Annotated in this window: 49 protein-coding genes, 3 tRNA genes and 1 riboswitch; of the genes, 27 read left to right on the top strand and 25 right to left on the bottom strand. The window is 68.8% G+C overall.

The genetic code is table 11. From position 1 onward, the window contains the following. Positions 1-51: 51 nt before the first annotated feature. Positions 52-309 (bottom strand): hypothetical protein, encoded by a 258-nt coding sequence (locus tag KZC56_RS05520; protein ID WP_136035609.1) that lies wholly within the window; start codon positions 307-309, stop codon positions 52-54. Between the two features lie 127 nt (positions 310-436). Then, positions 437-501: riboswitch (guanidine-III (ykkC-III) riboswitch) on the bottom strand. A 195-nt stretch (positions 502-696) separates the two neighbouring features. On the opposite strand from KZC56_RS05520, the gene KZC56_RS05515 reads away from it, so the two are divergent. The 7 genes from KZC56_RS05515 to KZC56_RS05485 all read left to right on the top strand — a co-directional run bounded on the left by KZC56_RS05515 (position 697) and on the right by KZC56_RS05485 (position 8,301). Beyond that, on the top strand, positions 697-1,839 hold the full coding sequence (locus KZC56_RS05515) for a calcium:cation antiporter (protein ID WP_247638048.1): 1,143 nt from the start codon (positions 697-699) through the stop codon (positions 1,837-1,839). A gap of 136 nt (positions 1,840-1,975) precedes the next feature. Then, entirely contained in the window at positions 1,976-2,431 is a 456-nt protein-coding gene (locus KZC56_RS05510; RefSeq protein WP_136035611.1) for a peptidase inhibitor family I36 protein, read from the top strand. 49 nt (positions 2,432-2,480) lie between these two features. Beyond that, the gene (locus tag KZC56_RS05505) at positions 2,481-3,104 is read left to right on the top strand and encodes an RNA polymerase sigma factor (protein WP_168443064.1); all 624 of its coding nucleotides are present in this window, start codon (positions 2,481-2,483) and stop codon (positions 3,102-3,104) included. Continuing rightward, positions 3,101-4,090, top strand: coding sequence for a hypothetical protein (locus tag KZC56_RS05500; RefSeq protein ID WP_136035613.1), 990 nt, complete (start codon positions 3,101-3,103; stop codon positions 4,088-4,090). Before KZC56_RS05505 ends, KZC56_RS05500 begins: the two co-directional genes overlap by 4 nt. A gap of 227 nt (positions 4,091-4,317) precedes the next feature. Continuing rightward, a complete protein-coding gene (locus KZC56_RS05495) occupies positions 4,318-5,220 on the top strand; it encodes a hypothetical protein (protein WP_168387128.1) in 903 nt (300 codons plus the stop codon). Positions 5,221-5,227: 7 nt separating this feature from the next. After that, positions 5,228-6,397, top strand: a complete 1,170-nt coding sequence (locus KZC56_RS05490; RefSeq protein WP_168443065.1) for a peptidoglycan-binding domain-containing protein — start codon at positions 5,228-5,230, stop codon at positions 6,395-6,397. Beyond that, entirely contained in the window at positions 6,397-8,301 is a 1,905-nt protein-coding gene (locus KZC56_RS05485; RefSeq protein ID WP_247638047.1) for an ABC transporter ATP-binding protein/permease, read from the top strand. Before KZC56_RS05490 ends, KZC56_RS05485 begins: the two co-directional genes overlap by 1 nt. 286 nt (positions 8,302-8,587) lie before the next feature. Here the strand turns inward: KZC56_RS05485 and KZC56_RS05480 are convergent, their stop codons facing one another. The 6 genes from KZC56_RS05480 to KZC56_RS05455 form a co-directional block, all read right to left on the bottom strand. Then, positions 8,588-9,658, bottom strand: coding sequence for a hypothetical protein (locus tag KZC56_RS05480; RefSeq protein ID WP_136035618.1), 1,071 nt, complete (start codon positions 9,656-9,658; stop codon positions 8,588-8,590). After that, the gene (locus tag KZC56_RS05475; protein ID WP_136033269.1) at positions 9,655-10,275 is read right to left on the bottom strand and encodes an ATP-binding cassette domain-containing protein; all 621 of its coding nucleotides are present in this window, start codon (positions 10,273-10,275) and stop codon (positions 9,655-9,657) included. Before KZC56_RS05475 ends, KZC56_RS05480 begins: the two co-directional genes overlap by 4 nt. Then, positions 10,266-11,282, bottom strand: a complete 1,017-nt coding sequence (locus KZC56_RS05470) for a hypothetical protein (RefSeq protein WP_136033267.1) — start codon at positions 11,280-11,282, stop codon at positions 10,266-10,268. Before KZC56_RS05470 ends, KZC56_RS05475 begins: the two co-directional genes overlap by 10 nt. Before the next feature lie 20 nt (positions 11,283-11,302). Continuing rightward, positions 11,303-11,923, bottom strand: coding sequence for a hypothetical protein (locus KZC56_RS05465; protein ID WP_136033265.1), 621 nt, complete (start codon positions 11,921-11,923; stop codon positions 11,303-11,305). Between the two features lie 214 nt (positions 11,924-12,137). Further along, positions 12,138-12,491, bottom strand: a complete 354-nt coding sequence (locus KZC56_RS05460) for a lactococcin 972 family bacteriocin (protein ID WP_136033263.1) — start codon at positions 12,489-12,491, stop codon at positions 12,138-12,140. A gap of 302 nt (positions 12,492-12,793) precedes the next feature. Beyond that, positions 12,794-12,876, bottom strand: a tRNA-Leu gene (locus KZC56_RS05455). Positions 12,877-13,020: 144 nt separating this feature from the next. Here KZC56_RS05455 and KZC56_RS05450 point away from each other — a divergent pair. Genes KZC56_RS05450 through pknB form a run of 7 tightly spaced genes read left to right on the top strand, consistent with a single transcriptional unit; the run spans position 13,021 to position 21,876 of the window. Then, positions 13,021-13,743, top strand: coding sequence for an FHA domain-containing protein (locus tag KZC56_RS05450; protein ID WP_136035625.1), 723 nt, complete (start codon positions 13,021-13,023; stop codon positions 13,741-13,743). Next, complete coding sequence (locus tag KZC56_RS05445; RefSeq protein ID WP_136033230.1) at positions 13,743-14,258, top strand: FHA domain-containing protein FhaB/FipA; 516 nt, start codon at positions 13,743-13,745, stop codon at positions 14,256-14,258. Before KZC56_RS05450 ends, KZC56_RS05445 begins: the two co-directional genes overlap by 1 nt. A gap of 7 nt (positions 14,259-14,265) precedes the next feature. Beyond that, positions 14,266-15,570, top strand: coding sequence for a PP2C family protein-serine/threonine phosphatase (locus KZC56_RS05440; protein WP_136033227.1), 1,305 nt, complete (start codon positions 14,266-14,268; stop codon positions 15,568-15,570). Continuing rightward, positions 15,567-16,952, top strand: coding sequence for an FtsW/RodA/SpoVE family cell cycle protein (locus KZC56_RS05435; protein WP_136033224.1), 1,386 nt, complete (start codon positions 15,567-15,569; stop codon positions 16,950-16,952). The genes KZC56_RS05440 and KZC56_RS05435 overlap by 4 nt, the downstream gene beginning before the upstream one ends. Before the next feature lies 1 nt (position 16,953). Then, positions 16,954-18,408, top strand: coding sequence for a peptidoglycan D,D-transpeptidase FtsI family protein (locus KZC56_RS05430; RefSeq protein ID WP_136033222.1), 1,455 nt, complete (start codon positions 16,954-16,956; stop codon positions 18,406-18,408). Next, a complete protein-coding gene (locus KZC56_RS05425) occupies positions 18,405-20,144 on the top strand; it encodes a serine/threonine-protein kinase (RefSeq protein ID WP_247638045.1) in 1,740 nt (579 codons plus the stop codon). The genes KZC56_RS05430 and KZC56_RS05425 overlap by 4 nt, the downstream gene beginning before the upstream one ends. A 40-nt stretch (positions 20,145-20,184) precedes the next feature. Then, positions 20,185-21,876, top strand: coding sequence for a Stk1 family PASTA domain-containing Ser/Thr kinase (pknB, locus tag KZC56_RS05420; RefSeq protein WP_136035627.1), 1,692 nt, complete (start codon positions 20,185-20,187; stop codon positions 21,874-21,876). Between the two features lie 25 nt (positions 21,877-21,901). Here pknB and KZC56_RS05415 read toward each other — a convergent pair whose 3' ends face one another. Genes KZC56_RS05415 through KZC56_RS05405 form a run of 3 tightly spaced genes read right to left on the bottom strand, consistent with a single transcriptional unit; the run spans position 21,902 to position 23,507 of the window. Then, positions 21,902-22,534 carry an anthranilate synthase component II gene (locus tag KZC56_RS05415; RefSeq protein ID WP_247638044.1) on the bottom strand — a complete coding sequence of 211 codons (633 nt, stop codon included), beginning with the start codon at positions 22,532-22,534 and terminating at the stop codon, positions 21,902-21,904. Further along, a complete protein-coding gene (locus KZC56_RS05410; protein ID WP_168387293.1) occupies positions 22,531-22,686 on the bottom strand; it encodes a hypothetical protein in 156 nt (51 codons plus the stop codon). Before KZC56_RS05410 ends, KZC56_RS05415 begins: the two co-directional genes overlap by 4 nt. 26 nt (positions 22,687-22,712) lie before the next feature. After that, positions 22,713-23,507 (bottom strand): class E sortase, encoded by a 795-nt coding sequence (locus tag KZC56_RS05405; RefSeq protein WP_136035631.1) that lies wholly within the window; start codon positions 23,505-23,507, stop codon positions 22,713-22,715. 101 nt (positions 23,508-23,608) lie between these two features. On the opposite strand from KZC56_RS05405, the gene KZC56_RS05400 reads away from it, so the two are divergent. The 3 genes from KZC56_RS05400 to KZC56_RS05390 all read left to right on the top strand — a co-directional run bounded on the left by KZC56_RS05400 (position 23,609) and on the right by KZC56_RS05390 (position 24,153). After that, positions 23,609-23,848 (top strand): cell division protein CrgA, encoded by a 240-nt coding sequence (locus KZC56_RS05400; RefSeq protein ID WP_247638043.1) that lies wholly within the window; start codon positions 23,609-23,611, stop codon positions 23,846-23,848. A gap of 130 nt (positions 23,849-23,978) precedes the next feature. Continuing rightward, positions 23,979-24,055, top strand: a tRNA-Ile gene (locus KZC56_RS05395). A 22-nt stretch (positions 24,056-24,077) separates the two neighbouring features. Beyond that, a tRNA-Ala gene (locus KZC56_RS05390) sits at positions 24,078-24,153 on the top strand. 178 nt (positions 24,154-24,331) lie between these two features. On the opposite strand, the gene KZC56_RS05385 is transcribed toward KZC56_RS05390, so the two are convergent. From KZC56_RS05385 to KZC56_RS05375, 3 genes are all read right to left on the bottom strand, one after another. Then, positions 24,332-32,368, bottom strand: a complete 8,037-nt coding sequence (locus KZC56_RS05385) for a CLIPPER-2 domain-containing protein (protein WP_247638042.1) — start codon at positions 32,366-32,368, stop codon at positions 24,332-24,334. A 151-nt stretch (positions 32,369-32,519) separates the two neighbouring features. Further along, on the bottom strand, positions 32,520-33,644 hold the full coding sequence (locus tag KZC56_RS05380) for a M24 family metallopeptidase (protein ID WP_247638041.1): 1,125 nt from the start codon (positions 33,642-33,644) through the stop codon (positions 32,520-32,522). Positions 33,645-33,694: 50 nt separating this feature from the next. Continuing rightward, the gene (locus tag KZC56_RS05375; RefSeq protein ID WP_136033714.1) at positions 33,695-34,144 is read right to left on the bottom strand and encodes an iron chaperone; all 450 of its coding nucleotides are present in this window, start codon (positions 34,142-34,144) and stop codon (positions 33,695-33,697) included. 137 nt (positions 34,145-34,281) lie between these two features. On the opposite strand from KZC56_RS05375, the gene KZC56_RS05370 reads away from it, so the two are divergent. Then, the gene (locus tag KZC56_RS05370) at positions 34,282-34,704 is read left to right on the top strand and encodes an NUDIX hydrolase (protein WP_136033717.1); all 423 of its coding nucleotides are present in this window, start codon (positions 34,282-34,284) and stop codon (positions 34,702-34,704) included. Positions 34,705-34,714: 10 nt separating this feature from the next. Here KZC56_RS05370 and KZC56_RS05365 read toward each other — a convergent pair whose 3' ends face one another. Continuing rightward, positions 34,715-35,197, bottom strand: coding sequence for an aminoacyl-tRNA deacylase (locus tag KZC56_RS05365; RefSeq protein ID WP_206252146.1), 483 nt, complete (start codon positions 35,195-35,197; stop codon positions 34,715-34,717). Beyond that, entirely contained in the window at positions 35,194-35,691 is a 498-nt protein-coding gene (locus KZC56_RS05360; RefSeq protein WP_136033719.1) for a DNA helicase, read from the bottom strand. The genes KZC56_RS05365 and KZC56_RS05360 overlap by 4 nt, the downstream gene beginning before the upstream one ends. 146 nt (positions 35,692-35,837) lie before the next feature. Between KZC56_RS05360 and KZC56_RS05355 the strand changes: the two genes are divergently transcribed. Both KZC56_RS05355 and KZC56_RS05350 read left to right on the top strand, forming a co-directional pair. Further along, positions 35,838-36,395: a peptidylprolyl isomerase gene (locus tag KZC56_RS05355; protein ID WP_136033721.1), complete on the top strand. Its 558-nt coding sequence runs from the start codon at positions 35,838-35,840 to the stop codon at positions 36,393-36,395. Between the two features lie 21 nt (positions 36,396-36,416). Further along, the gene (locus KZC56_RS05350; RefSeq protein WP_247638040.1) at positions 36,417-37,307 is read left to right on the top strand and encodes a rhomboid family intramembrane serine protease; all 891 of its coding nucleotides are present in this window, start codon (positions 36,417-36,419) and stop codon (positions 37,305-37,307) included. A gap of 158 nt (positions 37,308-37,465) precedes the next feature. On the opposite strand, the gene KZC56_RS05345 is transcribed toward KZC56_RS05350, so the two are convergent. From KZC56_RS05345 to KZC56_RS05335, 3 genes are read right to left on the bottom strand one after another with little or no spacing between them, the layout of a single operon-like run. Beyond that, the gene (locus KZC56_RS05345; RefSeq protein ID WP_247638039.1) at positions 37,466-38,395 is read right to left on the bottom strand and encodes a DUF4097 family beta strand repeat-containing protein; all 930 of its coding nucleotides are present in this window, start codon (positions 38,393-38,395) and stop codon (positions 37,466-37,468) included. Next, the gene (locus KZC56_RS05340) at positions 38,392-39,081 is read right to left on the bottom strand and encodes a LuxR C-terminal-related transcriptional regulator (RefSeq protein WP_136033727.1); all 690 of its coding nucleotides are present in this window, start codon (positions 39,079-39,081) and stop codon (positions 38,392-38,394) included. The genes KZC56_RS05345 and KZC56_RS05340 overlap by 4 nt, the downstream gene beginning before the upstream one ends. Further along, entirely contained in the window at positions 39,069-40,334 is a 1,266-nt protein-coding gene (locus KZC56_RS05335; RefSeq protein WP_247638038.1) for a sensor histidine kinase, read from the bottom strand. Before KZC56_RS05335 ends, KZC56_RS05340 begins: the two co-directional genes overlap by 13 nt. Before the next feature lie 117 nt (positions 40,335-40,451). Here KZC56_RS05335 and KZC56_RS05330 point away from each other — a divergent pair, with 117 nt between their 5' ends. Beyond that, a complete protein-coding gene (locus KZC56_RS05330) occupies positions 40,452-41,162 on the top strand; it encodes a VIT1/CCC1 transporter family protein (protein WP_206252150.1) in 711 nt (236 codons plus the stop codon). A 65-nt stretch (positions 41,163-41,227) separates the two neighbouring features. Here KZC56_RS05330 and KZC56_RS05325 read toward each other — a convergent pair whose 3' ends face one another. From KZC56_RS05325 to dnaA, 7 genes are all read right to left on the bottom strand, one after another. After that, positions 41,228-41,632 (bottom strand): DUF3566 domain-containing protein, encoded by a 405-nt coding sequence (locus KZC56_RS05325; RefSeq protein ID WP_136033734.1) that lies wholly within the window; start codon positions 41,630-41,632, stop codon positions 41,228-41,230. Continuing rightward, positions 41,629-44,187, bottom strand: coding sequence for a DNA gyrase subunit A (gene gyrA, locus KZC56_RS05320; protein WP_136033736.1), 2,559 nt, complete (start codon positions 44,185-44,187; stop codon positions 41,629-41,631). The genes KZC56_RS05325 and gyrA overlap by 4 nt, the downstream gene beginning before the upstream one ends. 51 nt (positions 44,188-44,238) lie before the next feature. Further along, positions 44,239-46,320, bottom strand: a complete 2,082-nt coding sequence (gene gyrB, locus KZC56_RS05315; RefSeq protein ID WP_247638037.1) for a DNA topoisomerase (ATP-hydrolyzing) subunit B — start codon at positions 46,318-46,320, stop codon at positions 44,239-44,241. Positions 46,321-46,438: 118 nt separating this feature from the next. Continuing rightward, positions 46,439-46,942, bottom strand: coding sequence for a DciA family protein (locus KZC56_RS05310; RefSeq protein ID WP_136033739.1), 504 nt, complete (start codon positions 46,940-46,942; stop codon positions 46,439-46,441). Next, positions 46,935-48,128 (bottom strand): DNA replication/repair protein RecF, encoded by a 1,194-nt coding sequence (recF, locus tag KZC56_RS05305; protein WP_136033741.1) that lies wholly within the window; start codon positions 48,126-48,128, stop codon positions 46,935-46,937. Before recF ends, KZC56_RS05310 begins: the two co-directional genes overlap by 8 nt. Before the next feature lie 59 nt (positions 48,129-48,187). Then, entirely contained in the window at positions 48,188-49,330 is a 1,143-nt protein-coding gene (dnaN, locus tag KZC56_RS05300) for a DNA polymerase III subunit beta (RefSeq protein ID WP_136033743.1), read from the bottom strand. Between the two features lie 478 nt (positions 49,331-49,808). Beyond that, positions 49,809-51,197 (bottom strand): chromosomal replication initiator protein DnaA, encoded by a 1,389-nt coding sequence (dnaA, locus tag KZC56_RS05295; RefSeq protein ID WP_136033745.1) that lies wholly within the window; start codon positions 51,195-51,197, stop codon positions 49,809-49,811. 315 nt (positions 51,198-51,512) lie between these two features. Between dnaA and rpmH the strand changes: the two genes are divergently transcribed. Genes rpmH through rsmG form a run of 6 tightly spaced genes read left to right on the top strand, consistent with a single transcriptional unit; the run spans position 51,513 to position 54,581 of the window. After that, positions 51,513-51,650: a 50S ribosomal protein L34 gene (rpmH, locus tag KZC56_RS05290; protein WP_022879826.1), complete on the top strand. Its 138-nt coding sequence runs from the start codon at positions 51,513-51,515 to the stop codon at positions 51,648-51,650. Between the two features lie 51 nt (positions 51,651-51,701). Continuing rightward, positions 51,702-52,007 carry a ribonuclease P protein component gene (gene rnpA / locus KZC56_RS05285; RefSeq protein WP_240744641.1) on the top strand — a complete coding sequence of 102 codons (306 nt, stop codon included), beginning with the start codon at positions 51,702-51,704 and terminating at the stop codon, positions 52,005-52,007. Then, positions 52,004-52,354 (top strand): membrane protein insertion efficiency factor YidD, encoded by a 351-nt coding sequence (gene yidD / locus KZC56_RS05280; RefSeq protein ID WP_136033749.1) that lies wholly within the window; start codon positions 52,004-52,006, stop codon positions 52,352-52,354. Before rnpA ends, yidD begins: the two co-directional genes overlap by 4 nt. Before the next feature lie 3 nt (positions 52,355-52,357). Continuing rightward, on the top strand, positions 52,358-53,428 hold the full coding sequence (gene yidC / locus KZC56_RS05275; RefSeq protein WP_136033750.1) for a membrane protein insertase YidC: 1,071 nt from the start codon (positions 52,358-52,360) through the stop codon (positions 53,426-53,428). Next, positions 53,425-53,916 carry a Jag family protein gene (locus tag KZC56_RS05270; protein WP_136033753.1) on the top strand — a complete coding sequence of 164 codons (492 nt, stop codon included), beginning with the start codon at positions 53,425-53,427 and terminating at the stop codon, positions 53,914-53,916. Before yidC ends, KZC56_RS05270 begins: the two co-directional genes overlap by 4 nt. Next, a complete protein-coding gene (gene rsmG / locus KZC56_RS05265) occupies positions 53,916-54,581 on the top strand; it encodes a 16S rRNA (guanine(527)-N(7))-methyltransferase RsmG (protein ID WP_247638036.1) in 666 nt (221 codons plus the stop codon). Before KZC56_RS05270 ends, rsmG begins: the two co-directional genes overlap by 1 nt. The last annotated feature ends 1,817 nt before the right edge of the window (positions 54,582-56,398 follow it).

Here is a 56,398-nt window from a genome sequence, read left to right as displayed (position 1 = left end):
CGGGTGGTCAGGTGAGCGGGAGCGGGGGAAGGAGAAGGGGGCGGGCGGGCGTCAGCGGTCGGCCCGGAGCTCGGCGGCCCGGCGGCGCAGGCCGCTCATGCGCCGCTCCAGGGCGCGCAGGCGTAGCCACGCGTCCACGTCGCGCGTCTCGAGCGCCGCGAGATCGCCCTCCGTCAGGGCATGCAGCCGGTCGACCGTCAGATCGTCGTAGCGCACCCCGTGGCGGTATCCGCGTGCGAACGCCCGCGAGATCCCAAGGATGACGAGGAGGATGATCACGCCGATGATGGATCCGAAGAGCGCGTCCACGGAGTCTCCCTTCGCTGTGTGCCGGAGGCACGTCGGCGGGAGAGCGCGGCGCCAAGAGGGTCGCGGTGTGCGGCGAAGCGGAGGCGGGGACGGTTCCACCGGCAAGAAGCGACACGAGACGACCTTCATGGTCAGTCTTGTCGCTTTGCGGGTACTGCGCCCTCGTCCGCAGGTCCGGAACTCGGACCTGCGGCCACCGTAGCAGAGGTCGTGGAGGCCCGGCCAACCCGGGTCGCGCGTGCACAGGTGCTGTTGCGGTTCCGCCGCTACCCTGGGAGTGTCCCCGGTCACCGGGGCGGCGGACGAGGGAGCAGTACCCGCACACGACGACTGACTCATGAGGGAGTCGTCATGTCCAGGGAGAGGCCGACCGGCGAGGAGCCGACCATGAGCCGACCGTCGATCAGGCAGCTGGTCACCCCCGTCGATGTGGTCCGCGTGGGGCTGGGCTGGGGTGCGTTCGGTGCGCTGCTGATCGCCCACCCGTTGCTCGCGCCGCCCGTGCCCGGTCCGCTGCTGGTGGTCGCGCTCGTCGGCATCGTCGCGGTGATCCTGGTGTGCGCGTTCGGCGTGGTGAAGCAGGCGGAGGCCCTCGCGCACCGGCTGGGCGACCCCTATGGCTCGCTCGTGCTCACCCTGTCGATCGTGCTGATCGAGGTGATCCTGATCTCCGCGGTCATGCTCGGTCCCGGCGAGCACGCCACGATCGCCCGCGACTCGGTGATGGCCGTGTCGATGATCATCCTGAACCTCGTGATCGGGCTCGCGCTGCTGCTGGGCGGGCTACGTCACCGCGGGATGGCGCACAACCGCACCGGCACGTCGTCGTACCTGGCGATGCTGGTGGTGCTCGTGGCGCTCGGGATCGCCCTGCCCGGGCTCATCGGCGACGACGGCGCGTACACGGTGGGGCAGGAGATCCCGATCATCGTGCTGACGCTCGCGCTGTACGCGTTCTTCCTGTTCCGGCAGATGGGCGCGCAGGCGGAGGACTTCACGGAGGTCGACAAGCGACGGCGGACCGCGGCTCGTACGGAGGAGCCGCGCCCCGGCATCCGGGAGGTGCTCGCCGCGCATCGCACCGAGGTCGTGACGCGGCTGCTCCTGCTCGTGGTCACGGTGGTGCCGATCGTGCTGCTGTCGCACGACATGGCCGCGCTGCTCGACGACGGTCTCGGCAGGGTCGGGGCGCCCGTGGCCCTCGCGGGGCTCCTGATCGCGGGCATCGTGTTCCTGCCCGAGTCGATCACGGCCGTGCGGGCGGCACTGAACGGTGAGGCGCAGCGCGTCACGAACCTCTGCCACGGCGCGCTCGTGTCGACCGTGGGGCTCACGATCCCCGCGGTGCTGGTGATCGGCATGCTCACGGGGCAGACGGTGGTGCTGGCCGAGTCCCCCGCGAACCTGCTGATGCTCGGCGTCACGCTGCTGCTGTCGGTCACGACCTTCTCCGCGAAGCGCGTGACGGCGATGCACGGCGCCGCACACCTCGCGACCTTCGCCGTGTACGTCCTCATCCTGTTCAGCTGACGGGGGGGGTCGCGGCCGGAAAGAAGTGTGTAAGGAACTCCCCGGAGCGGCAAGGCGCGGTCGGCGGTCGACGGGGACGGCGGCGACACCCGAGATTGGAGGGACACACCCCTTCCTCCACACCCGGACGGTCCGCATGAAGACGAAGCTCCTTGTCACCCTCGCCGCGACGGCGCTGCTCGTGGGGGGATCGCTCGCCCCCGCCCACGCCGACGAGAGTCTCCACCCGGATGTCGTCTACGCGCTCGAGCACGTCCCCGGGGGCGTCGCCGTGGACGCGTACACCGCGGAGTGGCCCGATCTCGGCATGCAACTCACCGTCCCGTCGCCATACCAGCGGGCCGTGGGCAGCTGTGCGACCGGACAGTACTGCGCCTACTCGGAGCCGAACCGCGGCGGAACGCGGTTGAGCTTCAGCGTCTGCTCGATCGTCAGCACCGCCGGCCTCAGCACCGTGCGCTCGATCGCCAACGCCCGCTCCTCCGGGACCGTCCAGGCCCGCAATGCCGCGAGCACGGTGCTGGCGTCGGCGGGCGCGGGGGTCACGGCGAACGTCGTCGGGGCGGTCACGAACCTCCGTTGCCTGTTCTGATCATGCCGCTACCCTGTTCACACCGGATCGCGGCGTGAGGGAGGGGCGCATGTTCCGCTTCACGTTCACGCACCCGCTCGCGCTCGCTGTCGCGGCGCCCGGTTCCGGCGACGCCGCCGGCTTCCTGCGCGTGGCGCCCGGCCGCGTTCGGCCGACGTCGCGCGCGGCCGAGCACGACGGCGCCGGCACGAAGGCGGTGGTGTACCGACAGCTGTTCGACCAGTACTGGCCCCGCATCCACCGCCACCTGGAGTGCTTCATCGACGACGCCGAGGAGGTCGAGGAGCTCACGGCCGAGGTGTTCCTGATCGCCTGGCGCAAACTCGACCCCGCGAGCCCCATGGGATTGCGGTGGTTCCTGCGCACCGCCGACAACAAGCTGCGCGATCGCAGCCGGCGTGCGCGGTCCCGCGACAGGGCCATCGACGCGCTCACGCGCGGGCTCAGCAACCCGGCCGAGCCGCTCGACCCGATGGAGGCACTGGCGCTGCGGCGCGCCCTCCGGTCGCTGAGCGCCAGGGAGCGGCAGGTCGTGGTGCTCACGTACTGGGACGAGCTCAGCGCCGGTGAGGTGGCCGAGGCGCTGCACACCAGCCCCGGAGCCGTGTGGACCACCCTGACGCGGGCACGCACCAAGCTGCGCGCCCAGCTCGAGACGGGACGGGCGCGATGAACATCTCCGACACCGAGCTCGACCGCCTGTTCCGTGCGGCGAACCCGGCGCCGCGGACGACCGACGACAGCGGCCTCACCGCGGCCGAGATCGCGATCCGCGAGGGCATCATCCGCGGCGACTACCGCCCGCAGAGGCGCCGCCGCCGCCCGGCCCTGGTGTGGGCCGGAGTGGTCACGGCGACAGCGGCCGTCGCGGCTGCCACGGTCGTCGCGGTGTCGGTGCTGGTGCCCACGCAACCCGCGGTGGCGCTCACCCCGCCCGCCCTGCACTACACGGCAGCCGGTACCGCGGCGGAGGTGTTCGCCGACGCGGAGCGCACCCTGATGGTCGACGCCGCGGTCGCGCAGGCCCCGGTCGTGCACTCGGTGTCGTGGAACTGGAGCGTCGACCTGGCGGACGAGCACGTCGAGGTCGTGCCCCAGGAGATCACCCTGGAGTGGGGTCCCGGTCAGCCGACCGTCTCGACCATCGTCGCGGGGGAGCCGTACTGGCCCGACGGCGAGCGTCCGGATGGCATCGCCGCGAGCCCGTACGCGCCCGGCGAGCTCATCGACACCGTGGCCCTGTCACCGGAGGAGTTCGCTCTGCCGACCGCGGTCGCCGGACTCTCCGGAAGCTCGCGCGCCGAGCTCGACGCGGCCCTCGGTGCATTCGGGGCCACGTCGGCGTCGTCGTCCGGGGAGCTGCTGGCCGCGATCACCGGCTTGCTGCAGTACTGGACGCTGACGGACGCCCAGCACGCGGCGCTGCTGGAGCTGCTCGACGAGGCAGGGGGCGTGACCGTGCGGGGCGAGACGACCGACCGCCTGGGGCGCGACGTGATCGGCGTGCAGGTGTCCTCGGTGGTGCCCGAGCGGGTGGAGACCGCGTTCATCTCCGTCGAGTCGGGCCGGATCGTCGGTGTGGAGAGCGAGCTCGTGGCGCCGCTGGAGGGTCTGCCGGCCGGCGTGGTGTCGTACACGATGTGGGATGCCGCGCGCTGAGAGGCGGCCGTCGCGACCCTCCGGAGAAGCCGTGTAAGGAACACGGCACTCGTGCAAAAGGGCTTCCCGTGCACGCCCCGATCCGCGCGCACACTGAAAGCTCGCGGTAAGGACATCGGCGTCAGGGCGACGGCAACATCGAGAACAACTCGGGCCTCGTGTACGGCGTCACGTGGGATCCCGCGTCGGCGAAGTTCATCGACCCCTCACCCCTGGAGCGTTCACCCGTGTCGAAACACCTTCGTCTCGGCGGCGCGATGCTGGTGGCGGCTGCGACTCTCGCAGCCGCCACCGGCTGCGTCTCCGACACCCCCGCCGCCGAACAGACGCCGACGGGCAGCGTGGAGAAGAACATCTCCGCGTGGACGCTGCCGCTGGACCCCTACGTCCTGACCGACAAGATGCTCAAGAAGGCCGCCTACGCGGGTGCGCTCGTGATCGCCGAATGCCTGGAGGAGAAGGGCACGCCGCTGCCGGTGCCGTACGTCGACTTCGACAGCGCCTACGAGGGCCGCGAGACCACGCGTTCCGCGCTGACCGAGGAGGTCGCGAGCACGTACGGATACCACCTCCCGCAGGAGGCGCTGCCCCTCGAGGTGCTGCCGTGGGAGGCGTATCGCACCGCCGACCTCGATGCGGCGACCGCCGCGGTGAGCGACGAGTGCTCGGCCGAGCTACAGGGGCGGATCCCCGGGTACTCCTCCGACATGATGAACTTCTCCTCCATGTTCGTCGGGTCGGCGTTCGAGGGCGCCCTGGCCGACCCGGCCGTGAGGGAAGCGGCCGATCGGTGGAACGAGTGCATGGTGCCCCTCGGTGTGGAGGATCTTCCCGCCCTTCCGATCGACATGCCGTCCGACTCGGTGCGGCAACGGTTCACCACGAGCCCCCTCAGCGGAGACGACCCGAGCACGGGCGACATCACGCGTGAGGAGGTGCGGCTCGCGCTGGAGGATGTGGATTGCCGGGAGTCGTCGGGCTTCCAGCAGGCGTTCTACGACGCGCTGTGGGAGCGGGAGGCCGCGTCGTACGAGCAGAACGCGGAGGCCTTCGAGTCGCTGCGGGCGAAGGTCGCCACGGTGTCGGCGGAGATCGACGCGACGATCGCCGAGCTCGCGACGGCGGAGTGACGGCCGGATGGTGAAGGAGGCCGCCGTCCCCCGCCGGTCACGTCGCGTCGTCCTGATCACGGCGTCCGTGCTGGTTGCCGGTGCCCTGTTCGCCGGCGGATGGGCGGCGGCGCTCGTCTTCCGGTCTCCCGCGCAGATCGACGCGGCCGCTCAGCCCCCCGATCCCTCCCTCATCACCGCGACGGTGGTCCGCGGTCAGCTCGCCGATGTGATCAACGCCCAGGGCACCGTCGCCAACGTCGATGAGATCTCCACCGCGGTGCCGACGCCGGACGGCGGCGGGAGCGTGACGCTGTCTCCCGTCACACCGGGGCAGCAGGCCTCGGCGGGGACGCTGCTGCTGGAGGTGAACAACCAACCCCTGTTCGCGATGCCCGGGTCGTTCCCCTTCTTCCGCGACATGAAGACGGGCGACACGGGGCGCGACGTCCTCCAGCTGCAGAACGGCCTGATCGCGGCGGGCTATGCGCTCACGGCGGACGGTGCGTTCGGACGCGCGACCGCGGAGGCGGTGGCCGGACTGTTCCGGGCGAACGGCTACGCGGTGCCCCTGGTCGACCCGGCGGCGGATGCCACGGACGGCGATGCCGCTCCGGTGGTCCCGGCGACGCCGGCTCCTCCGTCCACGAAGGTGGTGTCGGCGCCCGCTGCCGCGTTTCTGGTGGTGCCGCAGCTTCCAGCCGCGGTGCTGGCGATCCCGGCGACCGGCGCGCTGCCCGAGAAGGCGGCCGTGGTGACGTCGTCCGGAGAGACCGTGGTCAAGGCGACGGTCGTCCCGGCGGTCGCCGCTCAACTCGAGGAGGGGATGTCGGCCACGATGCTCGCGGGCTCGACCACGGTCGCGCTCACGCTGCTGCGCATCGTCGAGGTCGAGAACGAGGACGGCGAGAGCTCGTTCGACGTGCTGTTCGCGTACACCGACGCGAGCCAGCGCCCGCAGCAGGCCGGAGCAGAGGGGCTCGTCAGCATCACGCGGGAGATCGTGGCGGAGGAGTCGCTGCTCGTGCCGTCCCGCGCCGTCCTGTCGCGCGGGGAGAGCCGCTACGTGCTCGTCGCGAGGGAGGGCGGGTTCGTCGAGGTCGCGGTCTCTGAGCGGGGGGCTCTGGACGGCACGAGTGCGGTGACGGCGGTCGACGACGGCGAGCTCGACGCGGGCGACGAAGTGCGGGTGCAGTAGTGCCGACGCTGTCGCTCGACCGCGTCTCGCGGGTGTTCCCGACGACGCCGCCGGTCGTGGCGCTCGACGGGGTGGACGTCGTCTTCGCGCAGGGCGAGTACGTGGCCGTGGAGGGCGAGTCCGGCGGGGGGAAGTCGACGCTGCTGGGAATCGTCGGACTCCTGGACCGTCCGTCGTCCGGCCGCTACCTGATCGACGGGGACGATGTGGCGGGGCTCTCCGATCGTGCTGCTGCCGCGGCCCGATCGGACCTGCTCGGCTACATCTTCCAGAGCTTCCATCTGCTCGACCGGCGCACCGTGGTCGAGAACGTCGAGCTGCCGCTGCACTATCGGGCCGTGGACCGCGACGAGCGGCGTGGGCTCGCGCTGCGCGCGCTGCAGGATGTCGGGCTCGGGGAGTTCGCGCAGAGCCGTCCCGGCGTGCTGTCGGGCGGGCAGCGGCAGCGGGTGGCGATCGCGCGGGCGATGGCGGCGCGGACACCGATCCTCCTGGCGGACGAGCCGACGGGAAACCTGGACTCGGAGAACAGTGCCGCGGTGCTCGAGCTGTTCGACGAGGTGCGGCGGTCGGGCACGACCCTGATCGTGGTGACGCATTCCGCTGTGGTCGCCGAGCGGGCGGACCGGCGGGTGCGGGTGGCGGACGGGCGGGTGGTGTCCGATGGGTCGCGGCGTGCACCCGTGGGGGAGGACGGCGCACGCCGCCACCCGCCCGTCAGCGGACCGCATCCCCCGGGCCGCGCCTCGACCGTGCGATTCGGCGACCTCGTTCGCGACGCCTGGCGCAACGTGACGAGTCGCCCTGGTCGCACCCTGGCCCTGGTCGCCGCCCTCGCGGTCCCCCTGGCACTCGCACTGACGACACTGGGGCTGGCGTCGTCCGCGAGCGTGCAGGTGTCGAGCGATTTCGACACCGTCGCCGCACGGGAGGTCGCGGTGCAGGCGCCGGGCGACGGGGTGTCGCCCACGCTGACGACGTCGCTCGACGCTGCGGCGACCGAGCTCACGGAGTTGAACGGGGTCACCTCGGCCGCTGTCGTGGAAGACTCCGGCACCCACGCGGTGCGGGTGGGTGCGCCGCGGCCTGAGGTCGAGACGGGGGTGTTCGCGGCGGCCGGTGATCCGGTCGCCGCGCTGCGGCTCGAGGTCGACTGGGCGGAGGGGGCGGACGCCCTCGGTCCCGGCGAGGTGCTGGTGGGCACGCACCTCGCGGCGAACCTGGGCCTCGGCCCGGTCGAGCGGGCGCCCACCGTGAGCATCGACGGGGAGACGTTCGTGGTGGCCGGGGTCGTGTCGTCGTCGCCACGGCGCACGGATCTGCTGGGCAAGGCGATGATCCTCGCGGCGGCCGACGCGGCAACCCCCGTCGGCTCGGTGTCGGGCTACCTCGTGACGCGTGCGGGTGCTGCCGGCCAGGTCGCGGCGGAGGCCCCGGTGGCGTTGGATGCGTTCCGGCCGGAGCGCTTCGACGTGTCGCAGCCGCCGGCGCCGAGTGCGACCCGCGAGAAGGTGGAGGCCAGCGTCGGCATGAGTCTGGCGGTGCTCACGGCCGTGGCACTGGTCGGCGGCGTGCTGTCGATCGTGCTGGCGACGGTGAGCTCGGTCGCGGAGCGGCGCGCGGAGATCGGACTGCGGCGAGCGCTGGGGGCCAGACGGCTGCACGTGAGTGCGATGCTGGTGGCGGAGTCGATGCTGCTCGGCGTGCTCGGCGGGCTGGTGGGGGTGGTCCTGGGGATGTCGGCGATCCTGGCCGTCACGCTGGCGCGGCAGTGGACGCCGGTGTTCGACGTGCGACTCGCGCTCCTCGCCTTGGGCGGCGGTGTCGCGATCGCCTGTCTGGGCGCGATCGCCGGGGCCGTGCGAGCCGGGGCGGTCCTTCCGAACGCGGCCCTGCGCTCGTGAGCGTGTGCCCGAGTCCGCGACGCTCTCAGTGTTGCGTTCGCGGGTGCGTCGCCCGCTGCATCACCCGCGCGCGCATCGAAGGCGGCGATCACCGCGATCATGTCCTGTCCGCCCAGCCCCGCCCGATTGGCCTCGTCGAACAGGTCGCGGCTCGCGTGGATGAGGGGGTGCGCGGTCCCGGCGGCGATGAAGCCCACGGTGCGTGTGTCCATCCCCGCCTCCTCTCAGGTCAGCCGGTCGGCGCAGTGGACCATTTGTTGCGTTCCGCATGAAGAGTTCGCGCTGGCTAACGGCCCTTCACATAGTGGCCGAGCCGCCCTTCACGAACCAGGAAGAAGCCGAACGCCGTTCCCGTAAGCGTGCCCACGGAGAAGGAAAGCGCGATCTCCGCGGATCGGAGCGCCAGGCTGGGCAGCTCAGTGGGCGCGGTGATCGTCGCCGTAAGGAATCCCGCCATCCATGCCGCCGCGACAGCGGGCAGCGACCAGGCCACGCTCTCGATGAGGTGCTGAAGGTAGAGAGTTCCACGGCTCGCGCCAGCGTGCAGATTGGATGCGATCTCTACGCGACGGAACCAGACGGCCATGGCCGACAAGACGAAGCCGACCAGCGCTGCAAGGTAAGGCGCGTACCGGGTGATCCGAGACTCGTACTCGGTGGACCCAGCGAACGTGAGACCGTACTTCGTGTTCAGCTGAGAGACGATGGGTTGCTCGCTGGCCGCGGCGCCAGCTGCCGCAGGCGTGACGGAGGTGAGAAGCAGCTGTCGGAGGTCAGACCGTTGCGGCCAGGACAGCACCCAGCACTCGTCGAATGCCCCATCGCTTGCGCTGGTCGGCGACAGCACCGCCCAGCCGAAGCCCGCGCGGCGACCGTCCGGCGGGTACGGGTAGGTGCCGCGGACAGGCGTGGGAGCGCCCGCCGTCAGAGGCAGAGCAGTCGACCCGAGATTCGAGGCGACATCCGTGCTGACATAGACTCCAGAGCCGCCGTCCTCCGCTCCAAGTACCCGTGCGAACGCAGGGGTCGTCGTATACAGGTCGAGCGGCTCGCCAGGTAGGGTTCCGGCTGTCACCTTGCCTTCCGGGCGCATCGCGCCGGCGGCGAGAACGTTCGGGGTGTCGGCGAGCGCATCGCAGGATGCTCCGTTGATACGTCCGGGGAGCGCCAGAGTCATCACGGCCGCGCCGGAGCCGCGATACTCGATCGCGTCGTCCACCGTCCGCGAGATGGTGAGGACGTCGGAGAGAACGGCGACGGTCAGGGCCAGAGTTGAGATAAAGAACAGCGCCCCGAGGCGGGACGTGCCTGAGGTGAGGTTGCGGATGATCTCCCGAAGCAGCGCGTGTGCTCTCATTCGGCGAAGGCCCTCGGCGAGTACTGGGCGAGGTCAAGGTTGATGTCGCAGGCATCCCGCGTCTCCTCATCGTGTGTTGCGACGATGACGATGGTGCGGGAGGACGCGACGTTCGAGAGGACAGCGTTTACGACATGGGCGGTTGCGCGATCCAGCTGCGCGGTCGGTTCATCGACGAGGAGAAGGTCCGGTGATGAAGCCGCCGCCCGCGCCAGCATCAGTCGTTGCGCCTCGCCACCCGAGAGGTGGCGAAACTGTCTGTCGCGGACATCGTGCAAGTTGAATCGCCCGAGGAGCTCGAGGGCGCTCTCATCCGCCTCATCGGCGCGCATGCCGGAAGCGATGAACGGGAACGCGACGTGGTCGATCGCGGTTCGTTTCGCCACGCCGTAGGGGTTCTGGAAGACCCAACTGGTCGAGTCCACGCCGTCCATGCTCACGTGGCCGGCCGCTGGCGCGGTCCACCCCGCGAGGATCGCCATCAGCGTGCTCTTCCCCGACCCGGATGCACCGGTCAGCGCGTAGATGTGCCCCGGCGTGAACGTGTACGACAGCCCCCGGAACAGCCACGCATCACGCGAGTACGCGTGTCCCAGGTCCGACACCTCTACCCGCATGTCGGCCGTTTGCCGGGTTGCGCATCGACCGAGGCGGGCGATTCGTCTGCCGAGAAGACGACGAAGGAGTTGCCGAATTCCGACCCGACCACCGTGACGACCAACGGATCGTTGTCGACGAACACGCAGGAGGAGCCCGTGGAATCCGTCATGACAGCAGTTGCGGGGATGGCCGCGACCTGAACAGGTGTCTGCAGAACCACCGTGCCTTTGAGGGTCAGCGACGTTGCCTCCGGGGATGCGCTTGCCGCTTCCCGGAAAGCATCGGTGTTGCGGACGGCGTCGCTGGTCACCTCGGGCGGCAGTTCGCCCGCATCGCCCAGCGCTACCGGCTCCGGGAGGAGATCCAGATACCGTGCGCCGGGAAGCCGGCCTTCGGGGAGCGACACCGCAGAGATGACGACCCCGGAGTCGACCGTGGCGAGTGAGCCGCCCGGCGCCACGGAGCCACTCAACTGCGCGTCACATTTCTCCACCGTCACGGCGGGAGAGGGGAGCCAGACGACGAGGTCTCGTGTCAGAGCCCCGTCGAGCTCGACGCCGACGGTCTTCGCGAGCGTGGTCAGCGTTCTCATCTCGTCGCGCGAGAGTGCGGAGTCGACGTTGGCAGGTTGCCCCAGACGAACGAGTTCCTCTTCGAGCGCCCGCACGTCCTGTCCTTTGTCTCCGGGAACGAGATCCCGCCACAGGGGTACAGAGGTCGAGAGGCTGAGCAGGTTGACGCCATCGACCGCCACAGACGACGTTGCCGAGCTCAAGGTCGTCCCCCGGGTACACGCCCACGACGTCACGGTTCCGGGGCGGTTCACCGCGATACTCATCGGCGGCAAGATCTCCGCCGTGAGTTCGACGCTTCGCGGATCATCGAACTCCTGCATCGTCACGGCGATGGTGGAGAGTTCGTCCTCACCCTTCAATGTGCCCGGGGTGTTCGCGGTCAGAAGCGAATAGGCCAGGCCGATGCCGAGCGCCGCGCCCACGACGAGCGTGCACCCGACGATCGTCAAGCTCGAGGAGACGGAACCTCTCATTTGTTGAAGGAGAAGTCCGCGTTGCACGCTTCGAAGATCGCGAAGCCGTGTTCATCGGTGAAGGGGAACGCCAGGTTCGGGGCGTCCTCGAGGTACTGCTCCTCCGTGTAGGACGCGGGAACAGCCTTGTTGCGGATCAGGCACTCGGTGAGCAGCTGGGTCGCGGGAACGTTCTCCGGGTTGGACGTCTGGGAACGATAGAGGTACCCGACCCAGGCCTCGCCGCTTTCCTCTTCACACCCGCCCATTCTCTGATTGGCGATCTCGCCATCCATCCCACCAGCGTTCACCTCGTAGCTCCCGTTGGCCTTGTACTCCGTCAGGGAGATGCCGTTGTCGTCGAGGCACGTCTCAAGCGTTTTCAGTACCTGCGACCATTCCTGGTCCGTGATCTGCTCATCCTCGAGGATCGCCTTTACGTCGTCTGTCTTGCTCTTCTTCCACGCCTCTTGGTACTCGGCGGCGAAGTTTCCTTGAAAAGCCGGCACCCCTGCGGTGCTTTCCGCCTCGGTTGAACTCGATGAGTCGGGTGCCTCTCCCGCACTGCACCCTGTCATGAGCGCCATCAGCACGCTCGCCGTCATCACGAGCCGAAGCGAGCGGGACTTCATTCTCATCACATACCTCTTTACTGGGCGCCGGTCGTGGTTTCGGCTATGCGGTGGCCGCCGAACGGCCCCCGCAATACATCGCAGTCGCGAGGAGTCTCACACGACTACCTGACTGTTCGGATCGGACCGACGTGGATGTCGTCGGTCCGATCCTTGTGAGTTCAGCGAACACGACACGGTCGTGGCGGTGGGCTGAGAGACCGTGGCGGGCTGCGTCAGCTCAGTACGTGAACCAGTAGGCCTCGTTGCCGAACGCGGTTCCGGGCTGCCATGCGCGGGCCCAGATTCCGCCGTTCTGGTCTGAAGACCGAACGATGGAACCCGTGCTGTTCTTCACGCTCGACCGATGCTTCTTGGAGGCGTGGTAGTAGCTGCTGTCGTTGCCACGGTTCGACCCGTTCAGGTTCTCGTGCACGCCGTACCAGTGCTTGCCTCCGCCAGCAGCCGCTCCTTCCACCTTGGAGCTTGCGGCCCAGCCGTAGCCCAGGTCGTGGGCGCTCGCGGACACGGTTCCTCCGGCCACGATGCCGACTGCCAGCAGACCCGCCAGCAAGGATGCAGTGCGCTTCTTCATCGAAATAACCAATCTGTCATCACACACGGATGGCGATTTACCCCCCGGTCAGAGAACGGTCCCGCATGGCCACGCCGAAGTCTCGCGTAGCTCAGCTTCTCGCCTCGTGTGACGACTCTCCCAGGATTGGTGTCTTCCGCGGTCGGCACCGCTGGCCCCTTTTTGGGTGCTGCGACGAGTTCCTTACGAACCTTGTTGCACACCGGATCCATGTCGGTGGCGCCCGACAAGGCACGGTGAGCTCGCATAAACGTCGAAAGAGCCGGTCAAGAACAATGCCTGACCGGCTCTTTCACTCGCTGTGCGCGAGGGGGGACTTGAACCCCCACGTCCATACGGACACTGGCACCTGAAGCCAGCGCGTCTACCATTCCGCCACTCGCGCGAGTGTCTCGTTCCGAAGAACTCAACTTCCCGAGGATATCACGCGTTTTCGGTCGCGTTGCACACGCCCCGGGGGGCCGCGGCGGCGTTCCCCCAGGTCACCTGGCTACGATGTCCCTACCGGTCGGCATGCCAGAGGAGCCCAGTGGGACTACTTGACAGCTTTGAGAAGGGTCTCGAGCGCGCAGTGAACAGCGCGTTCGCGAAGACCTTCCGCAGCGGCATACAGCCGGTGGAGATCGCCTCGGCTCTGCGCCGCGAGGCCGACACGAAGGCCGCGGTCGTCAGCCGCGACCGCATCCTCACCCCCAACAACTACGTGGTGCGGTTGAGCCCCGACGACGCCGACCGCATGCGTGGTCTCGGCGGCGCCCTCACCGACGAGTTGCACGCACTGCTCACGACGCACGCGAAGTCCCAGGGCTACAGCTTCGCCGGGCCGCTGTCGCTCACGCTCGAAGCCGACGAGAAGGTCGCGACGGGCACGGTGCGCGTCAACTCCGGCACGGTCGAGGGCCGCGTCGACTGGCAGGCCGTGGTCGACGTCGACGGCCGCCGCCACGCGCTCACCCGGGCTCGCACGGTGATCGGCCGAGGGTCCGACGCCGACATCACGATCGCCGACGCGGGCTCGAGCCGCAAGCACGCGGAGATCCTGTGGGACGGCGAGCGCGCCATGCTCCGCGACATGGGCTCCACGAACGGCACGAAGGTGAACGGCCAGAAGCTGCGCGAGGCCGCGCTGCCCTCCGACACCACGATCACGATCGGCCGCACCGACCTGGTGTTCCGCATCGTCCCCGTCGCCGCCCCCTCGCGCCCCCCGCGCCCGGGCGACGACGCGACCAGGGCGTTCGGAGCCTTCTGATGAGTGAACTCGTCCTGCTCCTGCTCCGCATCGGCTTCCTCGTCCTGCTGTGGTTCTTCGTGTTCGGTGTCGTGTACTCCCTGCGCGCCGACCTGTTCGGGGTCAAGGCGCGCAAGCTGCCCGCCGAGGCCGCCGCCGGCGCTCCGGTCGCCGCCGCGCCGGCCGCCCCCGCGAAGCCCTCCTCGTCGTCGCGCCCGTCGTCCGGCCCCGCGACCGTGGCGACCGCGAAGCGTCTGGTCATCACGTCGGGGCCGAAGGCGGGGCTGGAGCTTCCGCTCGGCGCCGACTCGATGACGATCGGCCGCTCCAGCGAGTCCGCCCTCGTCATCCGCGACGATTACACCTCCAGCCACCACGCCCGCCTCCTCCTGCGCGGGGACACGTGGGCGATCCAGGACCTCGACTCCACGAACGGCACCTTCGTCGCCGGGCAGCGCGTGACCGGGGGACCGGTCGCCCTCAGCCTCGGCACCCCCGTCAAGGTGGGCGCCACGACGTTCGAGCTGAGGGCCTGACGCCGGCATGGTCTTCGAGGGCTCGAGCGTCGCGATCTCCCACACCGGGAAGGTCCGCTCCAACAACCAGGACTCCGGGTACTCCGGGGCGAACCTGTTCGTCGTCGCCGACGGCATGGGCGGTCACGCCGGTGGAGACGTCGCCTCGAGCATCGCGATCCAGCGCCTGGAGCCCCTGGACCAGCCCTACTCCTCGACGGAGGATGCGCAGGCCGCGCTGCAGGCCGCCGCGACGACCGCCGCGGGCGACCTGATCCGTGCGGCGAAGGACCGACCGGAGCTCGCGGGCCTCGGCACCACGCTCAGCGCGATCATCATGGTCGACGAGTACGCGGTGATCGGGCACATCGGCGACTCGCGCATCTATCTCTACCGTGACGACGCGCTCACGCAGATCACGGCCGACCACACGTTCGTGCAGCGCCTGGTCGACTCCGGTCGCATCACGCCGGAGGAGGCCCGCTACCACCCTCGCCGCTCGGTGCTCATGCGGGTGCTCAGCGACATGGACTCCGACCCCGAGCTCGACATGTTCGTCATGCACACGCAGCCCGGCGACCGGTGGCTGCTGTGCTCCGACGGGCTGTCCGGTGTGGTCGACGAGGCGCGGATCCTCAAGGCCATGCAGCTGGGGCTCGCCCCGGGCCGCACGGCCGACAACCTCCTCAAGCAGGCGCTCGACGGGGGCGCGCCCGACAACGTCACGATCGTGCTGGTCGACGTGGGCGGGCAGCATCCCATCCACTCGGGCACCGCGACGATCGTCGGCGCCGCCTCCAACCCGTCCGGTGTGTACGTGCCGCCGGTGCGCGCACCGCGCAGCAACTGGCTGCACCCGGTGCGTCAGGCCGCGAACGAGCCGAGCCACTTCGAGCCGGCGCCCGAGTACCTGGAGGAGCTGATCGAGGAGGACCGGCGCCGTGCCAAACGCCGCCGCCTCGGCTGGATCGCCGGAGTGCTCGTGGTGATCGCGATGCTGGCCTTCGCGGCCTTCGCCGCCTACAGCTGGACGCAGACGCGGTACTTCATCGGCGCCGACGACGACAGCGTGGTGATCTTCCAGGGCGTGCAGCAGAACATCGGCCCGATCACGCTGTCCACCCCGGTGGAGGACACCGACATCCTCCTCGCCGACCTGCCGCCGTATCAGCGGGCCTCGGTCGAGCGCACGATCTCGGCCCGCTCGCTGTCCGACGCGATGGCTATCGTCGACCGGCTGCGCACGGGCGCCGAGGCGAACGTGATCGAGCAGACCCCGCTGCCCACGCCGGCGCCCACCCCGAGCGACACTCCGGCGGGGGGTGACGGATGAGCACCGACGTGCAGGCCGACACCACCGTCATCAAGGCCCTGCGGCGCCTGCGCATGCCGCAGACGCAGCGCAACCGGGAGTTCTGGCTGCTCCTGTTCGCGTGCGCCATCAGCGGCGCCGCGCTGACCCTCGTGCAGCTGGGCGCCCTGGGCGTGATCGACCCGATGATCCTGGCGATCGGCGGCGGTCTGGCCGTGCTGGCGTTCGCCCTGCACATCGTGCTGCGCTTCGTGGCGTCCGACGCCGACCCCTTCGTGCTGCCGATCGCGACCCTGCTGACCGGGCTGGGCGTGGCGATGATCTACCGGATCGACATCGCGTTCAAGAACACCGGGTGGGACGCCTACTCCACCAAGCAGCTGGCGTGGACGGCGATCTCCCTCGCCGGTGCCATCGCGGTCGTGATCCTGCTGCGCAACTATCGTGTGCTCTTCCGGTACACGTACATCTTCGGCCTCGCGGGCATCCTGCTCCTGCTGCTGCCGTTCGTCCCCGGGCTGCGCATCGCCGACGCGAACGCGCAGGTGTGGGTGTCGCTCGGCGGCATCTTCGCGTTCCAGCCGGGCGAGCTCGCGAAGATCTGCCTGGCGATCTTCTTCGCCGGCTACCTCGTGCGCACGCGCGAGAGCCTCACGTCGGTCGGCAAGCGCGTGCTCGGCATCACGTGGCCGCGCATGCGGGAGCTGGGCCCGGTGCTGGTCGTGTGGGCCATCTCGCTGGGGATCATCGTGTTCCAGCGCGACCTCGGCACGGGAACGCTGATCTTCGGCATGTTCGTCGCGATGCTGTACGTCGCCACCGGCAAGACCAGCTGGGTGCTGATCGGGCTGGGACTCGTGGTCGCCGGTGTCGCCGTCGCCACGCAGATCCTCAGCTACGTGCGCGGCCGCTTCATCAACTGGCTCTTCCTGTTCGACTCGTCGCAGGTCGACCCCGACGTGGCCGGATACCAGCCGATGCAGGGCCTCTTCGGTCTCGCCCGCGGCGGCCTCATCGGAACCGGATGGGGCCAGGGACGCCCCGAGATCACGCCGCTCGCGCACAGCGACTACATCATCACGAGCCTCGGGGAGGAGCTCGGGCTGATCGGGCTGTTCGCGATCCTGTGCCTGTACATGGTGTTCGTGAGCCGCGGTGTGCGGATCGGTCTCGCGGGTCAGGACGACTTCGGCAAGCTGCTGGCGACGGGACTGTCGTTCACGATCGCGCTGCAGGTGTTCATCATGGTCGGCGGTGTCACCCGACTGATCCCGCTGACGGGTCTGACCACGCCGTTCCTCGCGGCCGGCGGCTCCTCGCTCGTCGCGAACTGGCTCATCGTGGCGCTGCTGCTGCGCATCTCCGACGGCGTGCGCCGTCAGCCCAGGGTGGTGATCGGCTGACATGACCAGGGAACTCCGCCGCCTCAGCATCATCATGCTGTTCATGTTCATCGCGCTGTTCGCCGCGACCAGCTGGATCCAGGTCGTCGAGTCCGACAGCCTCGCGCAGAACCCGCACAACAAGCGCACCCGTCTGGACAGCTTCGAGATCCAGCGTGGCGCGATCATCGTCGACGGCGCGGCGATCGCGAGCTCGACGCCCAGCGACGACCAGTACCGCTTCCAGCGCGTCTACACCGATCCGGCGCTGTGGGAGACGGTCACGGGGTACTTCAACCCCGCGCTCGGCTCGACCACCGGCATCGAGAAGGCGATGAACGCCGACCTCTCCGGCACCGGCTCCAACGCGTTCTTCTCCGAGATCGAGCGCATCCTGTCGGGTCAGCCGCAGCGCGGGTACAGCGTCGAGCTGTCGCTGAACACGGCCGCGCAGCGGGCTGCCGCCGAGGCGCTCGACGGTCTGCAGGGCGCGGTCGTGGCGATGGACCCGAAGACCGGGCGCATCCTCGCGATGGTGTCGACCCCCGGCTTCGACACGAACCTGATGGCGACGCACGACGCGAACGCCGCGAACGCCACCTATGACCAGCTGGTCGCCGACCCGGGCAAGCCCCTGTCGAACCGCGCGATCGCCGGCGACCTGAACCCCCCGGGCTCCACGTTCAAACTCGTCACGGCGGCCGCGGCGTACGCGAGCGGCAAATGGACGCCGGAGTCCACGCTGCCCAACCCCGCGCTGTACACCCTGCCCGGCTCGTCCAACCGCGTGTCCAACGCGTGGGGCGGCACGTGCGGTCCCGGTGCGACCGTGACGATCGCCGAGGCCATCCGCCTCAGCTGCAACATCCCGATGGCGGAGCTCGCCGTGGAGCTCGGCGACGACGCGATCCGGGAGATGGCGGAGAAGTTCGGCTTCAACCGGAGCTTCGACACGCCGCTCGCCTCGACCCCGTCCAGCTACCCGCGGGCGCTCGACGACGCGCAGACCGCGCTCAGCGGTTTCGGGCAGGGACAGGTCACCGCGACACCGCTGCAGATGGCGATGGTGTCGGCCGGCATCGCGAACGACGGCGTGGTCATGAACCCGCAGATGGTGGATGCCGTGATCGGCAACGACCTGTCGGTGATCAAGGCCTTCCAGAACAGCGAGTTCGGGCGGGCGATGGAGGCCGATGTGGCGAACGAGATCACCTCCGCCATGGTCGCCAGCGTCTCAAACGGCGCGGCCCAGGGTGCAAGAATAGACGGGGTCGACGTGGCCGGTAAGACGGGCACGGCAGAGAACGGAAACAGGCCGCATACGCTGTGGTTCACCGGGTTCGCCCCGGCGGACGACCCATCGGTCGCCGTGGCGGTCGTCGTCGAGAACGGCGGCGGGCAGGGACAATCAGGGAGCGGTGACACCATCGCCGCTCCGATCGCGAAGAAGGTCATAGAGGCGGTGCTGGGCAGATGAGGCCGACGCAGGGTGTGTCGTTCGGTGGTCGTTACGAGCTGCAGTCGCGGATCGCGATCGGCGGCATGGGCGAGGTCTGGGAGGCGACGGATCACGTCATCGGGCGTACCGTCGCGATCAAGATCCTCAAGGACGAGTACATGGGGGACCCGGGGTTCCTCGAGCGGTTCCGCGCGGAGGCGCGGCACGCCGCGCTCGTCAACCACGAGGGCATCGCCAGCGTCTTCGACTACGGCGAGGAGAACGGCAGCGCCTACCTCGTCATGGAGCTCGTGCCGGGTGAGGCCCTCTCCACGATCCTCGAGCGCGACGGCGCGCTGAGCGCCGACAAGACGCTCGACATCGTGGCGCAGACGGCGTCCGCCCTGCAGGCCGCGCACGCCGCCGGCCTGGTGCACCGCGACATCAAGCCGGGCAACCTGCTGATCACGCCAGACGGCCGCGTCAAGATCACCGACTTCGGCATCGCTCGCATCGCCGACCAGGTGCCGCTCACGGCGACCGGTCAGGTGATGGGAACCGTGCAGTACCTGTCGCCCGAGCAGGCGTCCGGCCACCCCGCATCTCCCGCGACCGACACGTACTCGCTGGGCATCGTGGCGTACGAATGCCTGGCCGGCAAGCGCCCGTTCACGGGCGAGTCGCAGGTGGCGATCGCGATGGCGCAGATCAACGAGCAGCCGCCGCCGCTGCCGCCGACCGTGCCGATCCCGGTGCAGAACCTCGTGATGGCGATGATCGCCAAGAAGCCCGCCGACCGCCCGTCCTCGGCGGCGACCGTCGCGCGGGCCGCACAGGCGCTGCGGCGCGGAGACCTGAACTCGGCGGCGATCGCTGTTCCGGCGATCGCGACGGGCGGGATCGCCGGCGACGACGACGCCACGCGCATGCTGACGGCATCGAACGACGGTGCCACGCGCATCCTCCCCACCACCGCGCAGCTCCCCACCGAGGAGGCCGTCGCGGAGGAGGAGAAGAAGAAGAAGAAGCGCAGCGCCTGGACCTGGCCGCTGATCGCCCTGATCGCCCTGCTGATCATCGTGCTCGTGGGCACGTTGTGGGCCATGTTCGGCAACCGGGGGGAAGACCCGAAGCCGTCCGACAGCCCGACCACCGCGCAGACCACGCCGCCCCCGTCGCCCTCCACGAGCCCGACGCCCGAGGTGACGCGCGTCGACGTGGCTGCGCTGAACCTCAACGGCATGGACTGCGCCACGGCGACCGCGACGCTGGCCGACGCGGGCTTCACGAACAACGTCACGTGCGCCGACGGCGATCCCGCCCCGAGCGACGCCCAGGTCGGTCAGGTGTACCGGGTTCAGCCCACCGGGAACGTCGAGACCACGACGCCGATCGCGTTGACCGTGTACGCCGCACGCACCCCGCTGCCCACGCCGACCGACACCCCGACGCTCACGGGCGACCCGGTCGCGGGCAGCACGGTCACGGTGGCCTGGGGCACCGGTTTCACGTGCCCGAGCGGCACCACCCTGTCGGGCTACGTCGTGTCGCTGCAGAACGGCTCGTTCGTCTCGGGCGGCCCGAACTTCCAGCCGACGCAGCGCAACACGCAGGTGAAGGTCGGCGACGCGGTGGGCCAGCAGCTCATCGTCACCTACCAGGCCATGTGCTCGGGCGGCGACCAGCGCACGTCGAACGCGTCGCCCCCGCTGTCGGTCACCATCACGGCCCCGGACGACGGCGAGGGTGACGGTGGTGGCGGCGCCGAAGGGTAGCCTGTAGTCCAGCTGTTTTGTAGTTTCAGGGGGGTCATCCGTGTCGACAGAGCCACAAGTCATCGCGGGCCGGTACCGCGTCGACGAGCTCATCGGGCACGGCGGAATGGCGAAGGTGTACCGCGGGTACGACCTGACCCTCGGTCGCGAGATCGCGATCAAGATCCTCGACCCCGAACTGGCCAGGGACACGAGCTTCCGCACGCGGTTCCGGCTGGAGGCGCAGGCGGCGTCGCGCATGTCCCACCCGTCGATCGTGCGGGTGTACGACGCGGGCGACCCGTCGACGAGCGACCCCTCGTCCGATGAGCCGCCGTACATCGTGATGGAGCTCGTCAAGGGCACCCTGCTGAAGAAGATCATCGCCGAGGGCCCGGTGCCCGTGGCCGACGCCGTCCGCTACGTCGACGGGATCCTCGAGGCGCTGGACTACTCGCACCGCGCGGGTGTGGTGCACCGCGACATCAAGCCCGGCAACGTGATGGTGACCGACAAGGGTCAGGTCAAGGTCATGGACTTCGGCATCGCCCGCGCGGTGTCCGACTCCTCCTCGACGGTCGCGGAGACCACGCAGATCATCGGCACCGCGGCGTACTTCTCGCCGGAGCAGGCCAAGGGCGAGCCGGTCGACGCCCGCGCCGACCTGTACTCCACCGGCGTGGTGCTGTACGAGCTGCTCACCGGGCGCCAGCCGTTCCGCGGCGAGTCTCCGGTCGCGGTGGCGTACCAGCACGTGAGCGAGACACCGATCCCTCCGTCCGAGGTGAACGAGGAGTCCCCGGCGGCGCTCGACCCGATCGTGCTGCGCGCGCTCGCGAAGGACCCGTACCAGCGCTTCCCCGACGCGGCGCACTTCCGCGCGGCCCTCGACTCGGCCGTGACCGGTGCCGCCCCGACGCGCAAGCAGATCGGCGCGCTCACCAGCGAGCTGTATGGCCCGAACCCGCGTCAGGCGCAGGAGACGGCGCGGTCGCTGCGGCAGCTCAGCAGCGACACCACCATGACCCGCACGCAGTCGGGCCCGCCGGTCGCGTGGATCTGGGCGGGCGTCGCGCTGCTGGCGGTGCTTCTGGCGTCGGTCCTGTTCTGGGTGGTCACGATCAGCATGCGGCCGTCCGAGGTGCCCAGCACGTCGAGGGTCGTGCCCGACCTGACCAATGTGGCGTCGGAGCGTGCGCAGGACGACCTGGCCAAGCTCGACCTCTCGTCGAAGATCGTCATCGAGTCCAGTCCCGACATCGCCGAGGGCAACGTGATCCGCACGGATCCGGAGAGCGGGGTGTCGGTCGAGCAGGGGTCCACCGTCACGCTCTACGTGTCGTCCGGCGAGGAGACCGTGGTGGTGCCGAAGCTCGAGGGCATGTCCCTGGCCGCGGCCACCGAGGCGCTGGAGAAGGCGGGGCTGCAGCTCGGCACGGTCACCCAGCGCAACGACAAGGGCCTCGCGGCGAACACCGTGATGACGGCCAGCGAGAAGGCCGACACCGAGGTGGCGCCGAACACGGTCGTGAACCTGGAGGTCGCCAGCGGCAAGGTCACCCTGTCGGATGTCGTGGGCTGGTCGGTCGATTCCGCATCGAAGGCGCTCACGGATCTCGGGCTCACCCCGGTGCCGATCGAGGAGAGCGACTGCCCCGCCACCGACCCGGCCACCGTGCACTCGATGTCGGTCGCTCCGGGCGACGTGCCGATCAACTCCTCGGTCGAGCTGCGCTACTGCACCGGTTCCTGACGCGCAGCCGTTCGACACCCCGGGGTCAGCGCGTGAGCGGGTGCAGTCGTTCTGCCCGCGACACGGCGTCCGGGTCGCCGCACAGTCGCAGCCAGTTCGCCAGCAGACGGTAGCCGCCCTCGGTGAGCACGCTCTCCGGGTGGAACTGCACCCCGTGGAACGGGAGCGTGCGGTGTTCGAGCGCCATCACCGTGCCGTCCGCCGTCCGTGCGGTCACCGCGAGCTCGGCGGACAGGTCGCGCTCCGCGAGGGCGAGGGAGTGGTAGCGACCCGCCGCGAACGGCGAGGGGATGCCGTCGAACAGCGCCGAGCCGTCGTGCGCGACCGCCGACACCATGCCGTGCATGAGCTCCGGTGCGCCGGTCACGGGGGCACCCAGGGCCGCGCCGATCACCTGGTGACCCAGGCACACGCCGAGCGTGGGCACGGCGGAGCGGGCGGCGAGGCGTACCGCATCGAGCGAGACGCCGGCGTCGTCGGGCGAGCCCGGCCCCGGCGACAGGAGCAGCGCGTCGTGCGCGGTGAGCAGTCCCTCGACCCGCGCCGCATCGACCTCGTCCGCCTCGACGATCGTGGTGTCGGCACCGAGCTCGTGGAGATAGCCGATCAGGGTGTGCACGAAGCTGTCGTGGTTGTCCACGACGAGCACGCGGGTCATTCGACGTCGACCTCACCCGGGGAGATGAACGGGCTGATCCAGGGGAACACGTACCAGAACAGGGCGTAGAGCACGGCGGCGACCACGACCAGCAGGATGAGCACACGCAACCACCAGGGACCGGGCAGCAGGCGCCAGAGTGCGGCGTACATGGGTGGTGTCTCCTGATCGTTCGTGGTCACACCGACGGAGCGGCGGGCGGGGGAGGCGGGTCGGTCAGTGCGGACGGCGGTCCTTCGGCGCGCGGCTGGAAGCTCTCGAACACGCCGTAGGCGACGATCCGCTCGGCGAGCGAGTACAGGGGGGAGCACGCCGTGAGGGTGATGTACTGCTCGCCGGTCTGCTGTGCGGGCATCTGCGGCACGTCGGCCAGCACGTCGGTCTGCGTGGGCGTGACGTACTCGAGCGTGCGGAAGCGGTACGTGTACCAGCCGTCGGGGGTCTCGACCACGATCGCGTCGTTCAGTTGCAGCTTGTCGAGCTGGTTGAACGGCTTGCCCCAGGTGGTGCGATGGCCCGCGAGGGAGAAGTTGCCGACCTCGCCGGGCATCTTCGAGTCGGTGTAGACCCCGATGCCCTTCTGGTCGAGCGTCCTGGCCCGGCTGGTCCCGCCGTAGATGCCGAAGTTGTACTCGGCGCCGAAGCGCGGGATGTGCATCTGCCCGAACCACGCCCCGTCGGCGGGGGCGGCGGGCACCGGCGCCTGGTACACCGTGGTGCCGTCGTCGGTCTCGACCTTCGGCGGCAGCGCGGGGGGATCGGCCGCCGCGAGCTGCTGCGAGATCGCCGCACCCTCGTCGTTCTTCTGGGCGGCGATGATGATGTCGCCGATCCACATCTGCCATGCGACGAAGAGGAGGACGAGGACCCCGGCGGTGAGCAGCAGTTCGCCGAGCACGCTCGCGAACGTGGCGCGCGACCGGGGCCGCTGCCGACGTCCGTGGCGCCCCCCAGGCACGGCGGATGCAGTCATGGCGTGATCTTATCCGTCGACACTGAACACGGGCTCGTGCGGAGGCACCCGTCTGTGACCGCCTCTCGTGGGCGCAGAGGTCTCCCGGGTACAATGACGGCATGGCACGTGACCGCAAGACCGAAGAACCCGTCGTCGAGCGCGCCGAGGGCGACGCCGCTCCCAACGCCCTCTGGTTCAAGCCGGTGATGATCGGCTTCATGCTTCTCGGTCTCGCGTGGATCCTCGTGTTCTACATCTCGGGGATGCAGTTCCCGATCCCGGGCCTCGACAACTGGAACCTCGCGATCGGTCTCGGCATCGCTCTCATCGGGTTCCTCATGACCACACGCTGGCGCTGACCAGCCCCTTCTCTTCCGAAGCCCCCTCGCCGCGCGAGGGGGCTTCGTCGTGCCGGCGGTGGTGTGCATCAGGCTCCTCGCGCTCGATTCGGATTTTCCGAGATTCTCCGGTAAAGTCTTGGAGGTTGACGGGGCTATAGCTCAGGCGGTTAGAGCGCTTCACTGATAATGAAGAGGTCCCAGGTTCAAGTCCTGGTAGCCCCACCATTCAATTCAAGAAATCCCTCACGGGGCCTTAGCTCAGTTGGTAGAGCGCCTGCTTTGCAAGCAGGATGTCAGGAGTTCGAATCTCCTAGGCTCCACCACCTCGGATCTCCTCCCTCCCGCGCACCGACCCCCTTCCGGTCGTGCTTCGGCATCGATCCTCACCACCGTCGCGTCGTGCTGCCGGTGTGCTCCGACTCTTCCAGGCCGCGCCCCGCCGGAGCCCGGTCCGGTGTGCTCCGCCTCATCCGGGCCGCGCCCCGCCGGAGCCCGGTCGAGCTATCCGATGTCCGTCGGGCGGCGGCGCGCTCCTCTCCGGACGACGACCAGCGTGACTCCGCCCAGGATCAGGGCGAGCGCGAGCAGTGCCGCGGCCGTCTGATCCCGACCACCCGTCGTCGGCAGTCGTGCGGGTTCCGGTGTCTCCGGATCCGTGGGCGTGCTCACCGTCGACGGGTCGCTCGTGATCGGATCATCGGTCCCCGTACGTCCCGTGGCGGTAGCGACGTTGGTCAGGTCGCCACCGGTCGCTTCCGCCGCGGTCACGACATGGTCGGCCGTACAGAGAGCCTGCTCACCGGGCGCCAGCGGCACGAGCGGGCACGTGATGGCGTCGCCGCGCTCGTCCAGCATCGGGTCGTCGATGCCCAGATTCTCGATCGTGACGTTGCCCGTGTTCGCGACGGTGAAGGCGTAGTGGATCACTTCTCCCTCGTCGGCGGCGCGGTCCCGATCGGCGTCGTCGATCACGGCCGTCTTCACGAGGGTCATCGACGGCACCTGATCAGTCGGCGTCACGACGGTGTCGGGTTCGGACGGGACGGGGTCTCCTCCGGGAGGCGTGCCGGTCGCGGTCGCGGAGTTCTCGACCCCGCCCGCGTCGACGTCGGCCTGCGTGATGACGTACGGCGCCGCGGTGCAGGTCGCGACCTCGCCGGGGGCGAGCGTCGTGACGTCGCAGGTGACGGTGCCGACCTTGGGGTCGTTCACCCCGACATCGGCGAGAGGGACGTTGCCGGTGTTCGTGATCGTGAACGAGTACGCGATCGTGTCGCCCACATCGGTCAGTCCGTTGCCATTGACGTCCACGGGGGCGCCCGCGGTCTTGTCGATCGTCGAACTCGGGGCGGACGCGACGGCCGGGGTGGTCGTGCTGTCGGGGTTGGACGGGACCGGGTCGCCGTTCGGATCCGTCCCCGACGCGGTGGCGGTGTTCGCCACCTCACCCGCCTGCTCATCGTCGGCCGTGACCGTGTAGGTCGGCGCGGTGCAGTTCGCGACCTCGCCCGGGGCAAGGGTCGTGACATCACACGTCACCGTCCCGACCTTCGGGTCGCTCACGGCGATGTCGGTCGCCGTCACGGTCCCCGTGTTCGTCACGGTGAAGGTGTAGTCGATCGTGTCGCCCTCATCCGTGATGCCATTGGCGTTCACATCCACCGGAGCACCGGCGACCTTGTCGAACGACAGTGATGGCACCTGATCGACCGGCGTCACCACCGTGTCGGGCTCCGAGGGGACCGGATCCTCCCCGGGAGGCGTGCCGGTCGCGGTCGCGGAGTTCTCGACGGAACCCGCATCCACATCAGCCTGCGTGATCGTGTACGTCGCCCCGCAGGTCGCGACCTCACCGGGAGCGAGCGTCGTGACGTCGCAGGTGACGGTGCCCACCTTGGGGTCGTTCACCCCGACATCCGCGAGGGGAACGTTGCCGGTGTTCGTGATCGTGAACGAGTACGCGATCGTGTCGCCGACATCGGTCAGGCCGTTGCCGTTGACATCCACCGGGTCACCCGCCGTCTTGTCGATCGTCACCCCCGGGGCCGAGGCCTCCGACGGGGTCGTTGTGGAATCCGGGTCCGACGGGACCGAGTCACCGTTCGGATCCGTCCCCGTCGCGGTCGCCGTGTTCGCCACCTCACCGGCCTGCTCATCCGCCGCGGTCACCGTGTAGGTCGCCGCCGAGCAGCTCGCGACCTCACCGGGGGCCAGGGTGGTGACATCACACGTCACGGCACCGGCCTTCGGGTCACTGACCGCGATGTCCGTCGCAGTGACCGTACCCGTGTTCGTGACCGTGAACGTGTAGTCGATCGTGTCGCCCGCATCCGTGATGCCGTTGGCGTTCACATCCACCGGAGCACCGGCGACCTTGTCGAACAGCAGCGACGGCACCTGATCGACCGGCGTCACGATCGTGTCGGGCTCAGACGGCACCGGGTCCTCCCCGGGAGGTGTACCCGTCGCGGTCGCGGAGTTCTCGACCCCGCCCGCGTCGACGTCGGCCTGCGTGATCGTGTACGGCGCCGCGGTGCAGGTCGCGACCTCACCGGGAGCGAGCGTCGTGACGTCGCAGGTGACGGTGCCGACCTTGGGGTCGTTCACACCGACATCCGCGAGGGGAACGTTGCCGGTGTTCGTGACCGTGAACGAGTACGCGATCGTGTCGCCGACATCGGTCAGGCCGTTGCCGTTGACATCCACCGGGTCACCCGCCGTCTTGTCGATCGTCACCCCCGGGGCCGAGGCCTCCGACGGGGTCGTGGTCGAATCCGGGTCGGACGGGACCGGGTCACCGCCGGGCTCCGTCCCCGTGGCGGTAGCGGTATTCGCGACCTCGCCCGCCGCCTCATCCTCGGCCGTGACCGTGTAGGTCGCCGCCGAGCAGCTCGCGACGGCCCCGGGCGCCAGGGTCGTGACATCGCAGGTGACGGTCCCCGCCTTCGGGTCACTCACGGTGATGTCGGTCAGGGTCACGTTGCCGGTGTTGGTCACCGTGAACGTGTAGTCGATCGTGTCGCCCTCATCCGTGATGCCGTTCGCGTTCACGTCCACCGGAGCACCCGCGGTCTTCTCGAACGACAGCGCCGGCGCGGCCGGGACGGCCGGGGTGGTGGTGCTGTCGTCGTCGGTGGGTGCCGGGTCGCCCGCGGGGTCTGTCGCCGAGGCGGTCGCGGTGTTCGCGACCTCGCCGGCGGCCTCGTCGTCCGTGGTGACGGTGTACGCCGGGGCGGTGCAGGTGGCGACCGCGCCCGGTGCCAGGGTCGTCACATCGCAGGTCACCGTGCCGACCTTCGGATCAGCGACCGCGACATCGGTCAGGGTCACGTTGCCGGTGTTGGTCACGGTGAAGGTGTAGTCGATCGTGTCCCCGGCGTTGGTGAGGCCGTCCCCGTTCACGTCGACCGGCGTGCCGGCCACCTTGTCCAGCTCGAGCGCCGGGGTCTGGTCGGTGGGGGTGGTCGTCGTGTCGGGCTCAGACGGAACCGGGTCCTCTCCGGGCGGGGTGCCCGTGGCCGTGGCGGAGTTGTCGACGGAGCCGTTGTCCACGTCGGCCTGCGTGATCACATACGGTGCCGCCGTGCAGTTCGCAACCGCACCGGGGGCGAGCGTGGTGACATCACACGTCACCGCGCCGACCTTCGGGTCGTTCACCGTCACATCGGCGAGCGGGACGTTGCCGGTGTTGGTCACCGTGAACGTGTACGCGATCGTGTCGCCCACATCGGTGACCCCGTTGCCATTCACATCCACCGGGGCACCAGCGGTCTTCTCGATCGTCGAACTCGGAGCCGACGCCTCCGACGGCGTCGTCGTCGAATCCGGGTCGGACGGAACAGGGTCACCGTTCGGAGCTGTCCCCGACGCCGTCGCCGTGTTCGCCACCTCACCCGCAGCCTCATCCGCCGCCGTCACCGTATACGGCGCCGACGCACACGAAGCGACCTCACCCGGCGCGAGCGTCGTCACATCACACGTCACCGCACCCACCTTCGGGTCATCCACAGCGACATCCGTCACCGTCACGTTGCCGGTGTTCGTCACCGTGAACGTGTACCCGATCGTGTCACCCTCATCCGTGATGCCATTCGCATTCACATCCACCGGCGTCCCCGCCGTCTTCTCAAACGACAGCGCCGGCGCCGGCGTGACGACCGGAGTGGTCGTGCTGTCGGGGTCGGAGGCGACCGAGTCGCCGTCCGGGTCCGTGCCCGCGGCGGTCGCGGTGTTCGCGACCTCGCCCGCGGTCTCATCGGCAGCGGTGATCACGTACGGCGCCGCGGTGCAGTTCGCGACCGCACCGGGGGCCAGGGTGGTCACATCACACGTCACCGCGCCGACCTTCGGGTCGTCCACCGTGATCTCCGACACCGCCACATTGCCGGTGTTGGTCACCGTGAACGTGTACGCGATCGTGTCACCGGCGTTCGTGATGCCGTTGCCGTCGACGTCCACCGGGGCGCCCGCGACCTTGTCGATCGTGAGAGCCGCGGCCGAGGCGACGACCGGGGTCGTGGTGCTGTCGTCAGCGGTGGGGGCGGGGTCGCCGCCGGGGTCGGTGGCCGCGGCGGTCGCGGTGTTCGCCACCTCGCCCGCGGTCTCGTCCGCTGCGGTGATCGTGTAGGGCGCTGCCGTGCAGGTGGCCACGGCCCCGGGAGCGAGAGTCGTGACGTCACACGTGACGGTGCCCACCTTCGGGTCGTCGACGGCTACGTCGGTCAGTGTGACGGTGCCGGTGTTCGTGACGGTGAACGTGTACGCGATGGTGTCGCCCTCGTCGGTCAGGCCGTCCGCATTCACGTCGACCGGTGTGCCCGCGGTCTTGTCCAGCACGAGCGACGCGGTCTGGTCGGTCGGGGTGCTCGTGGTGTCGGGGTCGGAGGTGATCGCGGGTTCTCCGGGCGGGGTGCCCGTGGCCGTGGCGGAGTTGTCGACCGAGCCGTTGTCGACGTCGGCCTGCGTGATCGTGTACGTCGCCGCGGTGCAGCTCGCGACCGCACCGGGAGCGAGGGTGGTCGCATCACAGGTGACCGCGCCGACCTTCGGGTCGTCCACCGCGACATCGGCGAGCGGCACGTTGCCGGTGTTGGTCACGGTGAAGGTGTAGGCGATCGTGTCGCCGGCGTCGGTCACCCCGTTGCCATTGACGTCGACCGGAGCACCCGCTGCCTTGTCGATCGTGAGACTCGGTGCCGAGGCGACGACCGGCGTCGTCGTCGTGTCGGTGTTCGACGGGACGGCGTCACCGCCCGGGTCCGTGCCCGCGGCCGAGGCGCTGTTCACGACCTCGCCCGCGGTCTCGTCCGCAGCGGTGATCGTGTACGGCGCCGCCGTGCAGGTCGCCACGGCTCCGGGCGTCAGCGTGGTGACGTCACAGGTGACCGCTCCGACCTTGGCATCCGTGACCGCGATGCCCGCCACCGTGACGTTGCCGGTGTTGGTGACGGTGAAGGTGTACGCGATGGTGTCGCCCTCGTCCGTGATGCCGTTGGCGTTCACATCCACGGGGGTGCCTGCGGTCTTGTCGAACGACAGCGCCGGCGCCTGGTCGGTGGGGGTGGTCGTGGTGTCGGGGGTGGTCACGACCGGGCCGCCCGTCGGGTCCGTGCCGTTCGCGGTGGCGGAGTTGTCCACTGAGCCGTTGTCCATGTCGGCCTGGGTGATCACGTACGGGGCGGCCGTGCAGGTCGCGACTCCCGTCGGCCCGAGCGCCGTGACATCACAGGTCACCGTGCCGACCTTGGGGTCGTTCACGGCGATGTCCGACACGGTGACGTTGCCGGTGTTGGTCACCGTGAACGTGTACGCGATGGTGTCGCCGACGTCCGTCGAGCCGTTCCCGTTGACGTCCACGGGTGTTCCCGCGGTCTTGTCGATCTCGAGGGCCGGTGCGGGTGCGACCACCGGAGTGGTGGTGCTGTCGTCGTTCGACGGGACGGCGGTGCCGCCGGGAGCGGTGCCGGTGGCACTCGCGGTGTTCGCGACCTCGCCCGCGTCCTGATCCGCGGCAGTGATCGCGTAGGCGGGCGCGGTGCAGCTCGCGACCTCACCGGGAGCCAGGGTGGTCACGTCACAGGTCACCGCGCCGATCTTCGGGTCGGTGACGGTGATGCCACTCATCGTGACGTTGCCCGTGTTGGCGACGCTGAACGTGTAGGCGATGGTGTCGCCCGCGTCGGTGATGCCGTTCGCATTCACATCCACCGGGGCGGCGGCCGTCTTGTCGAACAGCAGTGCCGGGGCCTGCTCGGTGGGTGTCGAGGTGGTCGACTCGTTCGAGGCGATGGGGTCGCCGCTGGGGTCGGTGCCCGCCGCGGTGGCGCTGTTGTCGACGGCGCCGGCATCGGTCTCCGCCTGGGTGATGACGTAGGGCGGCGCGGTACAGGTGGCCACGGCGTCGGGCGCCAGGGTCGTGGCGTCGCACGTGATCGCGCCGAGCTTCGGATCGGTGACGGCGATGTTCGCGATGGTGGTGTTACCGGTGTTCGTGACGGTGAAGGTGTAGGCGATGGTGTCGCCGGTGTCGGTGGTCCCGTTGCCGTTGACGTCGACCGGGGTGCCCGCGGACTTCACGAGATCGAGGGTGGACAGGGCCTGCACGGTGTCGGTCGTGCTGATCGGCGTCGGCTCCTGGGTGGAGCTGGCGCTGGCGGTGTTGGTGTACGAGTCGATCGTCTCCGGCGCGGGAGTGTCCACGGTCACCTGGTAGGTGACCACGAGCGATTCGCCCGGAGGGATCGTGAACGGATCCGTCGGTCCGACGAGCGACCCGGCGACGGGATCGCCGCCGACGAGGTCGGGGTTGGTCCCTCCCGCCGCGTTGTCGCGCACGGTGGTGCCCTGCGTGGCGACGGTGGACCCGGGCACATAGGTGACGCCCGCGGGGAGCACGTCGTCGACGGTGACGCCCGTCTGCGGGATCGTCCCGGCGTTGGTCAGCGTGATCGAGTAGGTCAGCGTCTGTCCGCCGTCGACGATCCCGTCGGCGTCGTCGTTCGTCTTCGCGATCTGCATCGCCGGGGGAAGCACCTCGATCGGTGCGGAGAACGAGTTCGCCGTCTCGCCCACGATGTTCGCGGAGAGAGCCCCCGGCTCGATCGTGTTGGTCTGGGCGCCGGGTGTGACGCCGATCACCGGCACGGTGATGGTGCAGCTTCCCGGCACGATCGCCCCGTTCGGCCCGGTGGCCGCGGGGATCGAAGCACCGCTCAGGCTGACGGTCGTCCCGCCGGGAGGCGCCGTGAGTGTTGCGGCGGTACATGTCGTCGTCGCCGTGCCCGTCGGTGCGATGCGGATGTTGGAGGGCAGGTTGTCGGTCAGCGCCGCCCCGGTGATGCCGGTGGTGGGGGCGAGGTTGGTGTTGTTGATCGTGATCGTCAGGGTGGTCGTCTCGCCCTGAGCGATCGGCGACTTGGCGAAGGACTTGGAACCCGAGAGCGGCGGCAGGCAGGAGAACGCGGGGGTGTGGCCGTCGGGAGCGTTCTGCAGGGCCGTCTGATTGGCGGTGTAGGTCCAGGTGGCCGGAGCCCCGGTGGTCACGAGCCGGTCCAGCGTGCCCGTGGGCGTGGAGTATCCGGCGATGTAGACCTCGTTGCTGATCGGCGAGGCCACGGGCACGCGCATGTTCGAGCCGCCCGCGGTGAACGTCCGCAGCAGCGCCCCGGTCGACGCGTCGTACACGAACGTGTGTCCGGCCTCGCCACTGGCCACGAGGTAGTTGGTGTTGGGGACGAACGTGAGTCCGTGGATCTGCTCGGTGGTCGTGATGGTGCGCACGAGGGCCGACGGCGCGGTCCTGTTGCGGATCGGGATCGACAGGACGGTCTCGCTGGCGGCGGCGATGTACGTGGCGTTGACGGCGACCGTGTGCGCCGGAGCCGCTCCCGCGATGACGCGGGACGTCGTCGTCGAGGTGCTGCTCATGTCGATCACGGAGATCCCGCCGTTGGTGCCGTCGTCCTTGGCGACGAACAGCTCGTTTCCGTAGGCATCGACCCATCCCGGACGAGAACCGGCGGCGCCGACCGTGATCACGCGGGACACGGTGTTGGTCGCGGTGTCGATCACGCTGACGGTGTTGGACCCGATGTTCGAGATGAACACCTGCGAGCCGTCGGCGGAGCTCCACGCGCCGACCGACGCGGAGAACGACGGGTGGTTGATCGTCGTGACCGCGAGGGTCGCGGTGTCGATCACCTGCACGGACCCGTTGCCGTTCGCCACGTAGACCCGCGAGCCGTCCGGGAGCGACGTCACACCGTAGGGGGTGCCGCCGACGGGGATGTTCCGGATGTTCGTGTCGGTGCCGGTGTAGATCATCGAGACGGAGCCGGAGCCCGTGTTGACGAAGTACCCGACGCCCTCCGTACTCGTACAGGAGAACTGGAACTGGGCTTCGGCCGGCTTGGGCGGCGCGACGACCGTCACGAGGAGGCTGGCGAGCAGCGCGAGCAGGGCGATGATCGCCCAGCGGCGTCTCGTCTCGTTCGGTCCTGCAGTCGGCGCGATGAAATTGTGGTGTTCTGAGGCGAACATCCGACCCTCCGGCAACCCCCGCCAGATGGAATCAGCAATCGCCGGAGCACGGGGCTCCAGCACTCAGCAGGCTAGCCCCGCCGGAAATGCGACGATAGGTGACTTTAGGAATTCACCGTGATGACTTTAGGTATTCGCTGATAGCCGAAGGTCACTGCCGAGCGGCGGAGACGAGCGCGTGCGGGGCCAGGTTCACCCGCTCCGCTCCGGTGTCCGTCACGATCACGATGTCCTCGATCCGGGCGCCCCACCGACCGGGGAAGTAGATGCCCGGCTCGATGCTGAACGCCATCCCCGGCCGCAGCACGAGGTCGTTGCCGGGAGCGATGTAGGGCTCCTCGTGCACCGAGACACCGATCCCGTGGCCCGTGCGGTGCAGGAACGCCTCGCCCAGTCCGGCCTCGGCGAGCACCGTGCGCGCGGCGGCATCGACCTCGGCGGCCGTCGCCCCGGGACGCACGGCATCGACCGCGGCCTGCTGCGCCCGCACGAGCACGGCGATGTGTTCGGCCTCCTCCGCGCCGGGGTCGCCGACGACGTAGGTGCGTGTGCTGTCGGAGTTGTAGCCGCTGGGCACCGCACCGCCGATGTCGACCACGACGATGTCGCCCTCCTCGATCACCCGGTCGGAGACCTCATGATGCGGGTCGGCCCCGTTCGGACCGGATCCGACGATCACGAACTCGACCGTGCGGTGGCCCTCCTCGACGATCGCGGCGGCGATGTCGTCCGCCACCTCGCGTTCCGTCCGTCCGGCGCGCAGCCACTCGGGCACGCGGCGGTGCACGGCATCGATCGCGGCACCCGCACGCCGGAGCTCCGCGATCTCCGCGTCGTCCTTGATCATGCGTCCTTCGCGCAGCACCGGGGTCGCGAGCTCCACCCGCACCCCCAGGCGTTCCGCGATCGGCACCACGTGGAGCGCGGGCAGCGCGTCGGAGACCCCGGCCCGCTGGACCTCCCCCGCCGCCGCGAGCACCAGGGCATACGGATCCTCCCCGTCCACCCAGTCGGCGATGGTCAGACCGAGTTCGCCGGCCGCGGTGCTGCGGATCTTCGCCAGCTCCATGCGCGGCACCACGATGGTCGCGCGCGCGTCGGGGGTGAGCACCAGCGCCGTGAGCCGTTCGATCGTGTCCCCCTCGACCCCGAGCAGGTACTGGAGGTCGGGCCCCGGTCCGACGACCACGGCGTCGAGTCCGGCGTCCGCGGCGAGCGCGGCTGCACGGGTGAGTCGGGAGGCGTAGACGGAGGCGGGGAACGGGGGAGTGCTCACGGTTCCACGGTAGTGCCGGGGTGCCGTCGCTGTCTCGGGTTCGGAGCGCTTCAGCTGATGGCCTGGCGCAGCCGGTCCGCGAGGAACTCCCGGTCCTTCGGCGTCAGGTCGATCACAGCGTACGCCGTGGGCCACACGGTGCCGTCGTCGAGGTTCGAGATCGGCTCGAACCCGAACGTCCCGTAGCGCACCTTGAACTTGCTCGCGGGCTGGAAGAAGCACAGCACCTTCCCGTCTCGACCCCACGCGGGCATGCCGTAGTACGTGCGCGGCACCAAGTCGGGGGCGACCTCGGAGACCAGGTCGTGCAGCTTCCGCGCCAGCGTCCTGTCGTGCTCGTCGAGCTTGTCGATGGCCTCCGTGATGTCGGCTTCGCCGGCCGCCCTCAGCTCCTCGGGCGACTTCTTGGCACGCGACCGTCGGGTGCGGGCCTCCTTCGCGGCGGCCTGCATGGCCTCGCGCTCCTCGGCGGTGAAGTTCTTCTCGTTGTCGGCGGCCATGGTTTCCGTCCTCTCGGTGTGGCTGATCTCCACAGAATAGGAACGATCCGAGCGCCGTCGCTTCTCGATTCGTGATCGATGCGCGCCGGCCGACACGTGGTCGGAGCGTGGCGTGCCCTGCGGATAGGGTGTGAGCCATGGACCTGCGCGTCGCCGCATACGGGGTCGTCACCGATGAGGGTGGCCGGCTCCTCCTGGCGCGCTGGATCGAGGGGCGTCGCACGGCGTGGACCATGCCGGGCGGCGGGCTCGAGCCGGGCGAGGCCCCGGAGGACGCGGTCCGCCGGGAGTTGCGCGAGGAGACCGGGTACACCGTGCGGGTCGGCGCGCTGCTCGGTATCCATTCGCGGGTGATCCCGGCAGGGCGGCGGGTGCAGAAGGCGGCGGAACCGCTCCACACGCTGCGCATCGTCTACCGCGCCGAGGTCACCGGCGGACGGCTGCGCTTCGAGACCGAGGGCTCGACCGACAGGGCCGAGTGGTTTCCGCTCGCGGCCGTCGCGGGGCTGCAGCGGGTCAAGCTGGTCGACATCGCCATCCGGATGGCGGGACTCGCCTGAGCGCTGGCGGTCAGCGCTCCTCGGGAATGGAGATGTCGGCGACGGTGGCGCCGTAGGCGGCGATCAGGTCGTCGGCGTCCACGAACAGGCTGTAACCGTGCGCACCCGCTCCCATGGCGATCCGCTGCCCGACGATGGACTCGTCGGCGTACACGGGCCAATCGGTCGTGCTGCCGATCGGGACGATCGTGCCCCGCTCGTACCCTGTGGCCGCGAGGGCGAGCTCGGGTTCGGGCAGTCGCAGCTTGTTGACGCCGACCACGGCACGCAGCTTGGGCCACGAGATCGACCGACCGCCGGGGACCAGGGCGAACAGATAGGTGTCGTCGGAGCGCTTCACCACGAGGGTCTTCACGATGCCGGACGGCGGTATGCCCAGGATCTCCGCGGCCTCATGCAGGCTGCGCGCCTGCGGCCGCTCGCGGATCTCGATGTCGAGTCCGCGGGCGGCCGCAGCATCCCGCACCCGCGCGTGCGGGTCGGGGGTGGTCACGCGTCGGGAGCCGACAGCGGGTCGTCGGCGACCCAGAGCTCGTCGTCGGCGCGGAGGGCCTGCCAGGCGGCGTAGAGCACTCCGACGGCCGCAGCCGCACCCAGCACGATCGCGATGACCGAGCCGAGGCCGGGGCCCTTCTTCGGAGCGACGGCCTTGCGGGCCTTGTATTCGATGCCCTGACGCTTCGCGTTGGCGACGTCCCACGCGGTGAGCGCGGTGCCGACGACGCCGCCGACGATCGGCACGACCTTGTCGTCGACGACGTGCCTGCCGACCTTCACGCCGCGGTCGACCACGGGGGCGACACGACGGTTGTAGGTGTCCTGGACGGCGGGGACGAGCTGTTCCCGATTGAAGTTGCCGAGCTGACGGCCGGCCTCTCGGGCGACGTCGGCGGCGTGGCCGACGAGCACCTGCTGGTCCTCCCACAGCTGGTTGGCGTCCTTCTGAAGACGACGAAGCTGCTTCTTCCGCTTGCGGCTGAGGCTCACGATGCTCTCCTGTCCATTGGAGTACGGGTTCCCCATCTTGCCACGACACCCTGGATGGGGGGAGGGAATCGCCCGCCCCTTGCATCATCCGCCGAGGGGATGTACAGACCCGGGCCACTCATCGGAAGCTCTGCGAGAATGAGGGCATGGTTCATGCTTCCCACGTCGCAACTCTGCACACCAACCACGGTGACATCGTCATCAACCTCTTCGGCGACCACGCTCCCAAGACGGTCAAGAACTTCGTCGGCCTGGCCGACGGCACCCAGGAGTGGACGCACCCCGCCACCGGCAAGCCGGGCGAGGGTCCTCTCTACAAGGACGTCATCTTCCACCGCATCATCCCCAACTTCATGATCCAGGGCGGCGACCCGCTCGGTCAGGGTGTGGGCGGCCCCGGCTACAACTTCGATGACGAGATCAACGGGGAGCTCGACTTCAACGAGCCCTACATCCTCGCGATGGCCAACGCCGGCCTGCGCCGCAACGCCATCACCGGCAAGGTCGAGGGCACGAACGGCTCGCAGTTCTTCATCACGACCGACCCGACCCCGTGGCTGCAGGGCAAGCACACCATCTTCGGCGCCGTCGCCGACGACGCCTCGAAGAAGGTCGTCGACGCCATCGCCGCCGTGCCCACCGCGGCCGGCGACCGCCCGGTCGAGCCGGTCGTGCTGCAGTCGATCGACATCGTCGCCGCCTGACGGAAGCCACGGCCGATCCGGATGTCGACGCCCGAGTTCACGAGCAATCGCGACAACTTCTGCTACCGGCATCCGGATCGGCAGAGCTTCGTGCTCTGCCAGCGGTGTCTGCGCACCATCTGCCCCGAGTGCCAGACCCAGGCCGCCGTCGGCGTGATCTGCCCGCAGTGCATGGCGGCCGAACGCAAGAACCGCACTCCCGCCCAGAAGAAGGCCGCCCGACGCTGGGGGAACCGCGGCGGTGCTCTGGCGATGACCCGCGGCGGCAAGCCCGTCGTCACCTACGTGCTGCTGGCGATCACGTCGTTCATCGGCCTCGTGCAGCTCATCCCCGGGCTCAACCAGCCGATCACACAGGCGCTGGGCTTCTACGCGCCGTTCCTCTACCCCAACCTGTTCGCGGTGCCGTTCGAACCGTGGCGACTGCTGACGGTGCTGTTCGTGCACGGCGGCTTCGTGCACCTCGCGCTCAACATGCTGGCGCTGTGGATGCTCGGCCAGAGCCTCGAACCCATGCTGGGGCGGGCGCGCTACCTGGCGCTGTATCTGATCAGCGGACTCGGTGGATCGGTCATGGTCGCGATCCTCGCGCCGGGCTCATGGACGGTCGGAGCCTCCGGCGCCATCTTCGGTCTCCTCGCGTCGCTGCTGATCATCGGCCGCCACATCGGGGCGAACGTGACCGGGATCCTCGTCATCCTCGCGATCAACTTCGCCTTCGGGTTCTTCGCCGGGGGGATCTCCTGGCAGGCGCATCTGGGCGGGGCGATCGTGGGCGCGATCGTGGCCTTCATCTATACGCGCACGAAACGCCGTGAGCAGCGCGTGTGGCAGATCGTCTTCCTCTCGGCCCTGGTGGTTCTCCTGCTCGTGATCGTGGCGTTCGTTCCGCCGCTGCTCCTTTTGGCCTGATCCCGAGTTGTTAACAGAGTTGTTAACGCCTGTGAATAACATCGGTGTAATTCTCCCCATGCTGTGGAGAGAACTGTGGATAACTTCGCCGACGCCGTGAGCGACGGCGCCGAGGGGCCGGCACTCTCCGAGTACCGGCCCCTCCGTGCTCCCGCGTCTCAGCGCCCGGGTCGGATCGTCACGTTCCCCGCTGCGAGAGAGACGTCGATCGTGTGTCGCGCGTTCGACCCCTGATCGACGGTGGCATCGAGCGAGCCGGCGCTCACGTCCTGGGTGAGGCTGTACTCCACGTCGGGCAGCGTGAGGTCGACCGATCCCGCGCTCGCATCGACCGATGTGCGCGCGGGCGCCGAGCCCGTGAGCTCCACCGTGAGATCGCCCGCCGAGATGCCCAGGTCGGCCTCGGCCACCGAGTCCAGCACGATGTCGGCGCGCCCGGCGTTCATCTGCACGTCGAGCGTCTCCGCCGCGCCCTCGACGTCGAGCGACCCCGCGTTCACGTCGAGCTCGAGGTCACCGAAGTCACCCGTCACATCCAGGCTGCCCGCGTTGAGCGTGAGGTTCGCATCCAGACCGGCGTCGCGCAGGCTCTCGGGCAACGTCAGCACCGCGACCTCCTCGTCGCCGAACCAGTTGCCGAACCACCAGCCGAACACACCCCGCGGGCTCTTCACGACGAGTTCGTCGCCCTCCCGCTCGAACGTCCAGGCCTGCCCGCGGCCGTTCGTGACCGCCAGTTCGGCGTCGTCCACGTCACCGAACTCCACCCGCACGCTGCTCGCGTCGGCATCGAGGTCGACGCCGTCGATGCCGTCCACGCCGACGGTCTGGACCGAGTCGGGTCGGCTCGATGACATCACGGAGCCCGCGGCTGCGGCCGCCGCCGTGCCTCCGGCGCCGAGCAGGGCGAGGCCGCCCACCACGGCGGTGATCACGAGGATCGCCGTGGCGCCCGAGGAACGTCGGGGCTCGGTACCGGAGCCGCCCGGCACCATCGGTGCGGGCTCGGCCGGGGCGTGAGGTGCCGTCGCAGGGGGAGGGGTGAGCGGCGTGTGGCCGCCCTGGGGGCCCTGATCTTCGGTGGTCATCGTGCCATTCCTGTCTGTCCGGTCGGCGGCGTGGGGCCGCCCGTGTTCTCGATGTGTGCCAGGGCCGCCAGCACGCGACGGTTTCCCGACTCGTCCTGCTCGAACCCCAGCTTCTGGAAGATGGAGGTGATGTGCTTCTCGACACTCGCCTCGGAGACGAACAGCAGTCCGGCGATCGCTTGGTTCGACTTGCCCTCCGCGATCAGTGCCAGCACGGTGCGCTCACGTTCCGTGAGGCGCAGCATCCGGTCGTCGCGGTTGCGTCGCGTGAGCAGCTGCGCCACGACCTCCGGGTCGAGCACGGTCGCTCCGTCGGCGATCCGCTGCACGGACTCGATGAACTCCGCGACGTCGGCGACCCGGTCCTTCAGCAGGTAACCCAGGGGCCCTCCCTGCGCCGCGATCAGGTCAGACGCGTAGCGCTCCTCCACGTACTGCGACAGCACGAGGATCGGAAGGGACGGATGCGTCGCCCGCAGCGCCAGCGCCGCACGGATCCCCTCGTCGGTGAACGTCGGAGGAAGCCGCACGTCCAGGATGCAGAGCTCCGGGTCGGCGGATGCCACGGCCTCCGCCACACCGTCGGTGTCGGTGAGCGCGGCCACCACCTGATGACCCGCGTCTTCCAGCAGACGCACGAGCCCCTCCCGCAGCAGGACCGAGTCCTCGCAGATCAGGATGCGCATGGCACGTTCACCTCCAGGCTGGTCGGACCACCGAGCGGGCTGTCCAGGCGGAACGTTCCGCCGGCGGCGAGGATCCGGTTCGCGATGCCGTCGAGGCCGCCGCCGGGGAGCACCTGCGCGCCGCCCATGCCGTTGTCCTCCACGCGGGCCCACAGCACGTTGCCCTCGCGCAGTCGCACCGTGACCCGGGCCTCGCTCGCGCGAGAGTGCTTGGCGGCGTTGGTGAGGGATTCCGCGATCGAGAAGTACACCGCGGCCTCGGCCTCACGACTGCACCGCCCGTCCATCCGCACGTCGAGGTGCACGGGGATGTGCGAACGGCCGGCGAGTGCGGACAGCGCCGCGTCCAGCCCGCGGTCGTCGAGGACCGAGGCGTGGATGCCCCGCGCGAGCTGCCGCAGCTCGGTGATCGCCGCCTTCGTCGAGGTGTGCGCCTCCGAGATGAGGTCCTTGGCCGCGTCGGGATCGGTGTCGATCTTCTGCTGGGCCAGGCCCAGGGTCATGCCGACCGAGACGAGACGCGGCTGCACGCCGTCGTGGAGATCCCGCTCGATGCGGGTGCGCTCCACGTCGGCCGCACGCACGGCTCCCTCCCGCTGCGCCGTCGAGGCACGCACCCGCTCCGTGAGCTCGGTCTCCCGACTGCGGGCGACGATCGCCAGGGACAGGGTGCGGTGCAGGAATGCGAGTCCGATGATGCCGGCCGCCGATGCGGCGACGCCCAAGATCCCGATGAGCGGAGCCCAGGCGACGGGGATCCCGGCACCGCCGAAGGGTCCCATGATGCTGTCGGCAGAGGTCAGGGGGGCGAAGGAGATGATGATCGACCACACGAGGCTCCAGGCCAGGCGGAGCACGACCCAGCCCAGCACTGCCGAGATGGCGAAGTTCGCGACGGCACGCCACATGCGTCCGTCGATGGCCTGTCGCCCGAGGGCGCGGAGCCAGCCGGCGAAGCCGGGACGATCGCGCGGCTGCAGTCGCAGGGGCGCGAGCGGGGTGCGGTAGAGACCGGCGACGCGCGCGACCTCGAACCAGCCGAGGCCGTAGAGCGCGTAGACGAGACCGACGAGCAGGACGATGCCGATGCCGGCGACGAACACGAGGCCGATCCCCGTCCCGAGCAGTGCGCCGAGGGTGGCGAAGATCCCGCCGCCGAGGACGCCGATGCCCGCCAGATGCAGGACCGTGAGGAAGAGGCGCAGCGGTGGCTTCGCCGGAGCGGCGGCCGGAGGCGCAGGCCGAGTGGTCATGTTTCCACGGTACGGGGGACGGTGCCACGCGGGCACCGAGGCAGCCGGACACTCCGGTTCGGGTTTTCCCTACCCGGGACCGCCCTCGCCACTGTCCTCGTCTGCTTCACTGGTGGCATGACAGCCCACGAGGGAGAACCGCACGGCACCGGCGTGGGTCAGCGCCTCAACTGGCTGCGCGCCGGTGTCCTCGGAGCGAATGACGGGATCGTGTCGGTGGCATCGCTGGTCGTGGGCGTCGCCGGTGCCACCACGGATAACGCCGCGCTCCTCACCGCGGGCGTCGCCGGTCTGGTGGGTGGGGCGATCTCCATGGCTCTGGGCGAGTACGTCTCCGTGAGCAGCCAACGCGACAGCGAGCGCGCGCTCATCGCCAAGGAGAAGGAAGAGCTGCGCACGATGCCGGAGGAGGAGCTCGCCGAGCTCACCTCCCTGTACCGCGACCGAGGGCTTACGGAGGACACCGCGCGCCGTGTGGCCGAGGAGCTCACCGCGCACGACGCTCTGTCGGCACACCTCGAGGTGGAGCTCGGCATCGATCAGGACGACCTGGTCAACCCGTGGCACGCGGCGCTGTCCTCCGCGATCGCGTTCACGCTCGGCGCGCTGCTCCCCTTGCTGGCGATCCTGCTGCCCCCGCCCGACTGGCGAGTCCCGGTGACCTTCGTCGCGGTGTTGATCGCCCTGGCCGCGACGGGCACGATCTCGGCGAGGATCGGAGGATCCGCGCCGGGCCGAGCGGCACTGCGGCTCGTGATCGGCGGAGCGCTCGCGCTGCTCGCGACGTGGCTGATCGGCACGCTCCTCGGAACGACCGGCGTGGTCTGAGCCGCCGCGCCGTGCACACGACGAAGGGCGGGTGCCGCAGCACCCGCCCTTCGTCGTGACTCGCGTCAGTTCGACATGAAGCCGACGAGCAGGCCGCCCGTCACCTTCACGGCGAGGTTGTAGATGCCGGCGATCACGGCGCCGAGCACCGTGAAGACGATCAGGTTCAGGATCGCCACGACCGCGGCGAAGGCCATCACCTGCGGCAGGCCGACGACCTCGGACAGCACGAACGCGTTGTCCGTGATGCCCTGGAGGAACTCATCTGCGGTCGACATGATGCCCGTCGCCTGGAGCACCAGGAAGATGAGGAAGAAGGAGACCATCGTGACGACGGCGAGAGCCACGGCTCCCAGGAAGGAGAGCTTCACCGCTGACCAGAAGTCGACGTACACCAGGCGGAGGCGAACCTGCTTGCCACTGGTCTTGCGGGTCGACTTCTTCGCCAGCTTGTCGGCCACTGTGCTCATGCGTCTGTATCCTCGGGTGTCTCTGTCGTCTGGGGGGCCTCGGTGTCGACATCCGCTTCGGCCTCGTCTTCTGCGAGACCGCGCTCACCGTTACGGGCGATGGCGAGGATGCGGTCGGCCTCCGTCGTGCGGGCGAACACCACTCCCATGGTGTCTCGACCCTTCGCGGGGACCTCGGCCACGGCAGAGCGTACCACCTTGCCGCTGGACAGAACCACCAAGACCTCGTCGTCCTCCGCGACGATCAGACCACCCGCGAGAGTGCCCCGATCGTCGTTCAGTTTCGCGACCTTGATGCCCGTTCCGCCACGGCCCTGGACCCGGTATTCCTCGACCGCCGTGCGCTTCGCGTACCCGCCGTCGGTGACCACGAAGACGAACTTCCCGGCGGCCGCGACCGAGGCGGACAGCAGGCAGTCGCCGTCGATCTTGAACTTCATGCCGCGCACACCGGCGGTCGCGCGGCCCATGGGGCGCAGCGCCTCGTCGGTCGCCTCGAACCGCACCGACATGCCACGGCGGCTGATGAGGAGGATGTCGTCCTCGGCGTTGACGAGCAGCGCGCTGACGAGCTCGTCCTCCTCGTTGAGTCGGATCGCGATCACGCCGCCCTGACGGTTCGTGTCGTACGCGTCGAGTCGGGTCTTCTTCACCAGACCGTCGCGGGTCGCGAGGACGAGGTAGTCGGCGACCTCATAGTCGCGGATGTCGAGCACCTGGGCGATGCTCTCGTCGGGCTGCAGGGCGAGCAGGTTGGCGACGTGGGTGCCCTTCGCGTCGCGACCGGCCTCCGGCACCTCATACGTCTTGGCGCGGTAGACGCGGCCCTTGTCCGTGAAGAACAGCAGCCAGTGGTGCGTGGTGGTGACGAAGAAGTGCTCCACGATGTCGTCGGCGCGGAGCTGGGCGCCCTTGACGCCCTTGCCACCGCGGTGCTGCGAGCGGTAGTTGTCGCTGCGCGTGCGCTTGATGTAGCCCTCGCGCGTGACGGTGACGACCATCTCCTCTTCGGCGATGAGGTCTTCCATCGAGACGTCGCCGTCAAACCCGTGCAGGATGTGCGTGCGCCGCTCGTCGCCGAAGCGGTCGACGATCGCGGTGAGCTCCTCGCGGATGATCGTGCGCTGCCGGCCCTCGTCGGCGAGGATCGCCTTGTACTCGGTGATCTGCGCCTCGAGCTCGGTGGCCTGGTCGATGATCTTCTGGCGCTCGAGGGCCGCGAGGCGACGCAGCTGCATCTGCAGGATCGCATCGGCCTGGATCTCGTCGATGTCGAGGAGCTTCTGCAGGCCCTCGTTCGCGTCGGCCGTGGTCTGCGATCGGCGGATGAGCGCGATCACCTCGTCGAGGGCATCGAGCGCCTTCAGGTAGCCGCGCAGGATGTGCATGCGCTTCTCGGCCTCGTTGAGGCGGAACTGGGTGCGCCGCACGATCACGTCGATCTGGTGCGCGATCCAGTTGGTGACGAAGCCGTCGATCGCGAGCGTGCGCGGAACACCGTCGACGATCGCGAGCATGTTCGCGCCGAAGTTCTCCTGCAGCTGCGTGTGCTTGTACAGGTTGTTGAGCACGACCTTCGCGACCGCGTCACGCTTGAGCACCACGACGAGGCGCTGACCGGTGCGGTCGGACGACTCATCGCGGATGTCCGCGATGCCGGTGATCTTCCCGTCGCGCGCGAGGTCGCCGATCTTCACCGCGACGTTGTCGGGGTTCACCTGATACGGCAGCTCGGTGATCACGAGGCACGTGCGGCCCTGGATCTCCTCGACGTTCACGACCGCGCGCATCGTGATCGAGCCGCGACCCGTGCGATAGGCCTCGTGGATGCCCTTCGTGCCGAGGATCTGCGCGCCGGTGGGGAAGTCCGGCCCGGGGATCCGCTGGATCAGACCGTCGAGCAGCTCCTCGCGGGAGATGTCCGGGTTGTCGAGGGCCCACAGCGCCGCGTCCGACACCTCGCGCAGGTTGTGCGGCGGGATGTTCGTGGCCATGCCGACCGCGATGCCGACCGAACCGTTGACGAGCAGGTTCGGGAACCGGGCCGGCAGGACCGTCGGCTCCTGCGTCTGTCCGTCGTAGTTGTCGGTGAAGTCGACGGTCTCCTCTTCGATGTCGCGCACCATCTCGAGCGCGAGCGGAGCCATCTTCGTCTCGGTGTATCGGGGCGCCGCCGCGCCCATGTTGCCGGGGGAGCCGAAGTTCCCCTGGCCGAGCGCGAGCGGGTACCGCAGCGACCACGGCTGCACCAGGCGCACGAGAGCGTCGTAGATCGCGGAGTCACCGTGCGGGTGGTACTGCCCCATGACCTCGCCGACCACGCGGGCACACTTCGAGAACGACTTGTCCGGGCGGAATCCGCCGTCGTACATGCCGTAGATCACGCGGCGGTGCACGGGCTTGAGGCCGTCACGCACGTCGGGGAGCGCGCGCCCGACGATCACGGCCATCGCGTAGTCGAGGTAGCTGCGCTGCATCTCCGACTGCAGGTCGACCTGGTCGATCTTGCCGTGGTCGTGGCCCTCGTTGATGTCGGGACGTTCTTCGTCAGTCATGTGTTCTCTTCAATTTCCGGTCGTTGAGCGAGCGAGGAGGCGAGCTCGCGCTCAGATGTCGAGGAAGCGGACGTCCTTGGCGTTGCGCTGGATGAAGCTGCGTCGCGACTCGACGTCCTCACCCATCAGCACGCTGAAGATCTCGTCGGCGGCCGCGGCGTCTTCGATGGTCACCTGACGCAGGGTGCGCGTGGTGTGGTCCATCGTGGTCTCCCACAGCTCCTTGGCGTTCATCTCGCCGAGACCCTTGTACCGCTGGATGCCGGCGTCCTTCGGGATGCGCTTGCCGTTGTCGAGCCCGTACTTCAGGAGAGCGTCGCGCTCGGCGTCGCTGAACACGTACTCGTGCGGGGCGTTCGACCACTTGAGGCGGTAGAGCGGCGGCATCGCGAGGTACACGAAGCCGGCCTCGATGAGCCCGCGCATGTAGCGGAACAGCAGCGTGAGCAGCAGCGTGGTGATGTGCTGACCGTCGACGTCGGCGTCGGCCATGAGCACGATCTTGTGGTACCGCGCCTTCTCGATGTCGAACTCCTCGCCGATGCCCGTGCCGAAGGCCTGGATCATCGCCTGGACTTCCTTGTTGCCGAGCGCCTTGTCGAGGCGCGCACGCTCGACGTTGAGGATCTTGCCGCGCAGCGCGAGGATCGCCTGCGTGTGCGGATCGCGGCCCTGCACGGCCGAGCCGCCGGCCGAGTCACCCTCCACGAGGAAGATCTCGCTGATCGACGGGTCCTTGCTCGTGCAGTCCTTGAGCTTGTCGGGCATGGCCGCAGACTCGAACACGCTCTTGCGGCGCGCGGTCTCGCGGGCCTTGCGGGCGGCGAGTCGGGCGGTCGCGGCGTCGATGGCCTTGCGGATCACGTTCTTCGCCTGGTTCGGGTTGCGCTCGAACCAGTCGCCGAGCTGGTCGCCGACGACCTTCTGCACGAAGGCCTTCGCCTCCGTGTTGCCGAGCTTGGTCTTGGTCTGGCCCTCGAACTGCGGCTCCCCGAGCTTGATGGAGATCACGGCCGTGAGGCCCTCGCGCACGTCGTCGCCGGAGAGGTTGTCGTCCTTCTCCTTGAGCAGGTTGTTGGCGCGGGCGTAGCGGTTGACCAGCGTGGTCAGTGCCGCGCGGAACCCCTCCTCGTGCGTGCCGCCCTCGTGGGTGTTGATCGTGTTCGCGTAGGTGAAGACGTTCTCGGTGTACGACGTGGTCCACTGCATCGCGACCTCGAGTGAGATCTTGCGCGCGGTGTCCTCCGATTCGAAGGCGATGATCTCGTCGTTCACGACCTCGGCCTTGCGCACCTTGTTGAGGTACTCGACGTAGTCGACGAGGCCGCGCTCGTAGAAGAACACATCGGACGGCTGCTTCGTGACGGCCTGCCCGTCCTCCTCCGTCTCGTACGCGGAGTCCGGACGCTCGTCGGCGAGCTCGATCCGCAGTCCCTTGTTGAGGAAGGCCATCTGCTGGAAGCGCGTACGGAGCGTGTCGTAGTCGAACTCGACCGTCTCCTGGAAGATTTCCGCGTCCGGCCAGAAGGTGATGCTGGTGCCGGTCTCGTCGGTCGCGGCACCCTTCTCCAGCTTCTGCTGGGGGACACCGCCGTTCGCGAAGCTGTGGTTCCAGACGAAGCCCTTCTGCTTCACCTCGACGTCGAAGCGCGTGGAGAGCGCGTTCACCACCGACGAGCCGACGCCGTGCAGACCGCCGGAGACCGCGTACGCGCCGCCGCCGAACTTGCCACCGGCGTGGAGGATCGTGAGCACGACCTCGACCGTCGACTTCGACGGGTCGGACGAGTGCGGGTCCACGGGGATGCCGCGGCCGTTGTCGACGACGCGGACGCCCCCGTCGGCCAGCAGGGTCACCAGGATCGTGTCCGCGTAGCCGGCGAGGGCCTCGTCGACCGAGTTGTCGACGATCTCGTAGACCAGGTGGTGCAGACCCCGCGGTCCCGTCGATCCGATGTACATGCCGGGGCGCTTGCGGACGGCCTCGAGGCCTTCGAGGATCTGGATCGAGTCGGCGCCGTACTCTCCCGGCTGCTGCTTCGGGCGGTTGGCGGACGACTCGGTGGTTCCCTCGGGTGCGGGGGTTCCCCCGGTGTTCGATTCCGTCTCGTCAGCAGGGGATTCAGGCGTCATCAGAGGGCATTCTCCAGATCGATAGCTCGAACTCCCATTCTAGCCGGGTTTCGAGTCGATATGCCGCTCAACGGCCGCGTGTGGCCCTCTGAGCGTGTCAGACCCCTTGCATGGTGCCCTACCCGTAGGTATCGCGCGGGCCCCGTCCTGGAACGACTCTGGGACCCCATTTCCAGGAGGGGACGTCCGGTCCGATGAAGCGGAGGTTCTCGACGCCCGCTTCCGGATACCGTCTCCCGATCTCCGTCAGGATCGTCGCGCGCATGAACTGCAGGTTCTTCGCCCACGCGGTCGAGTCGCACTTCACCGTCAGCAGTCCACGCTCCAGCGACACCGGCTCGGAGTGCTTCGCGGTGTCGGCGCCAGCCAGGTCGGCCCATTGCCGGACGAGGTCCTCCCTGGCGAGCGTGGTCTCCCACCCCGCGTCGCGGCTGAGCCGGTCGAGCACATCGCCGAGCGTTCCGGGGTCGCGGCCCGGTGTGAAGGGGGCGTTGTCGTCGTCGACCGTGATCCGACGCTTGCGCTTCCAGTTCTTCGCACTCGGCGTCAGACCGCGCAGACGCAGGTAGGTGGCGACAGTCTCGGGAGCTTCGATCACGGCGTCGGCGGCCACGTCACTCATCCGGTGCCTCCCGCTCGTCGGTGATGGTGCCCGCCGTGATCCGCACCACGTGTGCGTGCAGCACCTCGGGGATATCCTCCTCCACGGCCGCGGTGACGACCACCTGTTCGTAGCCCGCGGTGAGGGACGCGAGGCGCTGGCGTCGATCCGCGTCGAGCTCGGCGAACACGTCGTCGAGGATCAGCACCGGATCACCCGCGGGTGACTCGCTGCGCAGCAGTTCGGCCGAGGCGAGCCTCAGCGCGAGGGCCACCGACCAGGACTCCCCGTGCGAGGCGTACCCCTTGACCGGGAGGTCCCGCACGCGCAGCACAAGGTCGTCGCGGTGCGGACCCGACAGCGTGAGCCCGCGGTCGAGCTCCTGGGTTCGCTTCGCTGTCAGGGACGCGCGGAACAGCTCGGCCGTGCGAGCGACGTCGATGCGCTGCTCGGCCGCGGCCGACGACACCTCCTGCTCCTCGGCGTCGGCATCGTCCTCCGGATCGGCACCGGCCACGGACAGCGCCCACTCCAACCGGGGCCGGTGGTCGGCGCCGGCGATCGCAGCGTAGGCCTCGGCCACGGGCTGCTGCAGATCCGCGGCGAGACGCTGGCGCGCGGTGATGATCTCGGCGCCGAGCGCGACCAGCTTGTCATCCCACACGTCGAGCGTGCTCAAGCCCTCGCCGCGGACGCCCCGCGCCCTGGCCGACTTCAACAGGGCGTTGCGCTGCTTGAGCACGCGGTCGTAGTCGCCGAGCACCGCAGCCATCCGGGGGGTGCGCTGGATCAGCAGCTGATCGACGAACCGTCGTCTGGCTGACGGATCACCACGGACGATCTGCAGGTCTTCCGGCGCGAAGAGGACGACGTGGGCGTAGCGTGGCAGCTCGTTCGCCTTCGATGGCGAGCCGTTGATGCGGGCTTTGTTGGATCCCTGCCGGTTCACCTGCACCTCGACCAGCACACGCCGTTCGCCATGGGAGAGCCGCGCGCGGATGACCGCGAAGTCCTGTCCGTCTCGCACCAGCGGCGCATCCGACGACACCCGGTGCGAGCCGAGCGTGGCCAGGAAGACGACGGCCTCCGCGAGGTTCGTCTTGCCCTGTCCGTTCCGTCCGACGAGGACGTTGGGGCCGCGATGAAGAGCCAGATCAGCGGTCGCGTAATTGCGGAAATCGACCAGGTTCAGGTGCTCCACAATCACGGAGCCAGCCTACCTTTCGGGTCGGACATCCTCCCCGCCGCCGGGGCGACGCGACGCGCTCAGCGCAGGAGCAGGTTCGGCTGCAGCAGGTACTTGAACGAGTCCAGGCCCGCCTGATCCACCGACGTCTGGCTGGTGATCAGGACCGGGCTCAGCTTGTTGGCGTTGTCGCTCGACGTGAAGGTGACCCGCACGAACTCGCTCTTCACCGCGCCGAGCGCCTCGATCAGGTACTGCGGGTTGAGGCCGAGCGTGACCTCGTCACCGCCGGACAGGATGGCGTCGACCGATTCGGACGCGCGTGCGTGCTCGCTGCCGGACGCATCCATCGTGACGCCGTCGGCCGAGAAGGTGAAGCGCAGCGGGGCGGCGCGGTCGAGCACCAGGGACACGCGGCGGACGGCCTCGATCAGGTCGGCGGTGTTCACGACCGCGTAGTGATCCGTCTGCTCGGGGAACAGACGACGCACCGGCGGGAAGTTGCCCTTGATGAGCAGCGAGGTGACGGTCTTGTTGCCCGCGGTGAACGCGATGATCTCACGGTCGCCCGCGCCGGAGAACGCGATCTGGATCGTGCCGGCGTGCCCGAACGTCTTCCCGACCTCGAGCAGGGTGCGGGCCGGGACCAGCGCGGTGGCCTCGACGGCTTCTCCGTCCCAGGGCACATCGCGCAGCGAGACCCGGTAGCGGTCGGTGGCCACGAGGCTGAGCGTCTGCCCGGTCACCTCGAGCTGCACGCCGGTGAGGACCGGCGTGACGTCGTCACGCGAGGCCGCGAAGCCGACCTGGGCGATCGCGGTGCCGAAGTCATCGGCGGGGACGACACCGGAGGAGCCGGAGACCTCGGGGATCGAGGGGTATTCCTCGACCGGCATGGCCGCGAGCGTGAATCGCGCAGAGCCGCAGGTGACCGCGATGCCCCCGTCGTCCTCGACGGCGATCTCGATCGGTGCGTTCGGCAGACGGCTCGCGATGTCGGACAGGAGTCGGCCGTGCACCAGGATCGTCCCCGGGGTCTCGACCGTGGCCTCGATGGTCGTCCTGGCGGATGCCTCGTAGTCGAAGGCCGAAAGGGTGAGCCCTGAACCGTCTGCCTCGATCAGCACACCGGCCAGGATCGGCTGCGGGTTGCGCTGGGGGAGGAGCTTGACGACGAAGGACACAGCCTCGCTGAAGACATCGCGGTTGACCTGAAACCTCACGGGTGCTCCCTTGTCGTCGTCATGACGGGTCGTCGTCGGGTCCTGCCAGTGCAGGGCTTCCCATGCTAGCCCTACAGTCCCGCGGATCCCTACGCCGGAGCACCGGCGACGCACCTGTCGGGTTGTCCCCACCGTCTGGTGATCGGATCGCCCCTTGAATGACTTAACTCCTTAACGGTGTTAACCGCTGTGGATACTGTGGATAAGTCGGTGGAAAGCAGACGCGAGTAGGGAACTACACGACTGTCACTTGTGGAGACGCTGAGGAATCCGCGGGTTATCGAGGATGTGGAGACTCGAGGGCTCGTGACGGTTATCCACAGGTTTCCCCACTCGGCCCACATCCTGAGCGCCGCGATCCCGAATCATCCACAAGTTATCCACATGTGCATAGACGCATTTATCGGAGACGTCCGGCCGTTGTCAAGAACGACGAAGGGCGCCGTCCTCGACGGACGACGCCCTTCCTCCGGTTCCGTCAGCGACGGCCGAGCTGCGTGGTGATCTCCGTGACCTGGTTGTAGATCGAGCGGCGCTCCTTCATGAGCTCACTGATCTTCTTGTACGCATACATGACCGTGGTGTGATCCCGGTTTCCGAACAGCTGCCCGATCTTCGGCAGAGAGAGGCTCGTGCGCTCACGGCACAGATACATGGCGATTTGCCGGGCGGTCGCGATCTGCTGCGACCGGCTGGAGCCATAGAGGTCGTCGACCGTGAGCTTGAAGTACTGGGCGGTCGCCGTGATGATGTCGGTCGGCGAGATGATGTTGTCTTCCGCCGTGTCGATGATGTCGCGAAGCACGGTCTGCGCCAGCGAGATGTCGAGCGCGGAACGGTTGAGGCTGGCGAACGCCGAGACACGGATCAGCGCACCCTCGAGCTCACGGATGTTGGACGACACCACGGTGGCGATGTACTCCAGCACCTCGTCGGGGATGTGGAGCGCCTCGCTCTGCGCCTTCTTGCGCAGGATCGCGATACGGGTCTCGAGGTCGGGCGCCTGGACGTCGGTGATCAGTCCCCACTCGAAGCGGCTGCGCATGCGATCTTCGAAACCGGTCAGGTGCTTCGGTGCCACGTCGCTCGTGATCACGACCTGCTTGTTGTGGTCGTGCAGCGTGTTGAACGTGTGGAAGAACGCCTCCTGCGTCTCGGCACGGCCCTGGAGGAACTGGATGTCGTCGATCAGGAGGATGTCGACATCGCGGTACCGGGCCTGGAAGGCGGCACCCCGGTTGTTCGCGATCGAGTTGATGAAATCGTTCGTGAACTCCTCGCTGGACACGTAGCGCACCTTCACGCCGGCGTAGAGCGACTGGGCGTAGTCGCCGATCGCGTGAAGGAGGTGGGTCTTGCCGAGTCCGGAGTCGCCGTAGATGAACAGAGGGTTGTATGCCTTGGCCGGTGCTTCGGCGACGGCGACCGCGGCGGCGTGGGCGAAGCGGTTGGACTGGCCGATGACGAAGTTGTCGAAGGTGTACTTCGGGTTCAGCCGTGACTCGTGGCGCAGCTGCGTCGGCTGCTCCATCGGCGACTCGCGCGGCTGCTCCTGGCGACCGAAGTCGGCGACGGCGATCGGCGCGGTCGGCTGATCGGCCAGTTCGTGGTTCACCACGACCCGGTACGACGTGACCTCGTCGCCGATGTGGGCGAGTGCTTCCATGATCGGCAGCCGGAGACGCTTGTTGATCTGCGCGGCGGTCAGATCGTTCGGCACCTCGAGATACAGCGTCGCGGCCATCACTCCCGCCGGGACGGCGAGGCTCAGGAACCCCTGCAGCTGAGGAGTGACGCGATCGTCGGCTTCCAGCAGCTCCTGCACCGTGGTCCAGATCGGGACGTCGGGCTGGGCTGGTGAGGACATGGTGCTCCGGACGACGGTTCGGGTCGCGGTCGACGTGCCGTGCCCCTGTGGATAACTTCGGATGCCACGGTAGTCACACCGGCCACGAACGGCAACCTGCCCTTGAAAACACGGGGGCGTGTTGTGCGCATCGGGCGCGTCCGGGTTGTGGATAATGGCTGTGCGGTTCGCGAGAGGACTCGAGCGTCGCAGGGCGCTAATTTGCCCTGTGCGCCGCCAAGACGTACCCTTAGTCGGTTGACTTATGCCTTTTTGGGCAGTTCCCCATGTCTCCGGTCGAAGTGAATCCGGTGGCAGCATTCCCGGAGTGATCTCATGAGCAAGCGCACCTTCCAGCCCAACAACCGTCGTCGCGCCAAGAAGCACGGTTTCCGTGCTCGCATGCGTACCCGCGCCGGCCGTGCCATCCTGTCGGCACGCCGCGCGAAGGGCCGCACCGAGCTCTCTGCGTAAGCAGCCGTGCTCGCCCGCCCGTTCCGTCTGACCCGCGGGAGCGACTACCGGATGGTCGTTCGACGCGGATCGCGTTGTGGCGGGGCGCGCGTCATCACCTCGATCCTGTCGACGGGTGAGCGGCGTGAGCCGCGGTTCGGTTTCATCATCAGCAAGCAGGTGGGCACCGCTGTGGTGCGCAATACCGTGCGTCGGCGTCTGAAAGCCGTCTGCGCGGAGGCGCTCCCGCGTGTTCCTCAGGGCACGGATGTCGTCATCCGTGCCCTTCCTGCATCCTCCGTGGCGTCGTTCGCCGAGCTGCGCACCGACGTCGAGAGGTGCCTGCAGCGTCTGGCTCCGAGCGAGGTCTCCTCATGACCGCGCTTCCCGCCTCGTCGGTCGGGACCGGGGAGATGCGCGGACGCGACATCGTGCGCAGCATCCCGCTGCTCCCGCGGAACGCGGTCATCGCCTTCCTGTCCGGGTACCGCAAGGTCATCTCCCCGCTCTATGGCGATGTCTGTGCGTACTACCCCTCCTGTTCCGCCTACGCTGTAGGTGCGGTGCAGCAGCACGGTGCCGTGCGCGGAGCCCTGCTCTCCGCGTGGCGCATCCTCCGCTGCAATCCCTGGACCAGCGGAGGCGTCGACGACGTCACGCCGCACCAACACTTCCGCTACGACCTGACCTCCCATGGTTTCGTCGTTCCCTCCCGAAAGGACTGACCGGTGGGTCTTGACCTCCTGCTCGCCAGCACCACCCCCAGCCCCGAACCGGCTGCCGGCGGGTTCGACCTGCTCGGCACGATCCTCTGGCCGCTGAAGTGGGTCGTCGAGCTCATCCTGGTCGCCTGGCACTGGCTGCTGACGGCCGTCGGCCTTCCGGCAGCCTCCGGTATCACGTGGGTGCTGTCGATCGTCGGCCTCGTCGTGGTGGTGCGCGCGGCGCTGATCCCGCTCTTCGTGAAGCAGATCAAGAGCCAGCGAAAGATGATGGAAATTGCTCCTGAACTGCGAAAAGTTCAGGAGAAGTATCGCGGGAAGAAGGATCAGCTCTCTCGCGAGGCCATGAGCCGCGAGACGATGGCGCTGTACAAGAAGCACGGCACGACGCCGATGTCGAGCTGCCTGCCGCTCCTCGTGCAGATGCCGATCTTCTTCTCGCTCTACAGCGTGCTGAGCGATGTCAGCAAGCACGCGCGAGACAACATCGGCGGTGTCGGTCTCCTCAGCCCCGAGCTGACGAAGGAGTTCTACGACGCGAAGCTCTTCGGCGTCGCCTCGTTGCACGAGACGCTGGGCAACGCGATCGATGCGCAGAACACGACGGCCATCATCATCCTGGTCACGCTCGTGGTGCTCATGATCGGGTCGCAGTTCTTCACGCAGCTGCAGATCATCTCCAAGAACCTGTCGCCCGAGGCCAAGACCGGCCAGGCGTATCAGATGCAGAAGATCATGCTCTACGTGCTGCCGCTGGGCTTCATCTTCTCGGGCGTCTTCTTCCCGCTCGGCGTCGTCGTGTACTGGTTCATCTCCAACCTGTGGACCATGGGGCAGCAGTTCCTCGTCATCCGTGAGATGCCGACCCCGGGTTCTGAGGCGGCGAAGGCCCGCGAGGAACGCCTGGCGCGCAAGGGCAAGGCCATCGATTCGTCGGGCAAGGTGGTGCCGATGTCGGTGTACGAGGCCGAGCAGCAGCGTCTGCTCGAGGAGGCCGAGAAGGCCAAGGCAGAGGCACCGAAGCGTCAGCAGCCCGTGGGTAAGAAGCGGGCGAAGAAGAAGGGAAGCGGTTCATGAGCGAGGTCGTGACCGGGAGCACGGAGCCGACGGTGGCGCAGCTGGAGCTCGAGGGCGACGTCGCCGCCGACTACCTCGAAGAGCTGCTCGACATCGCCGACATCGACGGCGATTTGAACCTCGATGTGCGTCAGGGCCGCGCCTATGTGTCGGTGGAGGCCGAGGGCGATGGACTGTCCGTGCTCTCTGCACCTGACACGGTCCAGGCGCTGCAGGAGCTCACTCGACTGGCGGTGCAGAACAAGACCGGTTCGTTCTCCCGGCTGATCCTCGATATCGGTGGTTCGCGCGACACCCGGCGTCGGCAGCTCGAAACGCTGGTCGACGCCGCGGCCGCGAAGCTCGACGAGGGGTCGTCGCAGGCGTCGCTTCCCTCGATGTCGAGCTACGAGCGGAAGCTGGTGCACGACATCGCTGCCGACCGCGGCCTCGTCTCCGAGTCGTACGGTGAGGGCGCGGACCGCCACACCGTGTTGCGTCGTCGGTGATGGCGGCGTCGGACTCGTCCACCGAACCCGGCGCACCCGAAACCGGTGTGGTCGAAGCAGAGCCGGCCGTCGCCGCTGAACTCTTCGGCGACCGTATCGACGTCGCGCGACAGTTCACGGCCGCTCTTGCTCGTGAGGGTGAGGAGCGGGGCCTGATCGGACCCCTCGAACTCCCGCGGTTGTGGACCCGTCACATTCTGAACAGCGCGATCGCCGCGCCCCTCTTCCACGGCACCGTGGCGGACATCGGGTCGGGCGCCGGGCTCCCTGGTCTGGTCCTGGCGATCGCGCGACCGGATGTCACCTGGACACTGGTCGAGCCGATGGAACGCCGGATCACCTGGTTGAACGAGCAGGTCGCGGCTCTGGGACTCGACAACGTCACGGTGCTGCGGTCGCGCGCGGAAGACGTGAAGGCGGGCGATGGATTCGACGTCGTGACCGCTCGCGCCGTGAGCGCGCTTCGGACTCTCCTTCCCCTCACAGCTCCGCTGGTCCGTGACGGAGGGGAACTCGCCCTGCTCAAGGGTGCGAACGCGGCGAACGAGATCGAGGCTGCGCAGAAGCAGATCAAGAAGTACCGCCTTTCCGACGTGCGGGTAGAAGTCCTCGGCGAGGGAGTGCTTCCCGAGACGACTCGCGTCGTGCGTGCGCGCGTGCGGTGACGTCGCCGTTTCACGTGAAACATCCGGCCTGACGAGGCGTACTCGGCACGGCTATGCCGCGGAAGTTTCGGCGGTTGCTGGGGGGTGCGGGCTGCATCCGACGTGCGGGAGCGGACGACTCTCGCCGCAGGGGATGACCTGGCGCCGCCGTGTCTTCGTCACGCGCCGAGCGGCGTGTCTGACCGAGCGCGTCCAACACGGACAGCACGGCGACGGTCGGTCCGGTCGGGCGAGCGTGACATCGGCGACTCGCGGTCGCGCGATGCGATGCCTGCGATCGGTCCCGCCCGGTTTGGGGCGAGACCCCACCTGGCCACGTGTCCTCCCCTCGCGGTTAGAACGTGGTGCCCGACATGCGAACACATCCCTGACCGCCGACGGAGCGTCAGCCGTTGGTGAGGGGTGTGACGGCGGCATTCCTAGACACACACGCCCAGCGCAGTTGCACGGCGGATCGACATCGTGTGCGGTGCAGCTGGTGATTGACCGGGCGCGGGCTCGCGAGGTGGGGATGTGGTTGACCGTGCCACCAGCCGGAGGTTGCAGGCCCGCGCCCTTCCGGTGCCCGACGTCCTTACAGGTTCGATGCGCGCCGGCAGCCCGTTTCACGTGAAACATCGAAGTCAGTACCTCAGGCGGAGGCTATGTTTCACGTGAAACACGGCGAGGTCGGGCAGGTGACGGTGGCGTGGCTTGCATCGCGACCGAGTGGTCCTAGTGCGGCCTTCGGTTGAGATCGATGGGCAGCGCGGTGCTGGCGGATTGATGAGCAAATCTGAGGGCATACAGGGGGTGAGTACCGCTGTTCGTGCGCTGCGGACGAACTCCGGGACGGTGGGTCGCAATCGTAGGGAAGGACTGGCCGCGGGTGCCGATGGGGCCTGCGGGGTGGTGCGCATCCTGCTCCCGCGGCGAGTCGTGTGAGAGTTTCCGCGGCCGCGGATTCACTGGGTGTCCCCAGAAGGAGCGGTGTCGGGGGAACGCAGGTTTACGTCAGCGCCCTGTATGTCGGGTGGTGCGGGCCTGACCGCGGTAAGACACTGCAACCGATGATCCGAGCGGATACGACGAGGAGCCCGAGTCCGGGAGTCATCGATGCGGGAGATGGCCATGTTGCGTGAGCTTCATGGTGGTCAGCTCCCGGGAGGGGAGAAGGCTTTGGGGTGGCGGGAGGTCGGATGCGCCGGGCACGGGGCGGTGGTGCGCTTGTAAACACAGCGGAACGGGCGGGGACTCGAGATGTGTGGGCGATCGGTGGCGCAGTCGGTAGGGCGTGAGGGAGTGTGCGGCTGCATACGTCGCGCAGCGTCAGGGACTCCGGTAGTCGGGGCACTACAGATGAGGGAGATGAGGCGCCTCAGAAAGGGGCTGTCACGGGCCGAGGGTCGAGGCGTCCCTGTATCGAACGGGAAGGTCGTACGGGAAGGTCTGATGGGCGCCGGGGGTGACGGCGTCGCGCCGACGAGGGGAAGACGATGGGTGGTTGCACCGCTGGTACTGAGGGTTCGCTGAGCTGGGGTCGACAGTGACCCGTGTGGTGAGGCTTCGATGAGCTGGTGTCCACAGGGCTCCGTGTACTGGGGCTTCGATGAGCCGGGGGTCCACAGTTCCCCGGTTGGGGGTGGGGGAGGGCAGGGACGAGCGCGAGGTGCGGCGGCCGGGTGGGACGACGTGGTGCGGGCGTGCAGGGTCGGGGCATTCCGCGCGTGAGGGTTGCTCAGGTGAAAGGGGTGGGCAGGGCGCGGATGACGATGGAGTCGGGGACGTGTGGGTGCGGTGCGGGGGGTCGTGCGGGGTGTCCTCTGGGTGGGGAGAAG

The organism is Microbacterium sufflavum, assembly GCF_023091155.1.
Lineage (GTDB): Bacteria > Actinomycetota > Actinomycetes > Actinomycetales > Microbacteriaceae > Microbacterium > Microbacterium sufflavum.
Note: the sequence above shows the minus strand (reverse complement) of the source record. Positions and strands in the feature narration are given on the sequence as shown.

What these genes read in the sequence shown, in the direction of transcription:
- KZC56_RS05515 (WP_247638048.1), top strand. Translation starts at nt 697, where the DNA reads ATGAGCCGACCGTCGATCAGGCAGCTGGTCACCCCCGTCGATGTGGTC.
- KZC56_RS05510 (WP_136035611.1), top strand. Translation starts at nt 1,976, where the DNA reads ATGAAGACGAAGCTCCTTGTCACCCTCGCCGCGACGGCGCTGCTCGTG.
- KZC56_RS05505 (WP_168443064.1), top strand. Translation starts at nt 2,481, where the DNA reads ATGTTCCGCTTCACGTTCACGCACCCGCTCGCGCTCGCTGTCGCGGCG.
- KZC56_RS05500 (WP_136035613.1), top strand. Translation starts at nt 3,101, where the DNA reads ATGAACATCTCCGACACCGAGCTCGACCGCCTGTTCCGTGCGGCGAAC.
- KZC56_RS05490 (WP_168443065.1), top strand. Translation starts at nt 5,228, where the DNA reads ATGGTGAAGGAGGCCGCCGTCCCCCGCCGGTCACGTCGCGTCGTCCTG.
- KZC56_RS05480 (WP_136035618.1), bottom strand. Translation starts at nt 9,658, where the DNA reads ATGAGAGCACACGCGCTGCTTCGGGAGATCATCCGCAACCTCACCTCA.
- KZC56_RS05475 (WP_136033269.1), bottom strand. Translation starts at nt 10,275, where the DNA reads ATGCGGGTAGAGGTGTCGGACCTGGGACACGCGTACTCGCGTGATGCG.
- KZC56_RS05465 (WP_136033265.1), bottom strand. Translation starts at nt 11,923, where the DNA reads ATGAGAATGAAGTCCCGCTCGCTTCGGCTCGTGATGACGGCGAGCGTG.
- KZC56_RS05460 (WP_136033263.1), bottom strand. Translation starts at nt 12,491, where the DNA reads ATGAAGAAGCGCACTGCATCCTTGCTGGCGGGTCTGCTGGCAGTCGGC.
- KZC56_RS05445 (WP_136033230.1), top strand. Translation starts at nt 13,743, where the DNA reads ATGAGTGAACTCGTCCTGCTCCTGCTCCGCATCGGCTTCCTCGTCCTG.
- KZC56_RS05440 (WP_136033227.1), top strand. Translation starts at nt 14,266, where the DNA reads ATGGTCTTCGAGGGCTCGAGCGTCGCGATCTCCCACACCGGGAAGGTC.
- KZC56_RS05435 (WP_136033224.1), top strand. Translation starts at nt 15,567, where the DNA reads ATGAGCACCGACGTGCAGGCCGACACCACCGTCATCAAGGCCCTGCGG.
- KZC56_RS05430 (WP_136033222.1), top strand. Translation starts at nt 16,954, where the DNA reads ATGACCAGGGAACTCCGCCGCCTCAGCATCATCATGCTGTTCATGTTC.
- KZC56_RS05425 (WP_247638045.1), top strand. Translation starts at nt 18,405, where the DNA reads ATGAGGCCGACGCAGGGTGTGTCGTTCGGTGGTCGTTACGAGCTGCAG.
- KZC56_RS05415 (WP_247638044.1), bottom strand. Translation starts at nt 22,534, where the DNA reads ATGACCCGCGTGCTCGTCGTGGACAACCACGACAGCTTCGTGCACACC.
- KZC56_RS05410 (WP_168387293.1), bottom strand. Translation starts at nt 22,686, where the DNA reads ATGTACGCCGCACTCTGGCGCCTGCTGCCCGGTCCCTGGTGGTTGCGT.
- KZC56_RS05405 (WP_136035631.1), bottom strand. Translation starts at nt 23,507, where the DNA reads ATGACTGCATCCGCCGTGCCTGGGGGGCGCCACGGACGTCGGCAGCGG.
- KZC56_RS05400 (WP_247638043.1), top strand. Translation starts at nt 23,609, where the DNA reads ATGGCACGTGACCGCAAGACCGAAGAACCCGTCGTCGAGCGCGCCGAG.
- KZC56_RS05385 (WP_247638042.1), bottom strand. Translation starts at nt 32,368, where the DNA reads ATGTTCGCCTCAGAACACCACAATTTCATCGCGCCGACTGCAGGACCG.
- KZC56_RS05375 (WP_136033714.1), bottom strand. Translation starts at nt 34,144, where the DNA reads ATGGCCGCCGACAACGAGAAGAACTTCACCGCCGAGGAGCGCGAGGCC.
- KZC56_RS05370 (WP_136033717.1), top strand. Translation starts at nt 34,282, where the DNA reads ATGGACCTGCGCGTCGCCGCATACGGGGTCGTCACCGATGAGGGTGGC.
- KZC56_RS05355 (WP_136033721.1), top strand. Translation starts at nt 35,838, where the DNA reads ATGGTTCATGCTTCCCACGTCGCAACTCTGCACACCAACCACGGTGAC.
- KZC56_RS05350 (WP_247638040.1), top strand. Translation starts at nt 36,417, where the DNA reads ATGTCGACGCCCGAGTTCACGAGCAATCGCGACAACTTCTGCTACCGG.
- KZC56_RS05345 (WP_247638039.1), bottom strand. Translation starts at nt 38,395, where the DNA reads ATGACCACCGAAGATCAGGGCCCCCAGGGCGGCCACACGCCGCTCACC.
- KZC56_RS05340 (WP_136033727.1), bottom strand. Translation starts at nt 39,081, where the DNA reads ATGCGCATCCTGATCTGCGAGGACTCGGTCCTGCTGCGGGAGGGGCTC.
- KZC56_RS05335 (WP_247638038.1), bottom strand. Translation starts at nt 40,334, where the DNA reads ATGACCACTCGGCCTGCGCCTCCGGCCGCCGCTCCGGCGAAGCCACCG.
- KZC56_RS05330 (WP_206252150.1), top strand. Translation starts at nt 40,452, where the DNA reads ATGACAGCCCACGAGGGAGAACCGCACGGCACCGGCGTGGGTCAGCGC.
- KZC56_RS05325 (WP_136033734.1), bottom strand. Translation starts at nt 41,632, where the DNA reads ATGAGCACAGTGGCCGACAAGCTGGCGAAGAAGTCGACCCGCAAGACC.
- gyrA (WP_136033736.1), bottom strand. Translation starts at nt 44,187, where the DNA reads ATGACTGACGAAGAACGTCCCGACATCAACGAGGGCCACGACCACGGC.
- gyrB (WP_247638037.1), bottom strand. Translation starts at nt 46,320, where the DNA reads ATGACGCCTGAATCCCCTGCTGACGAGACGGAATCGAACACCGGGGGA.
- KZC56_RS05310 (WP_136033739.1), bottom strand. Translation starts at nt 46,942, where the DNA reads ATGAGTGACGTGGCCGCCGACGCCGTGATCGAAGCTCCCGAGACTGTC.
- dnaA (WP_136033745.1), bottom strand. Translation starts at nt 51,197, where the DNA reads ATGTCCTCACCAGCCCAGCCCGACGTCCCGATCTGGACCACGGTGCAG.
- rpmH (WP_022879826.1), top strand. Translation starts at nt 51,513, where the DNA reads ATGAGCAAGCGCACCTTCCAGCCCAACAACCGTCGTCGCGCCAAGAAG.
- rnpA (WP_240744641.1), top strand. Translation starts at nt 51,702, where the DNA reads ATGGTCGTTCGACGCGGATCGCGTTGTGGCGGGGCGCGCGTCATCACC.
- yidD (WP_136033749.1), top strand. Translation starts at nt 52,004, where the DNA reads ATGACCGCGCTTCCCGCCTCGTCGGTCGGGACCGGGGAGATGCGCGGA.
- KZC56_RS05270 (WP_136033753.1), top strand. Translation starts at nt 53,425, where the DNA reads ATGAGCGAGGTCGTGACCGGGAGCACGGAGCCGACGGTGGCGCAGCTG.
- rsmG (WP_247638036.1), top strand. Translation starts at nt 53,916, where the DNA reads ATGGCGGCGTCGGACTCGTCCACCGAACCCGGCGCACCCGAAACCGGT.